This is a genomic window from Pseudomonas sp. KU26590, assembly GCF_026153515.1.
Taxonomy (GTDB): Bacteria; Pseudomonadota; Gammaproteobacteria; order Pseudomonadales; family Pseudomonadaceae; genus Aquipseudomonas.
In genome coordinates this window covers 2992728-3049665 of sequence record NZ_CP110644.1, presented here as the reverse complement: position 1 = coordinate 3049665, position 56938 = coordinate 2992728, and the positions used below count along the sequence as shown (strand labels likewise).

At 62.2% G+C, this 56938-nt stretch carries 51 protein-coding genes, 1 tRNA gene and 2 pseudogenes (2 of these 54 only partly in view); 18 read left to right on the top strand and 36 right to left on the bottom strand.

From position 1 onward, the window contains the following. The 9 genes from tssL to OKW98_RS13330 all read right to left on the bottom strand — a co-directional run. A protein-coding gene (gene tssL / locus OKW98_RS13370) for a type VI secretion system protein TssL, short form (RefSeq protein WP_265389581.1) crosses the window boundary here: on the bottom strand, positions 1-270 show its beginning. 402 nt of this gene lie to the left of the window's left edge; only the first 270 of its 672 coding nucleotides appear in the window; it begins with the start codon at positions 268-270; its stop codon lies off the left edge, out of view. An 8-nt stretch (positions 271-278) separates the two neighbouring features. After that, positions 279-1634 (bottom strand): type VI secretion system baseplate subunit TssK, encoded by a 1356-nt coding sequence (tssK, locus tag OKW98_RS13365; protein WP_265389580.1) that lies wholly within the window; start codon positions 1632-1634, stop codon positions 279-281. A gap of 23 nt (positions 1635-1657) precedes the next feature. Further along, positions 1658-3196: a type VI secretion system contractile sheath large subunit gene (gene tssC / locus OKW98_RS13360; protein WP_265389579.1), complete on the bottom strand. Its 1539-nt coding sequence runs from the start codon at positions 3194-3196 to the stop codon at positions 1658-1660. Positions 3197-3227: 31 nt separating this feature from the next. Beyond that, a complete protein-coding gene (gene tssB, locus OKW98_RS13355; protein WP_265389578.1) occupies positions 3228-3731 on the bottom strand; it encodes a type VI secretion system contractile sheath small subunit in 504 nt (167 codons plus the stop codon). A 386-nt stretch (positions 3732-4117) separates the two neighbouring features. Then, the gene (locus OKW98_RS13350) at positions 4118-5743 is read right to left on the bottom strand and encodes an NADP-dependent glyceraldehyde-3-phosphate dehydrogenase (RefSeq protein ID WP_265389577.1); all 1626 of its coding nucleotides are present in this window, start codon (positions 5741-5743) and stop codon (positions 4118-4120) included. Between the two features lie 142 nt (positions 5744-5885). Next, on the bottom strand, positions 5886-7010 hold the full coding sequence (locus OKW98_RS13345; RefSeq protein ID WP_265389576.1) for a sensor domain-containing diguanylate cyclase: 1125 nt from the start codon (positions 7008-7010) through the stop codon (positions 5886-5888). Between the two features lie 171 nt (positions 7011-7181). Further along, positions 7182-7928 (bottom strand): DUF72 domain-containing protein, encoded by a 747-nt coding sequence (locus OKW98_RS13340; RefSeq protein WP_265389575.1) that lies wholly within the window; start codon positions 7926-7928, stop codon positions 7182-7184. A 107-nt stretch (positions 7929-8035) separates the two neighbouring features. After that, positions 8036-8728 carry an RES family NAD+ phosphorylase gene (locus OKW98_RS13335; protein ID WP_265389574.1) on the bottom strand — a complete coding sequence of 231 codons (693 nt, stop codon included), beginning with the start codon at positions 8726-8728 and terminating at the stop codon, positions 8036-8038. Continuing rightward, complete coding sequence (locus OKW98_RS13330) at positions 8722-9126, bottom strand: antitoxin Xre-like helix-turn-helix domain-containing protein (protein WP_265389573.1); 405 nt, start codon at positions 9124-9126, stop codon at positions 8722-8724. The genes OKW98_RS13335 and OKW98_RS13330 overlap by 7 nt, the downstream gene beginning before the upstream one ends. Positions 9127-9755: 629 nt before the next feature. On the opposite strand from OKW98_RS13330, the gene OKW98_RS13325 reads away from it, so the two are divergent. Next, on the top strand, positions 9756-11813 hold the full coding sequence (locus tag OKW98_RS13325) for a TonB-dependent siderophore receptor (protein ID WP_265389725.1): 2058 nt from the start codon (positions 9756-9758) through the stop codon (positions 11811-11813). Positions 11814-12505: 692 nt separating this feature from the next. Next, positions 12506-12581, top strand: a tRNA-Asn gene (locus OKW98_RS13320). Positions 12582-12687: 106 nt separating this feature from the next. On the opposite strand, the gene OKW98_RS13315 is transcribed toward OKW98_RS13320, so the two are convergent. The 5 genes and pseudogenes from OKW98_RS13315 to OKW98_RS13295 all read right to left on the bottom strand — a co-directional run bounded on the left by OKW98_RS13315 (position 12688) and on the right by OKW98_RS13295 (position 15783). Then, positions 12688-13662, bottom strand: a complete 975-nt coding sequence (locus OKW98_RS13315) for a biotin-dependent carboxyltransferase family protein (protein WP_265389572.1) — start codon at positions 13660-13662, stop codon at positions 12688-12690. Continuing rightward, complete coding sequence (locus OKW98_RS13310; RefSeq protein ID WP_265389571.1) at positions 13659-14531, bottom strand: 5-oxoprolinase subunit B family protein; 873 nt, start codon at positions 14529-14531, stop codon at positions 13659-13661. Before OKW98_RS13310 ends, OKW98_RS13315 begins: the two co-directional genes overlap by 4 nt. Positions 14532-14560: 29 nt before the next feature. Continuing rightward, positions 14561-14677 (bottom strand): annotated as a pseudogene (locus OKW98_RS13305) (biotin carboxylase N-terminal domain-containing protein); the annotation flags it as partial. Between the two features lie 10 nt (positions 14678-14687). Further along, positions 14688-14933 carry an acetyl-CoA carboxylase gene (locus tag OKW98_RS13300; RefSeq protein ID WP_265389570.1) on the bottom strand — a complete coding sequence of 82 codons (246 nt, stop codon included), beginning with the start codon at positions 14931-14933 and terminating at the stop codon, positions 14688-14690. A 91-nt stretch (positions 14934-15024) separates the two neighbouring features. Then, on the bottom strand, positions 15025-15783 hold the full coding sequence (locus tag OKW98_RS13295; RefSeq protein WP_265389569.1) for a 5-oxoprolinase subunit PxpA: 759 nt from the start codon (positions 15781-15783) through the stop codon (positions 15025-15027). Between the two features lie 125 nt (positions 15784-15908). Between OKW98_RS13295 and OKW98_RS13290 the strand changes: the two genes are divergently transcribed. Then, a complete protein-coding gene (locus OKW98_RS13290) occupies positions 15909-16826 on the top strand; it encodes a LysR family transcriptional regulator (protein WP_265389568.1) in 918 nt (305 codons plus the stop codon). 82 nt (positions 16827-16908) lie between these two features. On the opposite strand, the gene OKW98_RS13285 is transcribed toward OKW98_RS13290, so the two are convergent. The 12 genes from OKW98_RS13285 to OKW98_RS13230 form a co-directional block, all read right to left on the bottom strand. Beyond that, positions 16909-17595, bottom strand: a complete 687-nt coding sequence (locus tag OKW98_RS13285; protein WP_265389567.1) for a RibD family protein — start codon at positions 17593-17595, stop codon at positions 16909-16911. A gap of 400 nt (positions 17596-17995) precedes the next feature. Beyond that, positions 17996-18403, bottom strand: a complete 408-nt coding sequence (locus tag OKW98_RS13280) for an SRPBCC family protein (RefSeq protein WP_265389566.1) — start codon at positions 18401-18403, stop codon at positions 17996-17998. A gap of 159 nt (positions 18404-18562) precedes the next feature. Beyond that, the gene (gene ycaC / locus OKW98_RS13275; RefSeq protein WP_265389565.1) at positions 18563-19186 is read right to left on the bottom strand and encodes an isochorismate family cysteine hydrolase YcaC; all 624 of its coding nucleotides are present in this window, start codon (positions 19184-19186) and stop codon (positions 18563-18565) included. Positions 19187-19312: 126 nt separating this feature from the next. Further along, positions 19313-21151 (bottom strand): amidohydrolase, encoded by a 1839-nt coding sequence (locus OKW98_RS13270; protein WP_265389724.1) that lies wholly within the window; start codon positions 21149-21151, stop codon positions 19313-19315. Positions 21152-21296: 145 nt separating this feature from the next. Then, positions 21297-21926: an antibiotic biosynthesis monooxygenase gene (locus OKW98_RS13265; RefSeq protein WP_265389564.1), complete on the bottom strand. Its 630-nt coding sequence runs from the start codon at positions 21924-21926 to the stop codon at positions 21297-21299. After that, entirely contained in the window at positions 21919-22335 is a 417-nt protein-coding gene (locus OKW98_RS13260) for a DoxX family protein (RefSeq protein WP_265389563.1), read from the bottom strand. The genes OKW98_RS13265 and OKW98_RS13260 overlap by 8 nt, the downstream gene beginning before the upstream one ends. Positions 22336-23424: 1089 nt before the next feature. Next, complete coding sequence (locus OKW98_RS13255) at positions 23425-24345, bottom strand: LysR family transcriptional regulator (protein ID WP_265389562.1); 921 nt, start codon at positions 24343-24345, stop codon at positions 23425-23427. Positions 24346-24505: 160 nt separating this feature from the next. Next, positions 24506-24928 carry a helix-turn-helix domain-containing protein gene (locus OKW98_RS13250; protein WP_265389561.1) on the bottom strand — a complete coding sequence of 141 codons (423 nt, stop codon included), beginning with the start codon at positions 24926-24928 and terminating at the stop codon, positions 24506-24508. A gap of 131 nt (positions 24929-25059) precedes the next feature. Beyond that, positions 25060-27345: an ATP-binding protein gene (locus OKW98_RS13245; protein ID WP_265389560.1), complete on the bottom strand. Its 2286-nt coding sequence runs from the start codon at positions 27343-27345 to the stop codon at positions 25060-25062. 427 nt (positions 27346-27772) lie between these two features. Continuing rightward, a complete protein-coding gene (locus OKW98_RS13240; protein WP_265389559.1) occupies positions 27773-28390 on the bottom strand; it encodes a response regulator transcription factor in 618 nt (205 codons plus the stop codon). Positions 28391-28441: 51 nt separating this feature from the next. After that, positions 28442-29971, bottom strand: a complete 1530-nt coding sequence (locus tag OKW98_RS13235; protein ID WP_265389558.1) for an ATP-binding protein — start codon at positions 29969-29971, stop codon at positions 28442-28444. Positions 29972-30329: 358 nt separating this feature from the next. Beyond that, positions 30330-31322, bottom strand: a complete 993-nt coding sequence (locus OKW98_RS13230; protein WP_265389557.1) for an MBL fold metallo-hydrolase — start codon at positions 31320-31322, stop codon at positions 30330-30332. A gap of 200 nt (positions 31323-31522) precedes the next feature. Here OKW98_RS13230 and OKW98_RS13225 point away from each other — a divergent pair, with 200 nt between their 5' ends. Beyond that, positions 31523-32953, top strand: coding sequence for a mechanosensitive ion channel family protein (locus OKW98_RS13225; RefSeq protein WP_265389556.1), 1431 nt, complete (start codon positions 31523-31525; stop codon positions 32951-32953). Between the two features lie 192 nt (positions 32954-33145). Here the strand turns inward: OKW98_RS13225 and OKW98_RS13220 are convergent, their stop codons facing one another. After that, complete coding sequence (locus tag OKW98_RS13220; protein WP_237250913.1) at positions 33146-33631, bottom strand: Dps family protein; 486 nt, start codon at positions 33629-33631, stop codon at positions 33146-33148. A 211-nt stretch (positions 33632-33842) separates the two neighbouring features. Here OKW98_RS13220 and OKW98_RS13215 point away from each other — a divergent pair, with 211 nt between their 5' ends. Next, a complete protein-coding gene (locus OKW98_RS13215; protein WP_265389555.1) occupies positions 33843-34790 on the top strand; it encodes a VTT domain-containing protein in 948 nt (315 codons plus the stop codon). Between the two features lie 45 nt (positions 34791-34835). Here the strand turns inward: OKW98_RS13215 and hemB are convergent, their stop codons facing one another. Next, positions 34836-35810: a porphobilinogen synthase gene (gene hemB, locus OKW98_RS13210; RefSeq protein ID WP_108122445.1), complete on the bottom strand. Its 975-nt coding sequence runs from the start codon at positions 35808-35810 to the stop codon at positions 34836-34838. A 247-nt stretch (positions 35811-36057) separates the two neighbouring features. Between hemB and OKW98_RS13205 the strand changes: the two genes are divergently transcribed. After that, entirely contained in the window at positions 36058-37302 is a 1245-nt protein-coding gene (locus OKW98_RS13205) for an MFS transporter (protein WP_265389554.1), read from the top strand. Between the two features lie 9 nt (positions 37303-37311). Here OKW98_RS13205 and OKW98_RS13200 read toward each other — a convergent pair whose 3' ends face one another. After that, on the bottom strand, positions 37312-37845 hold the full coding sequence (locus tag OKW98_RS13200; RefSeq protein ID WP_265389553.1) for a GNAT family N-acetyltransferase: 534 nt from the start codon (positions 37843-37845) through the stop codon (positions 37312-37314). A 179-nt stretch (positions 37846-38024) separates the two neighbouring features. Between OKW98_RS13200 and OKW98_RS13195 the strand changes: the two genes are divergently transcribed. After that, a complete protein-coding gene (locus tag OKW98_RS13195; RefSeq protein WP_265389552.1) occupies positions 38025-38963 on the top strand; it encodes a class I SAM-dependent methyltransferase in 939 nt (312 codons plus the stop codon). 333 nt (positions 38964-39296) lie between these two features. Here OKW98_RS13195 and OKW98_RS13190 read toward each other — a convergent pair whose 3' ends face one another. Beyond that, entirely contained in the window at positions 39297-40916 is a 1620-nt protein-coding gene (locus OKW98_RS13190) for a methyl-accepting chemotaxis protein (RefSeq protein WP_265389551.1), read from the bottom strand. 266 nt (positions 40917-41182) lie between these two features. Beyond that, positions 41183-42019: an IclR family transcriptional regulator gene (locus OKW98_RS13185; protein WP_265389550.1), complete on the bottom strand. Its 837-nt coding sequence runs from the start codon at positions 42017-42019 to the stop codon at positions 41183-41185. A 246-nt stretch (positions 42020-42265) separates the two neighbouring features. On the opposite strand from OKW98_RS13185, the gene OKW98_RS13180 reads away from it, so the two are divergent. The 10 genes from OKW98_RS13180 (at position 42266) to moaA (ending at position 53073) form a co-directional block, all read left to right on the top strand. Next, positions 42266-43294 carry an ABC transporter ATP-binding protein gene (locus tag OKW98_RS13180; protein WP_265389549.1) on the top strand — a complete coding sequence of 343 codons (1029 nt, stop codon included), beginning with the start codon at positions 42266-42268 and terminating at the stop codon, positions 43292-43294. Then, positions 43291-44154 (top strand): ABC transporter permease, encoded by an 864-nt coding sequence (locus OKW98_RS13175; protein WP_265389548.1) that lies wholly within the window; start codon positions 43291-43293, stop codon positions 44152-44154. Before OKW98_RS13180 ends, OKW98_RS13175 begins: the two co-directional genes overlap by 4 nt. A gap of 3 nt (positions 44155-44157) precedes the next feature. Further along, positions 44158-44952 (top strand): ABC transporter permease, encoded by a 795-nt coding sequence (locus OKW98_RS13170; protein ID WP_037010374.1) that lies wholly within the window; start codon positions 44158-44160, stop codon positions 44950-44952. Between the two features lie 79 nt (positions 44953-45031). Beyond that, positions 45032-45322: a (2Fe-2S)-binding protein gene (locus OKW98_RS13165; RefSeq protein ID WP_265389547.1), complete on the top strand. Its 291-nt coding sequence runs from the start codon at positions 45032-45034 to the stop codon at positions 45320-45322. Further along, complete coding sequence (locus OKW98_RS13160) at positions 45319-46695, top strand: NAD(P)/FAD-dependent oxidoreductase (RefSeq protein ID WP_265389546.1); 1377 nt, start codon at positions 45319-45321, stop codon at positions 46693-46695. Before OKW98_RS13165 ends, OKW98_RS13160 begins: the two co-directional genes overlap by 4 nt. Continuing rightward, entirely contained in the window at positions 46692-47888 is a 1197-nt protein-coding gene (locus OKW98_RS13155; RefSeq protein ID WP_265389545.1) for an NAD(P)/FAD-dependent oxidoreductase, read from the top strand. Before OKW98_RS13160 ends, OKW98_RS13155 begins: the two co-directional genes overlap by 4 nt. Further along, positions 47885-48937, top strand: a complete 1053-nt coding sequence (locus OKW98_RS13150) for an ABC transporter substrate-binding protein (RefSeq protein WP_265389544.1) — start codon at positions 47885-47887, stop codon at positions 48935-48937. The genes OKW98_RS13155 and OKW98_RS13150 overlap by 4 nt, the downstream gene beginning before the upstream one ends. A gap of 566 nt (positions 48938-49503) precedes the next feature. Further along, on the top strand, positions 49504-50853 hold the full coding sequence (locus OKW98_RS13145) for a cation:proton antiporter (RefSeq protein WP_265389543.1): 1350 nt from the start codon (positions 49504-49506) through the stop codon (positions 50851-50853). Between the two features lie 318 nt (positions 50854-51171). Then, entirely contained in the window at positions 51172-51999 is an 828-nt protein-coding gene (locus OKW98_RS13140) for a formate/nitrite transporter family protein (RefSeq protein ID WP_265389542.1), read from the top strand. Positions 52000-52074: 75 nt separating this feature from the next. Beyond that, positions 52075-53073, top strand: coding sequence for a GTP 3',8-cyclase MoaA (moaA, locus tag OKW98_RS13135; RefSeq protein WP_265389541.1), 999 nt, complete (start codon positions 52075-52077; stop codon positions 53071-53073). 89 nt (positions 53074-53162) lie between these two features. On the opposite strand, the gene OKW98_RS13130 is transcribed toward moaA, so the two are convergent. The 5 genes and pseudogenes from OKW98_RS13130 to OKW98_RS13110 form a co-directional block, all read right to left on the bottom strand. After that, on the bottom strand, positions 53163-53984 hold the full coding sequence (locus OKW98_RS13130; RefSeq protein WP_265389540.1) for an alpha/beta fold hydrolase: 822 nt from the start codon (positions 53982-53984) through the stop codon (positions 53163-53165). 305 nt (positions 53985-54289) lie between these two features. Next, positions 54290-54463 (bottom strand): hypothetical protein, encoded by a 174-nt coding sequence (locus OKW98_RS13125; RefSeq protein WP_265389539.1) that lies wholly within the window; start codon positions 54461-54463, stop codon positions 54290-54292. Then, positions 54460-56226: a type VI secretion system baseplate subunit TssF gene (gene tssF, locus OKW98_RS13120; RefSeq protein ID WP_265389538.1), complete on the bottom strand. Its 1767-nt coding sequence runs from the start codon at positions 56224-56226 to the stop codon at positions 54460-54462. Before tssF ends, OKW98_RS13125 begins: the two co-directional genes overlap by 4 nt. A gap of 52 nt (positions 56227-56278) precedes the next feature. Continuing rightward, positions 56279-56542 (bottom strand): PAAR domain-containing protein, encoded by a 264-nt coding sequence (locus OKW98_RS13115; protein WP_265389537.1) that lies wholly within the window; start codon positions 56540-56542, stop codon positions 56279-56281. A gap of 13 nt (positions 56543-56555) precedes the next feature. Further along, positions 56556-56840: pseudogene (locus tag OKW98_RS13110) on the bottom strand (DUF6396 domain-containing protein); the annotation flags it as partial. Positions 56841-56933: 93 nt separating this feature from the next. On the opposite strand from OKW98_RS13110, the gene OKW98_RS13105 reads away from it, so the two are divergent. Further along, on the top strand, positions 56934-56938 hold the start of the coding sequence (locus OKW98_RS13105) for an IS256 family transposase (RefSeq protein WP_265385925.1). The gene runs 1246 nt beyond the window's last position; the window shows 5 of its 1251 coding nt (coding positions 1-5); it begins with the start codon at positions 56934-56936; its stop codon lies beyond the right edge, outside the window.

Sequence of the window (56938 nt, the reverse complement as noted above, 5' to 3'; positions counted from 1 at the left end):
CCATTTGGCGCGGGCACCGGCATCGGCGTGGATCAGCACGGTTTCATCCATGAGCGCACATTGGGCATGGCTGATGAAGTCGACATTGCGCTGGCTGACGCCGGCCTGGGTCAGCGCATCGCGAACCTCGACAACCTGCCGGGTGCACACCGCCCAGAGCGCATCGCTGTCCGGAGCGGATGCGCCATGACGCAACTCGACCACCAACAGGTAGCTGTCCTGCAGCAGTTGATCGACATCGACGGACCGCGCAGCCGCTTGGCTTTTCATTGGCCGGCTCATGAGCGCAGCACCGCAAACAGCTCAAGCTTCATGTCCGGCAGCGTCGCCGGCACATAGAACGCGCAGACTCCTTCCGCGAGCACGGCCTGACCGCTCGGATGGGCAAAGTCGAGGGCGAAATACTGGTTTTCGAGACGCAGCGGAATCGCCGCCGGCACGTGACTGAGCGGCTGCAGCGGAACGCCGTCCAGGGCTGCGTTGATCAACTGATCAACGTCGTCCGGCGTGCCGACCTTGCACAGCCGCGGGAACTGCGCCTGCAATTGCGTCGGGGCCTCGCGGCAGCGCACCGACAGGTAAAAGTCAGCGGCGTCGGCCTCACGCAGGCGCGGGTCGTTGAACGTCACTTGCCAGCGACCGGGGAGCACCCGCTCCAGCTCCAGAGCGATCACCCGTGACGGCAGACTGGCTTCCAGCAGCGTCGAAATCATCTGCATCAAGGGCGCAAACACCGTTTCCAGCGCTTCGTGACGGTAGACCGGAATAGCGTCAACGTCGTGTTCGAGGGAGAACGTCAGCAGCGCCCCCGCCAGCTTCACCAGCTCCAGATAGACCTGCTCGGGATGACGCGCCGGGCTGGCCTTGAAATCGGCGAGCACGGGTTGGTAGGTATTGAGCGCATTAAGCAGCCAGAACAGCGAAACATCCGCCACCGCGAAGTCGGCCATGCGCTGATTGCTTTCACGGCGCATGCCCATCAAGCGTTGACGCTTGGACGCCAGTTGGGTCAGCAGATTATCCAGCTGAACCTGCAAGCCCGAATGCCCGGAGAAGCTCAACAACGGCGGCACAAACGCCTCGTCCAGGCATACCCGGCCCTGGCCGTCACGCACCAGCCGGGCGACCGGGCAGGTCAGGTAATCGGCGTTGTCATCGCTGGCCACACGCAGGCTGAGCATGTGCTCAAGCACACCGATCGACTGTTGATCGTCGCCGTAGAGATCCTGCACCTGCCGCCAATCCTGGCGGTAACGCACCGGCCGGTCAGCGCGAGCGTCTTCGAACAGACAATTGCCACCGTTGGCCTGCTCCAGCGGCAGGCACAACAGCACCGTCGCGCCCTGCTCCGGGTCGATCTGAATCTGTTCGAGGGCCAGCGCGGCGGGCAGTCGATCAACGCTGTCGGTGTCGATCAAGGTGCCATCCGGCAATCGCACGCGCAGCGCGGACACCTTGAGCTTGCCCAGCCGTAGCGCCTCACCATCGAAGGTCGCTGTCTGCACGCCCCAGGGATGAATCCGCGACAAATGGGCGATGCATTCGTTGGTCCAGGCTTCCCAGCGCGCTTGCTGCTGGAATTGCTGCTGGGACAGTAGCGCCCCGGCAGCCCAGAGAGGTCGGTCTATTTTCATGTTGTGCTCACCTATGGCCGACGTCAGGTTTTGGCTTTGGGCATCTGGGAAACCAGCGAAAGATTCACGTCCATGCCTTCCACCTGGAAATGCGGCACGGCGTACAACTTCACGCGGAAGAAGCCGGGGTTATCGTCGATGTCCTCCACCGTCACCCGGGCGTCGCGCAGCGGATGAGAGGCCTGCAAATCGTCCCCCGGGTCGGTCATTTCGGTGACCAGCCCGCTGATCCATTTATTCAATTCCAGCTCCAGCAAGCGCCGGTCTTTGGTGGTGCCGATGTTTTCCCGCTGAATCAACTTCAGATAATGGGCAATGCGCGACAGCAGAAAGATATAAGGCAGGCGTGAATTGATCCGGCTGTTGGCCGTGGCATCGGCGGTGTCATATAACGCGGGCTTTTGTGTTGAATTGGCAGAGAAGAAACAGGCGTAATCGCGATTCTTGTAATACGAAAGCGGAATAAACCCCAGATTGGCGAATTCAAACTCCCGGGTTTCCGGAATCATCACTTCCGAAGGGATCTTCACCTGACTGCCGGTGCCAAGGTCATATAAATGAATTGGCAGGTCCGTCACCGCACCACCGGACTGTGGCCCGCGAATCTGCACACACCAGCCGTTGGCGACAAAACTCTTCACCATGTTCGCAGCAAAGGCAAAAGAAGCATTGGTCCACAGATATTTGCTGTGATCGGTGCCTTTGACACTTTCCACATAATTGAAACTGCGCACCGGAAGGGTGTCCGGCCCGTAGGGCAGCCGTCCCAGCACGCGCGGCATGGTCAGACCGATATAGCGGGAATCATCCGTGTCGCGGAATGACTTCCATTTGATGTATTCCGCACGATCAAAGTAATTGCCGATGTCTTTGATGGCGGCGACTTCTTCCATGTTTTCCTTGCCGAAGAAGGCTGGCCCCACCGAACCAATGAACGGCATATGCGCCGCCGCCGCGACTTTCGATATAGTGCGAAGCAGCGCGATGTCCTGAGGACTGCGATCAAACTCGTAACTGGAAACAGCCGCCGCAATGGGTTCACCGCCGGGCGTGTCATATTCCTGGGTATAGGTATGCATATACAGACCGCTCTGGGCGATCTCGGGGGCGTCTTCGAAATCCTGGACCAGATGGTCCTTGCTGATGTCCAGCAACTCGATGCGCACGTTCTGTCGGAAGTCCGTCTGATCGATCAGCGACTTCACCCCGCGCCACGTCGACTCGACCCGCTGGAACTCCGGGTGGTGCATGACGGCGTCGAGCTGGCGGCTGATCTGCGAATCGAGCGAAGCGATGTGTTCGTCCAGCAGGGTCTTGTCGAGGCGCTGGACCTTGCGCGACGTGCCTTTGAGCAGGTTCAGGAATACGCTGACGGCCGCAGTCACGCGCTCATCGGCGGAGATCTCCGACAGGGCTTCGTTGTTCTGAAACGCTTCGATGTCGCCCAGGGCTGAAACCGGGGTGAGGTTGATTTTTGAAAACAGCGCGCCATACACGCCGGTGCTTTCTTCGGACAAAACGGTGCCACCGCCTGAGACTGCGGAAGAGTGTTTCGAGGACATGTTTGATACCTGCTATCAGAGACCCGGGTGATTAACGCTCTGTGGGTGCGGCGAGCATCGCCAGTTCGGCGCGCAACTCATCACTCAGCGTTTCGTCTTTTACGATGCGTTCAAGTTCGTGACGGAAGGTTGCGTTGTCGAGCAGGTTTGATTTGAGATCACGCAACAGATTGCGGGTCGCCAGCAGCGCGCGCAATGAAGGTATTTGTCTGGCCACGTGTTCCGGTTCGAAGTCTTTCATCTTTTCGAAATTCAACTCCACTGACGCATCGGAGCCGTCGTCGGCGAACGTGTTTTCAACCGTGAGTTTCAAGGCCGGGGAAAATTCCGCCAGCACACTGTCGAAATTATTTTTATTGATATTGATTTTGGTGCGTTCGGACAAGGGCCGGTCTTCCCGGCCATTGCTGTAATCCCCCAGCACCATCAATTTGAGCGGCAGTTCGACTTTTTTCTGCGCACCGCCCGTGTGCAAATCGAGTTTTATATTGACCCGCGCTTTGGGCACTTCATTTTGAAAGCTGTTTGAAGCCATAACTCCTCCGTCGAAAATGCCACACGTCACAAAGGGGAATATCTGGATTGCAGGGCCTTTTTATCAGCCGAACGTCCGTGCCCCAAGCGATCAAGTTTTAACAAGTGTGAGCAGCGAATGGGCTGATGAAGTTTTCATCGAATTCGGGAAGCGGCAAGGCTAATGCCCTACGAATAAAAACTCTACCCATAAAGACAGGTCGAGAGCTGTCCTACGGAAGTCTAGAAACTTTCCTACAAAGTAATCCCAGATAGTGGACCGGCTGCAGAATTAAAACGCTGCGCAATGCAGTGGCGGCGGATTTTAAAGTACAGATATAAAAAGACCGCAAGCGGTTGAACAGCATCAGCTGTGCAACACGCCTGCGGCCATGTCGAGCATTTGAATCAGAAGATGTAATCAGTGGTCAGGAACGTCGACTCACGGTTGTGAATGATGTCGCTGATCAGCGCCTTGTTGCTCTCCTGGAACTTGGTCGCCACCAACGTGCGGATCGAGAACACGCGCAGTGCGTCGTGCACCGACAGGGTACCCTCGGCCGAATTCTTGCGACCGTTGAACGGGAAGCTGTCAGGGCCGCGCTGGCACTGGGCGTTGATGTTGATGCGCCCCACCTGATTGGCGAATGCATCGACCAGACGCCCGACCTGCTTGGAGTCGTTGCCGAAGATGCTCAACTGCTGGCCGAAATCGGAATCCAGCACGTACTCGATCACCGTTTCCAGATCGCGGTACGCGACCACCGGTACCACGGGGCCGAACTGTTCTTCGTGATAGACGCGCATGTCCGGCGTGACCGGGTACAGCACCGCCGGGTAGAAGAACTGCCCGTGGGTCGTGCCGCCGCCTTCGTTGACCACTTTGGCGCCCTTGCTCACGGCGTCGTCCACCAGCCCTTGCAGGTAGTCGGTCTTGCCCGGCTCAGGCAGTGGCGTCAGTGAGACGCCCGGCTCCCACGGCATGCCCGGCTTGAGCTGGGCGAGTTTTTCCTCGAACTTTTCGAGGAAACTGCCGACCACGTTCTCGTGCACGAACAGAATCTTCAACGCCGTACAACGCTGGCCGTTGAACGACAGGGAACCGGTAATGGCTTCCGTCACTGCATTGTCCAGGTTCACATCCGGCAGCACGATCCCCGGGTTCTTCGCGTCCAGACCCAGCGCCGCGCGCAGACGGTGTGGCTTGGGGTGGAGCTTTTTCAGGGCGCTGGCGGCCTTGTTGGTGCCGATGAACGCAAACACGTCGATCTTGCCGCTGGCCATCAGCGCACTGACGGTCTCGCGGCCGCTGCCGTAGATCACGTTGATGACGCCAGCCGGGAAGCTGTCGCGGAACGCTTCGAGCAACGGCCGAATCAGCAGCACGCCGAATTTGGCCGGTTTGAACACCACGGTATTGCCCATGATCAGGGCCGGAATCAGCGTGGTGAAGGTCTCGTTCAGCGGGTAGTTATAAGGGCCCATGCACAGGGTCACGCCCAGGGGAACGCGGCGAATCTGGCCGAGGGTGTCCTGCTCCAGCTCGAAGCGGCTGGACCGACGGTCGAGCTCCTTGAGGGCATTGATGGTGTCGACGATGTAATCGCAGGTGCGGTCGAACTCTTTCTGCGAATCCTTGAGGTTCTTGCCGATTTCCCACATCAGCAGCGTGACCACCGCGTCGCGCTGCTCACGCATCAGCGTGAGAAAGGTCTCGACGTGATGAATGCGGTCAGCGACGCGCATGGTTGGCCAGGCGCCCTGCCCACGGTCGTAGGCGTTGACGGCGGCGTCCAGCGCGGTCATTGCCGTGTCGGCGTCCATCAGCGGCGTGCTGCCCAGTACCACGGACTCAAGGCCCGCGTCGGTCTGCAGCGAGACCGGGCTCAGCACCGGCGCCAAAGGGCCGTGCCATTGGTGCAGTTCGCCGTTGACCAGGTAATCGCGCTGCTCGATGGCGGGGCCTGCCCGGAACTGCTCAGGGATCTCGTCGGCGCGCGGGTACAGGTTGTCCAGGCGGTTTTGCAGGGTCATCTCATTTACCTCTTCCAGTCGGTCATCGTGCCAAACAGGCTGGACACACTACGCCACAGCCGCCGCCGAATGAAAAGCGTCGAGATAAATGTCACGTTCGGGTGACACGAAAACCGTCTGAGGCCGTTGCCAGAGGCGACGTCTAGGCCACCGCCGTCTGGTTGCGACCCGATGCCTTGGCCCGGAACAGCGCCTTGTCTGCGAGGGCCAGGAGTCCATGCAAGTCCTGATCGATGTGGTCCAGCTCTGCAACGCCCAGGCTCGCGGTAACGCCTTCGTCGTGCTGGCAGGTGATGTCGGCGATGGCTGAGCGCAGTCTCTCGGCAATGACTCGCGCCGCGTCGATCGGCGTGTTGGCCAACAGCAGCGCGAATTCCTCTCCGCCCAGGCGGCCGCTGACATCTGCGTCGCGCACGGATTGACGGATGACCCTGCCGATCTGCCGCAAGACGTCGTCACCCGCCTGATGGCCGTGGCCGTCATTTATGCGTTTGAAATGGTCGATGTCCAGCATCAGGGCGCAGAGCGGCAGATGGGCTTGCTTGCAGGTCTCGTACACGCCTTCGGCCCGATGGAAGAAGGCACGGCGGTTTTGCAGTCCAGTCAGCTCGTCTGTCTGCGCGGCATGGGCGGCGATGCGATGGGCATGTTCCATTTCGCGACTCAGGCGAAAGGCCCTCTCCATGGACTGAGACAGTTTGCGGGTCGCGCTGGCGACAAAAACGGCAAAGATCAGCGACGCAACGGCCATGCCCTGCTGCGCGGTCTGGGGCTGAAACAGCAGCCAGATCGAGCACGGCAACAGCACCAGCGCAATCGACACCAGGGTCATCGAGCGGTACGCCGAATAACACGACACCGCACTCACCGTCATGCCCACCGCGAACAGCAGCACCAGCGTCTGGATCAGCAGATCCCCGGCGTGCATGAGCGCCAGCGCGCCGCCGCCCCAGATGCCGGCGGACAACACCAGCGTGAACCAGTATGTGGTTTCCCAGCGCTCTGGGGTGCGGGCGGTTTCCGGCACCCGAAAATAAGTCGTCAACATGATCAGGCGCAAGGTGGTCGAGGCGGCCAGCAGCCCCAGCCACCCGAGAATCAGCGAGTGCTCCAGGCGCTCCCAGCAGATCCACGAGAGCATCACAGCCGCCAGCGCGCTGCCGAATACAGAGAAAAAACTCTGACGGAAGAGCAACTGCAAACGATCGTTGCGCACTTGGGCCCGTATCAGGGCCTCGCGCGCCGGTTGAGAATCATGGAGGTACATCGAATTCGCCCGACCCTGGCATTGGATGGCGGCGATTGTGGCACCGTGCTATGACGCTTAACAACTGGTGCGCCAACTAACTCACATCTAACGAAAAGCAGCGGTGCAGATCGCCGCCAGATATTGTCTCAACCCTTCTGGCCCGGGCGTTCCGGGCGAAGGCCATTGGGGCTAACCGAGCAGCTCGATCAGCTTCAGCGCATCCCCGGTGGCGGCGCCGCTGGCGGTGTTGTCGAAAATACACCACGTCGGCGCGCCGCCTTGCGCCTCGGCCCTCAGTTCGGCAGCCAGACGGATCAGATAATCCTCTTCATAGGCGCTGTAATAGAGGCGCGGCGCGCCGTGCAGTCGCCAGTAACGCAACCCCGGCCAGCCTGAAGGTTGGCTGTCGTTACTGAGTCTGGACGGATCGACCCTTGCCTGGGCAATGCGGTAGTGAGCAAGCATCGGCTCCCCCTGCACCCAGCTTTCGTGGCGCGGCTCGATGACCACCTGCCCCTCAAAGCGCTCGCGCATCTGGATGAAAAACCCTTCGGCCAAGGAGGGCTCGAACGCGAGCGAAGGCGGCAACTGCAGCAGCAGGCAACCGAGCCGCTCGCCCAGTTCACCGCACTGTCCGAGAAATTCGTCCAGTGCCTGGGCGCTGTCCTGCAAGCGGTGTTCGTGGGAGATGAGCTTGGGAAGCTTCACCGAAAAGCGGAAATCCGCCGGCACTGAGTCGGCCCAGCGGGCGTAGGTTTGCGGGCGATGGGGGCGGTAGAACGAGCTGTTGATTTCTGCGGTGTTGAAGTGCCGTGCGTAGCGCTGCAAGTGGGTGCCCTCTCCCGGAAACGCCGGCGCCTGCTCGCGGCCCAGACTCCAGCCGGCACAGCCCACGAAAATTCTGCCAGTGCCGTTCAAAGCAGCATCGTTAAACACAGCACCTCCCTTCCTCGCGCCAGTACGGTCCTCGATCTCCACTGATCGAGTGACTGCCGGGCAGCGGATGAGTTCGATGTTTTCGGCGGTGTCTCGGTCCACAGCCCTCAGGCGTTGGATATCTGGTTGATCCCGATGACCTCGCCGCTCCAGATCATCTCGTAGTGGGCGCTCTGCACGATGGACATGACGTGGCGCGGGGTCAGCAGTGCCCAGCAGTGATTGCCCGGCGAGCGCACCGAGTGGTAACGCAGCCCGGCCATCCCGGCCTGCTTCGCGGCCTTGCCCAGTACATGGGATTGCGCGTAGTCGTCAGGCGCATAAATGGGGTCCGAGAAAGGAATTGCGGTGGCGTCAACACAGCCCTCCTCGCTGAAGCTGCAACTCAGGCAGCGGAACACAAAGCGCTCGTACTTCAGCGCCACGACCCGCGACCAGTAAAGCTGCTGATGGTGGCGCACTTCGGCGATGGCCGTGTCGACGGTGTCAGCCAGATACAGCACGCCGAACTCGCCGCTGCTGAAGCGCGAGCCCGCAGGATTGACATGGGTGAACGGCGCGACCGCGTAGGAACAACCGGGGATGCCGAACGGGATGTCGGCCAGGGGAATCAGCTCGATGCGGCCGACTTCGTTCTGCAGGCGCGGATTGGTCAGCGCCTGAATCCGGTACAGCGTCTCGAACTCGGCGGCATCGGCGACGTCGCTGAACAGTTCGATCGGCGGGAATTTGGAATTGACCAGGCGATAGGCCTGTTGCGTCTCACCGGCAAGTGCGGCGAGTGCATCCGGCGTCACCACTGGGCGCCCCGGAGGGTGTCGATGCGGCGGAAGGTTTCATACAGCGAAATCATGTCGCCCTGGGCCATGACGTCCAGGGGCTTTCTGCCGTTGAAGAACTCGTTGTGGTTTTCCATCGACGGGAAACCGTAGGCGTTATCAGGATTATCAAACAGGGTTCGCAGGGCGGCGTGGATGTTCAGCACGAAGCTGACCCGCTGCATCTGGTCCTGATCCAGCGCCACCGACCACTGTGCGTCGTCCTGGCGGGCGCGGGTGTACGTGCTTCGAGAGATACGCAGAATCTGACAGGCCTGCTCGCTGGTGGCCTTCCACTTGTCCAGCACCCGCAACGCCGCGCGCAAGCCGACCACGCACTCGGACTTTGACAGTTGCCGCGCTTGAATGGCGGTGGTCATGGGCATACCTCTTGATGGCTGCAGATTTATGTCTGCGGACGCAACTCTAATCCGATTGCGTCCATGGATGCAATTTCAAGTTGCAGCAGCATTGACTTGTAGCGAGATATCCGACGCCTTCCCGGCTAAAGCCGGTCCTACAGTCGAGGCCATCTTCAGTCTCACTGAATGCACGTGATCCATTGTAGGACCGGCTTCAGCCGGGAAGAGGCCTGCGCGAGCACCCTCACATCTGCGGTGTGCCACCTGACGCCTTCCCGGCTGAAGCCGGTCCTACAGTCGAGGCCATCTTCAGTCTCACTGAATGCACGCGATCCATTGTAGGACCGGCTTCAGCCGGGAAGAGGCCTGCGCGAGCACCCTCACATCTGCGGTGTGACACCTGACGCTTTCCCGGCTTAAGCCGGTCCTGCAATCGAGGTGATATCCAGCCCAGTGAGACACATGACCCCACAAGCCGCGATCCAGAGCCTTCTGGCGTGTGAAAAAAATGTGAAAATTCACCTTAGTCATATCTGGTAATGATTCGCATCTTGATTCAGAATCGCGCTCCCACCGCGCCTTCAGGAATTCCCACAGTGATCCCTCGCCTCCCCGCCACCTTTCTTCTGGCCGGTATCGTCACCGCCATGTCTGCCGCCCACGCAGCCGACGACGTCACGCTGCCGGCGATGGAGATCCAGGACACGTCCACTCAGGACGACGGGCAAAGCGTGGGCTATCAGGGCAAGCCGTCTTCGAGTACCACCAAACTGGGGCTGACCAACCAGCAGACCCCGCAGGCGATCACCACCATCACCCGCGCGCAGATGAACGATTTCAAAATGAACGGGGTCAAGGACGCCCTGCGCTCGGCGCCGTCGGTGACCGTCGAGCAAAGCGAAAGCGATCGCACTGAGTTCACCTCCCGCGGGTTCGACATCGGCAGTTTTGAGTACGACGGCATGGGCATGCCCTTCGCCCAGACGATCATGGTCGGTGACCTGGACATGGCCGAGTTCGAACAGATCGACGTGCTCCACGGCGCCAACGGTTTGATGAGTGGCACAGGTAATCCTTCCGCCACCGTAAACTTCATCCGCAAGCGACCAACGCGTGATTTCCAGGCGCAGATCGACACCAGCGTGGGTTCGTGGGACAACCGGCGCATCGACGTCGACGTGTCGGGGCCGTTGACCGACACCGGCAACGTGCGCGGCCGCTTCATCTATGCCCACGACAAGGGCAACTCGTGGATGGACCGCTACAGCCACGAGAAAAACGTCGCCGCCGGCCTGCTCGCCTTCGACCTGTCCGACGCCGACACCCTGACCGTAGGTTTCACCCAGCACAACAGCGATTCCAACGGCAGCACCTGGGGCAACTTGCCGCTGGTCGACATCAACAACAACCCGATCCACTACAGCAGCCGCTCGTCCAACGTAGGCCAGCCCTGGACCTACTGGAACATGCACACCCAGCGCGCGTTTGCCGAATGGAAGCATGACTTCGGCAACGGCTGGAACGCCACGCTCACCGGCACCGGTGTTACCGAGTATCAAGACACCAACATGCTGTATGTCTCGAGCGTCACCGACGACGACGCCTCGGTGTTCGCCGCCCACACCACCAGCAAGGCGCACCAGTTGCTGGGTGAAGCGAAAGTCTCCGGGCCGTTCAGCCTGTTCGGCCGCGAACACGAGCTGACCTTCGGCGCCGCCTACGGCCGCACGCACCAGAAAGCCCGGGAATACGACGCTGGCGGGGGCACCTACTTTGACACCTCGTTCGCCGGCATTCTCGCCGGCAATACCCCTTCGCCGCATTTTGGCTACACCAGTGACATCACCAACACGCAGAACTTCGAGGACCGGCAGAAGAGCCTGTTCGCCGGTGCGCGCTTCAGCCTGGCGGATGACCTGCACTGGATCGCCGGGGCGCGCATGCTCAGCGCCGACGGCACGGGCGAGAGTTATGGCACCGATCACGCCCAGCGCGAGCACGGCAAGGTCACGCCGTACACCGGCCTGGTCTACGACCTGACCCCGCAGTGGAGCGTGTACACCAGCTGGACGCAAATCTTCAATCCGCAGTACGGCACGGTCGGCGTCGACGGCAAAGTGCTGGCGCCGCTGGAAGGCAAAAGCCTGGAAGCCGGCGTCAAAGGCAGCGTGATGGATGATCGCCTGAACCTGACCGCCGCCGTGTTCAAGACCCAACAGAGCAACGTCCAGTCGGCGGACTATATTGAGGTGGGCTCGCAGTTCCGCTACTTCACCGACGATTACAAAAGCCACGGCATCGAACTGGAAGCGTCGGGCGAGGCACTGCCCGGACTCGACCTGCTGGCGGGTTACACCTACGTGCACATCGAAAACGACGATGGCGACAAGGCCCGTCGTTATGTGCCGACCCACGCCTTCCGTGGCATGGCCAGCTACCGTCTGCCAAGTCTGCCTCAAGCCAGGATCGGCACCCGGGTCAGCTGGCAGAGCGGGATTCAGAACGACACCTACAGCGTCATCCGCCAGAACGCCTACGCCCTGGTCGACCTGATGACCAGCTACGACATCGACAGCAACTGGAGCACCGCGCTGAACTTCAACAACGTCACCGACCGCAAATACCTGACCTCGCTGTACAGCGGCACGGCAAGCAACTACGGCGCACCGCGCAACCTGACGGCGTCGTTGACCTGGCGGTATTGATCCGGGCCGGTTTCCGCGCTGGCGGCATGAAAAATAGTGCGACCAGCACCGGACCCTGTAGGAGCGCGCTTGCCCGCGAAGGCGTCGGCACATTCGACATCACTGCCAGCTGACACACCGCCTTCGCGGGCAAGCGCGCTCCTACACTGATTGAAGTCTGGCGCGGTATTGTCGTCTGCTCCAAATCTCAGCCGAAGACGCTCTACGAGCCGGGCCGATGTCCGGTGCTCGCGGCAATGATGAATATGCGACCAGCACCGGAACCTGTAGGAGCGCGCTTGCCCGCGAAGGCGTCGGCACATTCAATATCGCTGCCAGCTGACACACCGCGTTCGCGGGCAAGCGCGCTCCTACACTGATTGAAGTCTGGCGCGGTATTGTCGTCTGCTCCAGATCTCAGCCGAAGACGCTCTACGAGCCGGGCCGATGTCCGGTGCTCGCGGCAATGATGTACATGCGACCAGCACCGGAACCTGTAGGAGCGCGCTTGCCCGCGAAGGCGCCGGCACATTCAACATCGCTGCCAGCTGAAACACCGCGTTCGCGGGCAAGCGCGCTCCTACGCTGACCGGAGTCGGGATCGTTACAGTCGTCTACACTGGATCCAGGCCGGAGACGCCAGGCAACCACTTGGGAATTTTTTAAGCCGTGTTGCTTGACTTCCCTTTTCCAATCAGTAAGATAGCGCGCATTCCGCGATAGCTCAGTTGGTAGAGCAAGTGACTGTTAATCACTGGGTCCCTGGTTCGAGTCCAGGTCGTGGAGCCAGACAAGGTTCCAGAGAAAGTTTTCAAAATCTCTAAACCATCAAAAAAACCCGCCTTCTGGCGGGTTTTTTCGTTTTTGCGTGACCCGCACGATGCCCCGGGCAGAATCAGGAAGGAAACAGCTTGCTCAGGCAACTGAGCTTTTTCTTATAGGAACGTCGCGCTTGCAGCGCCTCTTCGAGGGTTACCGCGACAAAGCGGGCCTTGTGGTTGGGCTGCATCTGGCCGATCAAATCGAGGTCGGCACTGATCACCGTGCCAATCATCGCGTAGCCGCCACCGGACACCGCATCACGGTGCAGCACGATGGGTTCGAGCCCGGCGGGCACCTGGATCGAGCCGATCGGGTAGCAACTGTCGACGATGTTCGACGGATCGGAACCGGCGCCGAACGGCTGCTCCCGGGGCTGAAAACTCAGCGCGCTGCCGCCCTTGAAGCGATAGCCGATGCGGTCGGCTTCCGAACCCACCGTCCAGGTTTCGGCGAAAAAGCGTTTCGCCGCCGATTCGGTCAAGCGGTGGTAGTACAAACCGGGCACCACCCGCAGGGTGATTTCACCACCCAATGATTGCCGTAACGCCATGGGCAAACTGGCGCCGGCGTGGCTCTTGCCACTGGCGATGCCCACCGGCAATTCGTCGCCTGCAACCAGGCGTCGTCCCTGAAAACCGCCGAGCGCGCCCAGTGCATAGGTGGAGCGACTGCCGAGCACCACTGGCACATCAATGCCGCCGGCCACCGCCACATAGGCGCGGGTACCCGCCTTGGGAAAGTCAAAGCGCAGCACTTGCCCGGCCTTCACGATGAACGCGGTGTCGTTGTGCATTTCCACACCATCGACCCGCGGTGTCATCTGCGCGCCACTGACCGCCACCAGTGCATCCTGCTCAAATTCCAACTCAGGCCCGAGCAGCGTGCATTCCAGCGCCGCCAGACCCGCCGGGTTGCCGACCAGTTGATTAGCCGCGCTCAAGGCGTACTGATCAAGCGCGCCGGACGGCGGAATACCCAAGTGGTAATACCCTTCGCGGCCCAGGTCCTGTACCGAAGTGGCGAGGCCGGGTTTCAGGACATTGATCATGCCAACACCTCCTGCAACGATTTTGGATAGCCAACGGGATCGGCGAGGAACGCATCCAGCGAAAACTCCACCGGCCTAATCCGCAGATCGAAGCGACCGGCTCCCACTTCGGCCACCGCGTGGTCGTACGCTTCCCGGTCCATCGCCTTGAACTGCACGATGTCACCCGGGCGGAAAAACACCATGTGTTCTTTCAGGTACGCGAGGTTCTGCTGTGGGTCGTAGATCGGCGCGGGGGTGACGCCAAACATCTGATAACCGCCGGCGCCGCGGACGGAGTAAATGCAACCAAAGCAACCGCCGTGCCCCAGGGTCAATTTCGGTGTGTCCGTACGCGGGCGCAGGTACTTGGGTACCTGCAACTGACGCTCGCGCTCGACCATCTGGAACATGAATGGCAGCCCGGCAACGAAGCCGACCATCGAGACAAACCAGGGCGCGCCGCTGTGGGCGGCGATAAATGCATCGACGTCCGCCAGACCGTTGATTCGTGCAGCGTATTCCAGGTCCGTGGCGCTCGGGTCTTGATGGCGGTCGCGAAAACGCATCAGGGTTTCGTGCGTCCAGGGGTCGTTGTAGAGCACCGGGATTTCGATAATCCGCGTCTGCAACGTGCGCTCGGCAACGGCTCCGGCCTCAGCGTTTTTTACCGCTTCGAGCAAGGTGTGAGGGGCGATGCGATCCGGGTCGAAACGAATCTGGAAGGACGCGTTGGCCAGGCAGATATCGAGGACGCCATCCAGCGCCAACCGCTCAACCGCGCGGGTGACGGCCAGCCCTTTGAAGAACGCGTCCAGGGACATGCTGTCGCTGACTTCGGCGAACAAATGCTCATCGGCGCCAAAGCTGTAACGAATCGGCGTGCTCATGCTTCACCTCCACTGCGGCGCTCGGCCAGCTCTGCTTCGCCGCCCGCAGCCACGGTGGGAATACCCAGTTCTTTGGCTGCGCGGATAATCCGCATGGCGATCTCGCCACGGTTGGCGACCAGCAGTTTATGAATGACTTGGGTCATGATCGCGCCCTCACGCGTCGTCGAGTGTTGCAACGACCTGGCCCGGCTCCACCGGATCACCGTCTTCCACCAAAAAGGTACTGAGGCGACCGGCACTCCCGGCGGTCAGTTCGCAGAACTGCTTCATCACCTCGATCAGGCCAATGACCGTGTCGGCGCTGACCTGCGCGCCGACCTCGACGAAGTTCGCCGATTCCGGACTGGCTTTGCGGTAGAAGGTCCCCGGCAACGGAGTGATTACAGTGTGTTCAGCCATGTCTGTTCCTCTTGGAATACTTGTAGAAAGGCAGGCAAAAAATGAAGTGGCTGCAGACCCTGGCATCTGCGCGCCAGGTGGCTGTCATGGTTTAGCGCGGTGCACGCACCTCGATCCCGGCGTTATCGAGTGCATGACGCGTGGCTTCGACCAACGCCAGGGCTCCCGGCGTGTCGCTGTGCAAACAGATGGAATCGAATTCAATCGCCAGGTCTTCGCCCTCGACCGTGCGCACCACGCCTTCCTGGCAGGCACGCAGCACACGGGCGGCGACCTGCGCCGGATCATAAGCCCGTACGTTGCGGGTGAAGACGATGGAACCGCTGAGGTCGTATTCGCGGTCGGCGTAGAACTCGCGGATCACGGGTTGGCCGAGTTCCGTGGCAACCCGCCAGATCACCGAATCGGGCATGCAATACAGCAGCAACTCAGGCTCCAGGCGCTGGAGGTTTTCCACCAGCAAACGAGCGGCCTCTTCGTCCCGGGCCAGGTGCATGTAAAGCGCGCCGTGGGGTTTGATGTGTTGCAGGGCCACGCCTTGAACCCGGGCGAGTTCTCGCAGGGCACCCAACTGATACAGCATGTCGTCGACCAGCTCCTGGGCCGGGGCATTGATGTGCCTGCGGCCGAAACCCACCAGGTCGCGAAAGCCCGGATGCGCACCAATGGCCACGCCCAGCCGCCTGGCCTGCTCGACCGTGCGGCGCATGGTGCTGGGGTCGCCGGCATGAAAACCGGTGGCGATATTGGCCGAACTGATGAAACCCATCAGCTCATTGTCGACACCATCGCCGATGGTCCATGGGCCGAAGCCTTCGCCCATGTCCGAGTTGAAATCCACTGACTGCATGACGCTTGCTCCTGACGCTTTTGACTTCATGCAAGCGACGTTAAATTCCTTCTCACCCCTTGGGTAGATCTATTAAAAGATGGGGTATCTTCTGAAAAACAGATACCACCTCACCCGGAGTTCCCATGTCCTTGACCCTGCGCCAGGTCCGCTATTTCGTCGCCACTGCCGAGATCGGGCAAATTTCCCGAGCGGCAATTCATTTGAATATTTCTCAGTCGGCGGTGACCACGGCGATCAAGGAACTGGAGGGGATATTCGGCACGCTACTGTTCCAGCGCTCGGCCCAGGGCATGAGTCTGACCAATGCCGGACGACACTTTCTGAATCGGGCCTATGTGATTTTGCGCAGCGTCGATGACGCGTTGAACAGTCCGCTGCCTGATATCCGTGCGAGCGGCGTGCTGCGCCTGGCCGCGAGCTACACGGTGATCGGCTACTTCCTGCCTCACCACTTGCAACGGCTGGAACACTGGCATCCGGACGTGGCCATCGAGGTCCACGAACAAGAACGGACCGCTATCGAACAAGGCCTGCTGGCAGGTCGCTTCGACATGGCCGTGGTGCTCACCGCCAACCTCACTCACCCGGACATCGTCTCGGAGAGACTCTTTAATTCCGAGCGCCGGCTATGGCTGCCCAGCCACCACCCTCTGTGCGAACGATCGGCAGTTAGCCTTGCCGACGTGGCAAAAGAGCCCTATATCCTGCTGACTGTTGATGAAGCCGAACAAAGCGCCATGCGCTACTGGGAAAACGCGCACCAGCAACCCAACGTGCGGGTACGCACCAGTTCAGTGGAAGCGGTGCGTAGCATGGTCGCCAACGGCAGCGGTGTTGCGATTCTTTCGGACTTGGTTCACCGCCCCTGGTCGCTGGAAGGTAAACGCATCGAAACCCTCAGCCTCACCGACAAAGTGACGCCCATGAGCGTCGGCTTGGCGTGGCATCGTGAGCGGGAACTCAGCCCGGCCATGCAGGCTTTCCGAAATTATTTTCACGATGCATTTCTAGCGCCGCAACAACATTCCACCCGGCGCTGAACGCGTCAGAGAATCGATTTCCGTGAGTTCTGAACGCTGATCTCTGCAAAGCGGGGCCGCACAGCCCCGCTCCGCATCGGATTCAGGCCTTGGTGTAACGCAGCCAGACGGCGCCGCCGTCCTGAACCTCTGCCGACGTCAGTTTCAAGTGAGCCGGTTGTTTCCACGCCTCGGCCGACACCTCGAACGACGCCGGGTGCTCGCCTCGCCCGTCGATCAGCGGCAGGATCAGCACGCTGACTTCATCGACCAGCCCGGCGTTGACGAACGAGCCGCTGACATGGGGGCCGCCCTCGACGATCAGGCGCTTGCAACCCAGTTCGCTCGACAGGATCTTCACGACCTGCTGCAGATCAATCTCGCTCTTCCCGGCGAAAATGTAAGACACCTGAATCGATTGCAGGAACGCCAGGTAGTCATCCGACACACCTTCGGTCAGTACTTCGACGACGTGGGAATCCAGCGCCTGGTTCTTCTTCCAGCCCACCTTGCCCTGAGGGTCAATCGACACCGCGTAGGCCTTGGCGTTGCGGTCGGCAAAGTAATGGCTTCGCTCGATCGGGCCTGTGGCGAGGCCCTTTGGATAGCCCTCGTCGTGGGCGATTTCCTGCATGGTTACGCGCCCGCAGATCCAGGCGTCGAACTCAAACGTCTGGGCGAGCTTTTCGTACAGATCACCGGCGTCTTTCTTGAACGCGCGATCCCAGCCATCGGTGAGGGCGTGGCCGTCGAGGGAGGACATCATGTGGCATATGACATAAGGCTGCATGGCAGGCTCCAGGCTGATAAGTGTGTAGAGCCGACCCGGATACCGCGGCAATAGTTCACCCCGTCACTCGACTTGCCCTTCACATCCTGCTGCCCATCATTGCCGGTGATGTAGACCATGAAGCCTATTGTCTTCAGCTTCGGCAGGGCTCGCGTAACATCGCGTCATCCCAGACCCGACCCGGACTCATGACCATGACCCTGCATATCATCAATGCCCTCGCCCTCACCGCTGTTACCGTTTTCCTGGTCAACCGCGCGTTCGCCCTGTACGACCTGATCAATGCGGCGACCGTGTCCGAGCATCACTGAGGCCCTTAAAGCCTGACGCGAATACGATTCAAGCAAGGCACCGAAATGCCAGGCCGCAATGGCCTGGCGGTCCCACGATTAGCAGTGGCTCAGAAATTGGCCTGCAGCGCCTCAAGCCCCCCCTCGTAAATCCCCTTGAACAACGCCTCGACTTCCCCATCGGAAACACCGTCCGGCGTAAAGACCCCTGACCATTCCACCCAGGTGCTGTCCGCGCCATCCTCTTTGACTTTGAACGTCGCCAGATAGTCCTTGATTGGAAACGGTCCCTTGTCGATGGAATAGCTGTAAGTGCGCGCAGAATTGTCGTAGGTCTGCAGGCGCTCGGTGATTTCAGCGCCGTCGTCGGTGGTCAGATGACGCACGCGCCCGCCTTCCAGCGACTCGCTTGTCTTGATGAAGGGCAGCCAGTCGTTCAATGACAGGAAGCCGCCCGTCAGCGCCCAGACCTTGTCGGCCGAGACCGGGAGGTGAATGGATGCAGATGCTTGAGCCATGATGTTTTCTCCAGAAGTGGAGGCAGCGGCCGGTCAGCCAGCGCTGGATGCCGTGGCGGGGCCGCGGCCTCTCTAATCAGCGATAACCGCGCGCAATCTTGTCACGGTTACCGTTGATTCGGGAGGGTGTGCGCCGCAAAAAACGCGGCGCAAAGGGTTTCACTTGGCGGTGAAAGCCGAGTAGCTGTTCATCAGGTTGCGGTAGTTCGGAATCCGCTGGGACAGCAGGTTCGCCAGGCCTTCCATGTCGTTGCGCCAGTCGCCCTGCAGCTCGCAGGCCACGGAAAACCAGTTCATCAACTGTGCGCCGGCTGCGGTCATGCGCGCCCACGCGGCTTTTTGCACCACGTCGTTGAAGGTGCCCGACGCATCGGTGACCACGAACACGTCGAAGCCTTCTTCCAGCGCGCACAGCGTCGGGAACGCCACGCAGACGTCAGTCACAACGCCGGCGATGATGATCTGCTTGCGGCCGGTGGCCTTGATCGCTTTGACGAAATCCTCGTTGTCCCAGGCGTTGATCTGTCCAGGACGGGCGATGTACGGCGCGTCCGGCAACATGGCTTTGAGCTCGGGCACCAGTGGACCGTTCGGGCCGGTTTCGAAGCTGGTGGTGAGGATGGTCGGCAGGTTGAAGAACTTGGCGCAGTCGGCCAGGGCCAGCACGTTGTTCTTGAACTCGTTCGGCGTGAAGTCCTGGACCAGCGAGATCAGCCCGGTCTGGTGATCGACCAGCAGAACGACGGCATCATCTTTGTTCAAACGCTTGTAGGGAACGGTCATGATTGACTCCATTGAGTGGGTGACGGATGAATACGGGGGCCAGCGCATCACGCTGGCGGAGAGCCTCGCCGGTTAATACCGACGAGGCTTTTCATGCTCTTTTCAATTGCTCCTTTCAGACGCTGATCAGAAGGCGAAACACGAACAGCCAAACGCGCCCCAGAAACCCTGGAAGTCGCTGACCGGTACTTTCGACTGACGCGCTTTATCGTGGCTGTGGGCGTGGACGCCACAGGGGCCGCTGCACTGGTGAACAGCGGCCGCCATCGGTGCGCCCTGGCGCCAGTGGCCCGGGACCTTGGAGACCGGCGACCAGTCCGGCAGCACCGGCACGCTGGGCGGCGCCAGATCGTCGAACTCGCCCGCGCCGTACACCACCTTGCCGTCAACGATGGTCAGCACCGATTCGATCCACTTGATCGACTCTTCCGGCACGCTGAAGAAGTCCTGGGACAACGCCACCACGTCCGCCAACTGGCCGACCTTGATCTGGCCCTTCTTGCCCTGCTCGGAGGAAAACCAGGCGCTGCCACGGGTGAACAGCTCCAGCGCGGTTTCACGGGACAAGCCTTCCGGGTATAGCTCCAGGCCGCCGACGGTGCGGCCGCTGACCATCCAGTACAACGAGGTCCACGGGTTGTAGCTCGACACGCGGGTGGCGTCGGTCCCCGCGCCCACCGGAACGCCTTCGGCCAGCATGCGTTTGATCGGCGGCGTGTGCTCGCCGGCCTTGGCGCCGTAGCGCTCGACGAAATACTCGCCCTGGAAGGCCATGCGGTCCTGAATCGCGATGCCGCCGCCCAGCGCCTTGACCCGCTCGATGTTCTTCGGCGTGATGGTTTCGCAGTGGTCGAAGAACCACGGAATGCCGTTGAACGGAATGTCGCGGTTGACCTTCTCAAACACGTCGAGCATGCGCGAAATCGATTCGTCGTAGGTGGCGTGCAGGCGGAACGGCCAGCGGTGCTCGACCAGATGGCGCACCACCGGTTCGAGGTCCTGTTCCATGCCAGCAGGTAAATCCGGGCGCGGCTCGAGGAAGTCTTCGAAATCCGCGGCCGAGAAGGTCAGCATCTCGCCAGCGCCGTTGTGGCGCAGGAAGTCGTCGCCCTGGTGCAGCGTGACGGTGTTGGTCCAGTGCTTGAAGTCTTCCAGCTCTTCCTTGGGCTTCTGGGTGAACAGGTTGTAGGCGATGCGCACGGTCAGTTGTTTGGCCTCGGCCAGTTGCGTGATGACGGCGTAATCGTCCGGGTAATTCTGGTAGCCACCGCCGGCGTCGATGGCGCTGGTCAGACCCAGGCGGTTCAGCTCGCGCATGAACTGGCGCGTCGAGTTGATCTGGTACTCCAGCGGCAGCTTCGGCCCCTTGGCCAGGGTCGAGTAGAGAATCATCGCGTTGGGCTTGGCCACCAGCATGCCGGTCGGATCGCCATTGCTGTCCCGGACGATCTCGCCACCCGGAGGGTTCGGCGTGTCGCGGGTGTAACCGGCCACCCGCAGCGCGGCGCGGTTGAGCAGCGCGCGGTCATACAAATGCAGGACGAACACCGGGGTGTCGGGCGCGGCCTGATTGAGTTCTTCGAGGGTCGGCATGCGTTTTTCGGCGAACTGGAATTCGTTCCAGCCGCCGACCACGCGCACCCATTGCGGCGTTGGCGTGCGGTCGGCCTGGGCCTTGAGCATGCGCAGCGCGTCGGCGAGGGACGGCACACCTTCCCAGCGCAGTTCGAGGTTGTAATTGAGACCGCCACGGATCAGGTGCAAGTGGGAGTCGTTGAGGCCCGGGATCACCGTGTGCTTGTGCATGTCGATGACCTGCGTGGCCGAGCCACGCTGGGCCATGATCTCGGCGTCGGAGCCCACGGCGACGAATTTCCCGCCGCTGATGGCCACGGCGCTGGCCTTGGGTTTTTCCTGGTCAACTGTGTGGAAATTACCGTTGAAGAGAATCAGATCGACGTTCATCGCGCCTCCGTTGGCAGAAGTGTTGGACGCCCCGACGGCAAGGCCGGTGGCAGGCATTGAAGAAAACAGTGCAGCGGCCGCGCCGAGCAACGAGCCTTTGGCGACAAAGCGGCGGCGGTCGCTGGAAGACGGTTGATCGGCGTCGTCATCCTTCATGATCGGCGCCCGCCACCGGCACCGGCCGGGCATTCAGCCAGGGGGCAAACAGCCGCGTCGCCCGGGGCATCAGCACGTAGACCACCAGCAGGACGATGGTCACGGTGACCAGGGCGGTGCTGATGATGTAATTGGCCAGCAACGGATACAGGCGAAACACCGGCCCCCAGACCAGCGGGATCAGCAGGGTCAGCGGGCAGATCACCAGGAAGGTCACGCAGGCCTGTTTCCAGCGCGGCGGCGGGTTTTCAGCGGCGGGGACGAACCAGAATTCGTTGTGCGGGTTGACCTCGGTGAGGTCGCCGTCGGCCAGCATGGGCGACGCTTCGGCCACCAGTTCGCGGCGGTGGGCAGAGTCGAGCCAGCGGTGCATGGCGTCGGTTGAACAAAAGCGCAGCACGCAGGTGAACATGTGCAGGCCGTCGGACTTACCACGTATGACGTCGACGCCCAGATGCCCGGGGTAGCTTGCCGCCATAGCAACGATGCGCCGCAGCCAGGCTTCGTATTGGGCTTCGAGGCCGGCCTTGATCCGGTGCTTGACCACCAGGGTGACGATCTCGTCGGCGGACAGTTTCGACGTGGGGGTAACGTCGGCGGTCGTGGCGTAATCAGGCATAGCGAAGCGCTCCAGGCAAACCACGGTTGAGCGTCAGACGACCAGGTCCGGCGATCAGCACACTGGTGAAGATGATCAGTAATAACCAGCCGAACTGGCCCTGCTCCACGCTCCACTCGCTGTGCACCACGACGAGCGCGACAAGCAGCAGGATGAGAATAGGCAGGCACGCCAGACGCGCCAGTACGCCGGTCAGAATCAGCAGCGGGCAGAGGACTTCGGCGAAGATCGCCATGCTCAGGGTCAGGGTGGCGCCGAGGTGAAACGGGTCTTCGATGAGTGTCAGTTGGCTGTTGAAGTCGAGCAGCTTGGGCAGGCCGTGGACGAACAGCAGGAACAGCGCGCCGGCGGATCTGAGGAAGAGCAGCCCGAGGTCTTGTGCGCGGTCGTTGCAGGTTGGGTAGGTCATCACACACCATTCATTGCGTGGGCCACGTTTGCCGAGGTGCCGGAGAACGTGGCCGATGAATTCAGTGTGGCGGGGCGATGAGGGTGGGTATTGAACAGACGTGCTTTTGAGGATCGAGATCGAGGACCTTAAGATCAAGAGCGTCTGCCTAACGGCAGACCGTTTCGCCTTCGGCGAGTTACTTGGAAAAGTCGAAAGTCGCACCATCCCCAAGTAACCAAGGGTGCTTGCTCCTGGTTGGGTTCCTCCTTCGTCGGAATACCCTCACTCCGACGACGCTCCGTGGGCCCGCGCCGAACGGACATCCATGTCCTGACGGCGCTCTCGCGGCATCCATGCCGCTCGGCCCACTCCGCGTCGCCTGCATTCGGCCTGCACCCAAGTCGCGATTGGCGGTGTTGGGGCTTTTTGTGTTTGAAGATCAAAAGCGCGTTTAAAGCAGATCAAGAGCTTCCCGGCTGAAGCCGGTCCTACAAGTGCGCGCGGTGTCAGCAGGACCGGCTTCAGCGGGAGGCTTCTGCTTGATGATCGTTCCCACGCTCCGCGTGGGCATGCATCCTGTGACGCTCCGCGTCACGCCCCCGGCTTGATGCGCTTCGTCTGCAGGACGCGGAGCGTCCGGAGCTGCGTTACCACGCGGAGCGTGGGAACGATCGAAAATGTCGGCGCCTGAGCTGGCCTCTTCCCGGCTGAAGCCGGTCCCACTAAAAGCACCGCGTACACCCTGTGGAATCGCCTCCGACTGTAGGACCGGCTTCAGCCGGGAAGCTCTTGATCTGCACTTGATCTTGATCTTCGACACAAAAGGTCCAGTCACCGCCAATCGCGACTTGGGTGCAGGCTGAACGCAGGTCTCGCGCAGTGGGCCGAGCCGCATGGATGCGGCGAGAGCGCCGTCAGGACATGGATGTCCGTTCGGCGCGGGCCCACGGAGCGAGACCGGAGTGAAAGAACCCCGAGGGACGAGGGGCCGAACCAGGAGCACAAGCCCTTGGTTACTTGGGGCTTTATCAAGTAACTCGCCGAAGGCGAAACAGTCTGCCCCCAGGCAGACGTCCTTGATCTTGATCTTGATCTTAAAAATCGCGATCACGGCAAAGGCCGCGTCTCCTGAGACATAAACTCCGTAATCCGCGAGCGCAGCCACCGCTCGGCCGGGTCATTGTCGTGGACGCCCGCCCAGACCATCGACAACTCCGCAGGCGCGATCGGAAATGGCGGGTCTTCCGCCCGCAACGCACAGCCTTCGACCAGCGCGCAGGCAGCGTAATCGGGCACCGTCGCGATCAGCTCGGTGCCCGCCAGCAAAGCCCGCAACCCGCTGAATTGCGGCACCGCCACCACCACCCTCCTCGCCCGCCCGACCTTCGCCAGGTCAATGTCGATGTTGCCGGTCAAATCACCGGAGAACGACACCATGGTGTGCGGCCGCTGGCAGAACTCGTCCAGCGTCAACGGCTCGGGGCGGTTGTCGCCGCGCAATACTTTCACGCCAATGTCCCGCAGCTTCTTGCGCTTGGCGTTGGCCGGCAGTTCGGTGGTGTAGCTGATGCCCACGGAAATCTCCCCGGACGCCAACAATGCCGGCATCAGCAGGAAGTTGGCACGGCGCACCACCACGATAATGCCCGGCGCTTCTTCGCGCAGGCGGTTGAGCAAGGGCGGGAACAGGCCGAACTCGGCGTCGTCCGACAAGCCGATGCGGAAGATGTCGCAGCTGGTCGCCGGATCGAATTCCTTGGCCCGGCTCACGGCGCCTGAGATGGTGTCCAGCGCCGGCTGCAGCTCTTTGAGAATCGCCAGCGCCCGGGCGGTCGGCTCCATGGCGCGACCGTTGCGCAGCAACAGGGGGTCGTCGAACAGATCGCGCAATCTGGCCAGTGCAGCACTGATCGCCGGTTGGCCCATGAACAGCTTCTCCGCCACCCGCGTCAGGTTGCGCTCGAACATCAACGCTTCGAAGATCACCAGCAGGTTCATGTCGACGCGGCGCAGGTCGTTGCGGTTCATTCGGAGATTCCAGTTGGGAGATTCCAGTTAGGAGATCAAGGTTGGGCGGTTTAGGGAGGCCTGACGATGCCAGCCCGGCGCAGGTATACACAGGCGCCGAGAGCGCGTCTTGAACATCCGTGCTATGACCCGCTAAACGCAGTTGCAAGGATAGCCGTCCTCAACAGCCATGCACGCCCTGCGCCACACATCCTTTGGGCGGCAACAGGGTCATGTTCCGACGCCAGCTGAACGGGGTCAGCCCCACGACTCGGGTGAACACCCGGGTGAAATGGGACTGATCGGCGAAGCCACAATCCAGGCTGATCTGCGAGATGGTCAGCACTGATTCGCCAAGCAAGGCCCGGGCCTTGTCCAGGCGCATCTGCAAGAACCAGTCGCGGGGCGACAGCCCGGTGTTCTTTTTGAACGCGCGGGAGAAGTGACTGCGGGACAACGAACACTCGGCGGCAATGCGGGCGATGGACAAGCCTTTGTCCATCTGGCTGGACATCAAGTCCTTGGCCCGGCGCTCCTGCCACGGCGACAGCGCGACGCGTTCGAGCATGGATTCAGGGTTCAGGGAGGGGTTGAATGCAGTCATGCCAGACGCTCCAGCTTCACAGTCAGCGGTGAGTGAAGTCTGGTCAGCGGGGTTCTTAAAGTCCTTCTCGCGGTATTAATCGTTCTGAAAAGTGGTACGACGACCTGCATCACGTCGGTGCGCCGTCGGCATTACTCGACGATGGGCAAGGTGAACACGAACGTCGCACCGCCGTAGCGGGCCGGCATGGCATACAGGTGGCCGCCCTGGGCGCTGATGATCGACTGACAGATCGCCAGCCCCATGCCCATGCCTTTGTCCTTGGTGGTGAAAAACGCGTTGAACAGCTGAGGCAGGTCCACCGGCTCGATGCCGCGCCCGCTGTCTTCAACGCTGACCACCACATAATCGCGGCCCACCACTTCGCTGGTGATCGACAGCCGCCGCAGCACGTGATCCCCAGCACTCATGGCGTCCAGCGCGTTGAGGATCAGGTTCAACACCACTTGCTGCAATTGCACGTCGGAGGCACAGACCCGCAACGGTGAACAGGTCAGGTGGGTCGTCATCAGGACTCGCTGTTGTTCGACCTCTACGCCGGTGAGCGACACCACATGGCGAATCACGTCGTTGACCAGCAGCCGGCGCCGGTGATGCGGGCCCTGCCGCGCCAGACTGTGCAGCGCGTTGACGATTTCCCCGGCGCGCCGGCCCTCGGCAACGATGTCCCGCAGCGCGGACAAGGCCTCGTCCACCTGCGGGTTTTCGCGATTGAGCCAGCGGATTCCCGCGGCGGCGTTGGACACCATCGACGCCAGGGGTTGATTGATTTCGTGGGCAATGGACGCTGCCAGCTCACCCATCACGGTCGCCTGGGCGACGCTGGCCAGACGGGCTCGTGCACCGCGCAGGGCGATTTCCACATCCCGACGCCGCGCGTTTTCCTGCTCCAATTCCTGGTGCAGGCGCGCGGTTTCCAGGGAGATCGCCGCCTGGCTGGCGAGCAGTTCCAGCACTTCGGTGCGGCAGAGGGTGAACACGCCCGGCGCGAGGTTGTTTTCCAGGTACAGCACGCCGAGCACCCTGCCCTGTTTGACCAGCGGCACGCACAACGCCGAACGCACCGGATGCTGACGCACGTATTCATCTGCGCCGAAGTAAGCATCCGTGCAGACATCGTCCAGCACCAGGCGCTGGCGAGTGCGCATTACCCGGTACAGGATCGACAGCGGCAGGTGGTGTTTGTCGGGGACCGTGTCCGTCAGCTCGATGCGCAAGCCGTCGTCGCCGCCCTGGCCGATTGCGCAGATCACCGGGGCTTCGTCTTTAACGAGCAACAGCAGGGCCCGTTGCGCACCGGCATGGACGATGGTGTTGCGCAGCAGGGTCTCGATCAGCCGGTCCTGCTCGCTTTCGTCGCGCAGGGCATGGGCGGATTTCATGACGGATGACAGATCGAGGGCCTCGCGTCCGGCCAGGGTGACGGACGTGCGCGTCGATGACACTTTCTCCATCCCTGGCGCAGGATTCGGACTGGGAATGACCGGGATTGTGGACGCGTCATGCCTTCGATCGGGCAGGTCGGACTGCAGATCAGGAATGTCCCGGAATTGCCGCCACTGTTGGAGCATCTCGCTCAGCTCCCGATGCAAAGCGGCAGCGCTCGGATAACGGTCATCCGGATTTTTGGCGATCAGCCGATGCACGAGACCGGCCAGCGGCCCAGGGATATCACCGCGATGCTGGCTCAACGGCGGCGGGATACGCGCCACGTGGCAATACACCCATTCCACTGCATCGGCGGCCCCGAACGGCAATCGGCCGACCAGCCATTCATAAAAAGTCATGCCCAGCGCATAGAGGTCGCTGCGTTGATCAGCATGACGCTGTACCCGCCGCGACTGCTCGGGCGCAATGTAGGCGAGCGAGCCGAAGACCGTGTCGGACACCGCCAGTTGCGGGGCCGATTGCACGTCGACGCTCAAGCCAAAACCGCTGAGGCGCACCACGCCGTCGGCACCTTCGATCAGGTTGCACGGTTTGATATCGCGGTGCACCAGGCCTGCTTGATGAGCGCCTGTTACGGCGGCGGCGGCAGCGATGGCCCGCTGCAAAAAAACCTCGATGGACAGCGGCGCGTCGGGCTGATCATGCAATGCCACGCCGCTGGCATCCTCCAGCACCAGCAGCGTACCTTGCGGCCCCGATAGCAATGCCACCGGCTGCACGGCCCATTGCGGCACCAGCCGGGGCGCGAGTGAAAATTCGTGCTCCAGACGACGTATCGCGCTGATTGAGGCGCCGGGTGCAGGTCGGACAATGCGCCAGTGGCGATCATCCTGGGTCAGCGTGACCCGGTAATGGGCGAGTTCTCCATCGACGAACAGCAACTGCCAGACGACCTGCTCCAGCCACTGCGGCCCGAAAGCCCCGGCGCTGGAAATAGCCGTGTAAGGCCCGTTGAAAATGCTGCTCATGAAGCCCCTTTACTGGAATCCCGCGGCTGGCGCCATGCCGGCCATTCCCGGCTAAAGCCGGTCCCACTAAAAGCACGGCGTATCCCCGTAGGACCGGCTTCAGCCGGGAAGGCTTCGGATGTCACACCGCACATCTGAGGTCGCTCAAACCGGCCTATTCCCGGCTGAAGCCAGTCCTACTAACCACCGCGTACCTCTGTAGGACCGGCTTCAGCCGGGAAGGCGTCAGACATCACGCCGCAAATCTGAGGTTGTCCATGCCGGCGTCTTCCCGGCTGAAGCCAGTCCTACTCACCACCGCGTACCTCTGTAGGACCGGCTTCAGCCGGGAAGGCGTGAGACATCACGCCGCAAATCTGAGGGCGCCCAGACCGGCCTATTCCCGGTCAAAGCCAGTCCCACTAAAAGCACCGCGTATCCCCCGAGGTCAGTTCACGAGGCCACCCAGCCGGTCGCTCATCTTTAGCAGCTCGATGACATTGCGCGCATTCATCTTGGTCAGGACGTGTCTTTTATGCACCTTGGCAGTGACTTCGCTGGTGCCCAGTTCCACGGCGATCTGTTTGTTCATTTTGCCGGTAATCAGCAGCGCCATGACTTGCCGTTCTCTGGGCGTGAGGCTGTCGAAGCGCGCTTTGACGCGGGCGGTCAGGCAGCGCTCGTCCATGCGCGTCGCGTCGCTGGTCAGCGCTTCACGCACCAGATCCAGCAGCTGCTCCGGCTCGAAGGGTTTGGTCAGGAACTCGCGGGCGCCAGCTTTGATGGCGCGCACGGACATGGCGATGGTGCCGTAGCCGGTCATGAAAATGATCGGGAAAGTCTGGCCACGATCCAGCAAGGTCTGCTGCAGATCGAAGCCGGTGCCCTGGGCCAGATTCACGTCCAGCAGCAGGCAGAGAGGGCCCTGGCTCAGCGGCTCGGCAAGAAACGCCTGGGCGCTGTCGAACACTTCGCAGACGATATCCGCCGAATGCAGCAGGCGCTGCAAGGAGGTGCGGATGGCGGCGTCGTCGTCCACCACATAGACCAGGGGAGTCACGTTCATAACAGGCTCATGAAGGGGTTTTTCGCATCGACTGCCGCAGCAACGGGCTGATCAACGGCTAAGGGCCAGTGCTCTCTGATGCCGCGCATGATACCCGTCAGGCCCGGCCGGCACAGCCCGGATGCTTTGCAGCGTCGCCATTGCCGACGGTGCGTCGCAATCCTGCGCACGCGGCGCGCTGACCTCCGTTGTCGGAAAGGTGTCGTGGGCGCTGGCCGTCAGCAGGCAGGCGCGGGTGGCGCTGAGCATCCGGTAGAAACGGAAAGGCCCCTGGGCGCTGACCATCAGCAACGACTTGGTCGCCAGCCGCACGATGCAGTCCATGATGCAGGCGCGCGGCAAACGGGTGCGTTGCAAAGCATCACACGCACGTTCAAGAGTGAAGCGACCGTCCAGCTCGGCCAGCCGCCGCAGCACCGTGCGCTCTTCGCGACCGAGCAAACGCAGGCTCCACGCCAGCGACGCCTGCAGCGTTTGCTGACGCGGCGGCGCGGTGCGCAATGAAGCCGAGAGCATGTGCAGGCTGCCGTCCAGGCTCGCCACCAATTGATACAGCCCCAGGGCGCAGGCCCGGGCAGCGGCCATCTCCAGCGCCAGCGGCATGCCGTCAAGCCGGCGGCAGATTTCTCCCACCAGCTCGACGCTGTAATCGTCCAGCTGGGCATTGCCGTCAGCCGCCAGATGGCTGTCCAGCGCACGCCACTGGCGCAGGAACAGTTGCGCCGACGCACTGTGCAGAATGGTGTCCGGCGAGGCGTTCAGTTCAGGAATATCAAGGGGCGGCACTTGCAGGCTGCGCTCGCCGGCAATGCGCAACGGCTCGCGGCTGGTGGCCACCGCGCGCACCGCCGGCGCGCGACGCAGGATCACCTCCAGCAGGCTGGCGACGCTTTCAACCAGATGCTCGCAGTTGTCCAGGATGATCAGCCCCGGCTGCTGCTGGAGGCAGCGAATCAACCCTTGAAGGTCCGGATCACCGCCGCTGCAGTCGACGCCGACCGCACTGGAGAACGCCTCCAGCAGCAGCTCGGCGCCTTGCAGTTGCGCCAGCGGCACGAAGTACACCGGGGTGGCGCCAGCGTCCAGCAGCGTCTGGCCCAACTCGGCGGCCAGCGCGGTTTTGCCAACGCCGCCCGGGCCGATCAGGGTGACCAGCGCGCAGCCCTCCGCCAGCGCGTTGCTCACTTCATCGAGCAACGCCTGGCGCCCGAGCAAGTCGACGCGGGCCGGCAGCCGGTGATTGCAACTGACGCCATGCAGCATGGCTGGAGGGCGGGTCTCGTGTCCGAGGCGTTCCCCGCCCAGCAGCACGTAGCCACGGCCCGGCACGGTGCGGATCTGCTCGCGGTCGGTGCCCAACGCCTTGCGCAGGGCAGAGATATGCACTTGCAGGTTGTTCTCTTCAACCACGGTGTCCGGCCACACACTCTGAAGGATCAGCTCCTTGCTCACTAACTGACCTTGATGACGCAGCAATAGGTCGAGAATGTCGAAGGCGCGGGTGCCAATGCGCATGGCGACGCCGTCCTTGAACACGTCTCTGTGCTCGCGGGAAATCATCGTCTGACCGAGACTTATCATTTCATGCAGTCCTTGGAAGTGGAGTCGCAGACCCTGATTCGCTGACCGTCGTCCGGGCGGGCTTGAATGCCGGAGACGTTCAGCGCAGCTATCCATTTTTTAACGAGCGCTCATCTAATCAGCTAAAACCAGATACCGATATTAGCTGTAGGGATAGTCACCCCTTGGTTGTGGGGTCATCCCCTGTCGTTATGGTGAGGAAATCAGCACCGATTAGAGCGAGCGATGCGCAGGCCATGGCGATGCTTGGGACGAGGAAAGTATAAGCCGCGTACTCGTCATAAACATGACCGCAGCTTTGCGCTGTACGCAAAAGCGTTTTGCGTACAGCGCACGCAGTATCGGCGGCGGCGCGATCCTATTCCAGCAATGGCACATGGGCCGCACGCTGATAAGGGCCGTACTCGACCGGCACCCACTGGAAGTGCTTGTCGATGGCCACAATGTGCCCGGTGCCGGGGAATGGCAGGTGAGCGGCGGCGACCCAGATCTTCTTGCTGGCGGCCTGGGTAAATACTCGATCACGGCTGGCGATGGCCTTCTGGCTGTTCTCGTCGAAGGCGATGCTGACCGCCGGGTGATCGAATTGCACCGCGAGGCTGTGGATCAGGTCGCCGATGAACAGAATGGTCTGGCCCTTGGAGCTGAACTGATACGTGGTGCTGCCGGGCGTGTGCCCCGCTTCCAGCGCTGTGCTCACTTCCGGGACCGGTGACTGGCCCGGGGCGAATGTCTTGAACCGGCCAGCCGCGACGTAAGGCGCGGTGGAATCCTGGGCGATCTTGAAGTACGCCTTGGCCTGTTCCGGCACGCGGCCGATGGCGGTCGGGTCCAGCCAGTAATCGGCTTCCGGCTTGGCGGCATAGACCGTGGCGTTGGCAAACACCGGTTTCTTGTCGGCGTCGACAAGGCCGCAGACGTGATCCAGGTGCATGTGGGTGAGCAGAATGGTGTCGACCTGATCCGGCTGATACCCGGCGGCCTTGATGTTCTGCGAGAGCATGCCGGCCGTCTCGCCGATGCACTGGCCGGCGCCGGTGTCGACGAGGATCAGGTGCTCGCCGGTGTTGATCAGGAAGGCGTTGAACGCGGTCTGCACGCCCGGTGTGTCGATGGCACGGCGGGCCAGCAACGCGCGGATCGCTTCGGGCTTCATGCCCTTGAGCAGCTTGGGCGACAGGTCGTTGTAGCCGTCGAACAGTGCCGTGACTTCGTAGTCGCCGACGGCCAGACGGAAATACCCGGGCACCTGGGTTTTCTGCTGAGCCGGCGCCTGCGCCAGGGCGACGCCGGAGCACAGAGCGACTCCGACCGCAACGGAACGGGCGAGCGGGATAACGGATGTGCGCATGGAGAGGCCTCGAATCGAAGGAAAGAGAGGCGTCCAATACTGTGCGGCTCATGGGCAACGGTCTTGAAGCAATGTGCTTGAAGCACGTTGCTTCTTTGCATAATCATCGCGCCCCATCGGTTATAGACATCGCCCATGGCCGTGCCTACATTGTTCGCGCGTGCCTGTTCCGCCCTGCACTCTTCTTGCGGATATCTCCCATGTCGACCGTCGTCCCCCATTATTCGCTGGCGTGGAGCCTGCTCCTGCTGCTCGCCGACGTGCTGACCTGGCACTTGCTGGCCGACCGTAACCGGCTGGCGCGCATCGCCACGCGGCTGGCGGCATTTGTCGCCTACAGCCTGGTGATCATCAATGCCGGCGTGAGCCCGCTGGAGGCGCCGGCGTGGCCCGACGACAGCGCCCTGCAATTCGGCGCCACCGTACTGGCGATCATCTGGTGGCTCTACGCCGCGCGGACCCTCACCGTGGTGCTCGGGCTGGCGCTGACCAGTCGCGTCGGCCACAGCGGTCGGCTGTTGCAGGAAGTGATCGGCGCGGTGATCTTCCTCATTGCCATTGTTGCGGCGGCGGGCTATGTCCTGCAGCTGCCAGTCAAGGGTTTGCTGGCGACGTCCGGGGCGATGGCGATCATCGTCGGTCTGGCCCTGCAAAGCACCCTGAGCGACGTGTTCTCCGGGATCATCCTCAACACCACCAAGCCGTATCAGGTCGACGACTCGATCTCCATCGACGGCATGGAAGGCAAAGTGATGGACATCGACTGGCGCGCCACGCACCTGCTGACGGGGGTTGGCACCATGGTGGTCATCCCCAATTCCGTGGCCGCGAAAGCCAAGATCATTAATTTGAGCCGACCGGTCCATATTCATGGCGTGTCGATCAACATCATGATGTCGCCGCACATTCGCCCGCGCCGGGTGCTTGATGCGCTGGAGCGTGCGCTGCAGGGTTGCAGCGCGCTGTTGCAGACGCCCAAGCCCCGCGCGGTGGTGAAGGAAACCAGTCCGACCACCATCGAATACGCCGTCACCGGCTTCATCAGCGACCTGAACAACAAGAGCGACGTGCGCAATCTGCTGTTCGATCTGGCTTATCGGCACCTCGAAGCAGCCGGCATCGCCTGGCAATCGGAAACCACCGCTGAAGCCGTATCCCGGCCTCGTGCGCTGCTCGATGAGGTCAAAGTGTTCCGCACCAGCACCGCCGAGGAGAAGAACCAGTTGGCGCAGAGCATGGTGGCGCGGGAATACACGGCCGGGCAGACGATTATCGAGGTTGATGAGATCACCGACGGCTTGCTGGTGATTGCCACGGGCGTGGTGTCGGCGAGCATCAAGGACGGGAACGAGATGGTGGAGGCCGGACGCATGGGTCCCGGTGAGGTGATGGGTGAACAGAGCGTGCTGGCCGACACGCCGTCCCAGGCGCGCTTCACCGCCCTCACCTCCTGCGTCGTTTACCACATCGACACAGCCGCCACGCGCCAGGCCATGGAACAGCGGGTTGAAATCGTGACGGCGTTGAGCAAATTGCAAGCGGTGCGCCAGCAAGGCACCCAGCATGTGCTGATGCGCAAACCGGTGGTGATCAAGAAGAACAACTTTCTGGGATGGTTGCAGAAGCGCTGATGATTCGGGCGCTTCTGTGGGACTGGCTTTAGCAGGGAAGAGGCCGGTGAGACCACTGCAAATCTTGCGGTGTAGCCTGCGACGCCTTCCCGGCTAAAGCCGGCCCTACAATGATCGCAGTCCTACAGGTGAACGCAGTGGTCCGCAGGACCGGCGTCAGCCGGGAATTGGCCGTCAGCCGCTACGCAAATGTCACCCCACGAACCCGTCACCTTCCAGCAGCGAGCGCAGCATCCAGGCGGCTTTTTCGTGGACTTGCATGCGCTGGGTCAGCAGGTCGGCGGTGGGCTCATCGCTGACTTTCTCCAGCAGCGGAAAGAGTTCGCGCGCGGTGCGTACCACCGCTTCCTGCCCTTCAACCAGTTGCTGGATCATGTCAGTGGCAGCGGGCACGCCCGGCTCTTCCTTGATCGACGACAACCGCGCATAGGTGGAATAAGTGCCCGGTGCCGGGAAACCCAAGGCACGGATGCGTTCGGCCACGGAGTCCACTGCGGTGGCCAGTTCGGTGTACTGCTCTTCAAACAACAGGTGCAGCGTGCGGAACATCGGGCCGGTGACGTTCCAGTGGAAGTTGTGGGTTTTCAGGTACAGGACGTAGGTGTCGGAAAGCAGTCGCGAGAGTCCTTCAACGATCTCTGCACGGTCCTGCTCGTTGATTCCGATTTCAATAGCCATGAATTGCTCCCTAAGGTCTGTTGATTGCTGAGACTGCCCAGTCTAGGGGCCACGGTCTGCCGACGGAAATCAGCCATGGCAATCGCTGCAATCGACGCTGGCTATGAAACCCCGTTGACCCACGACAATCGGCGTTGACACAAAAGGACTGTTCGGCGACGGTACGGGCACCTCTTTTTTTTCTTCCTGAACCTCCCGAACAGGCACCGCCATGAACGAACTGCAGCAGCTGAATGAAAGCCACGGGCTGTTGCTGGTATTCGTCAACGTGCTGCTGGAGCAGATCGGCTTACCGGTGCCGGCGTACCCGACGCTGATCGTCACCGGAGCGCTGGCCATGCAGAGCAAGCCGCTGCTGGGCGCCGGGGTGCTGGTGGCGATGGTCGCCTGCCTGATCGCCGATGGGCTGTGGTACTGGGCCGGCAAGCGTTATGGCGGCGTGCTGCTCAAAACCATCTGCAAAATTTCCCTTTCGCAAGACACCTGCATCCGTCAGGGGCTCACCGTTTATGAACGAGTGGGGCCCAGGGCGATGCTGCTGTCGAAGTTCCTGCCTGGCGCGGGTGCGCTGGTCACCACCGTGGCCGGCATGAACGCCACGCCGATCTGGGTGTTCGTGCGTTACTCCCTGGCGGGTTCGTTTATCTGGGCGGGCTCGGCGTTGCTGTTGGGCATGCTGTTCAGTGATGCGCTGATCCCCATGCTTGACTGGCTGAGCGGCTATATACCGATCGCCATCGTCAGCGTGCTGGCGGTGTTAACGCTGTTCATTGGCTGGAAGTACGCCAAGCGGCGTCGGCTCAATGCGCGCACGGCACGGGTGCCGCGCATCACCGTTGCCGAACTGTTGGCCCTGCGTGACACCGACGATGCGCCAGTGATCATTGACGTGCGGCCGAGTTTTCATGCGGCCGTCGTCGAAGGCATTCCGGGGGCGGTGTCGATCAGTCTTGAGGAGCCGATTGCGCCGTGGATCGAGCGCCTGGGCGATGTGGACATGGTGTTCTATTGCGCCTGCCCGAATGAGCTGTCGGCGGCATTGCTGGCGGAAAAGCTCCACGCCCACGGCCTGACCCGGGGCAAAGCACTCATCGGTGGGCTGGATGCCTGGCAGGCGGCTCATGTGCAGCCTGAAGTGCCGGACAGAACGGCAGCGTGACGCCGGGAGCACGCGGCCCCCAGCGTCATCTTCTGCGCATGGAAATCAGATCCCGCTCAGGGCCAGGTCCATCGCAAAGTAAGTGAAGATCAGATCAGCACCCGCGCGTTTGATCGCGCCGAGGGTTTCGCGCACGACGCGGTGTTCATCGATCGCGCCGGCCTGGGCGCCGAACTTGATCATGGCGTACTCGCCGCTGACCTGATACGCCGCCAGTGGCAGGTTCGAGGCTTCGCGGATGTCGCGGATGATGTCCAGGTAAGCGCCGGCCGGCTTGACCATCAGCGCATCGGCGCCTTCAGCTTCGTCCAGCAGCGATTCGCGCAGGGCTTCGCGGCGGTTCATCGGGTTCATCTGGTAGCTTTTGCGGTCGCCCTTGAGGGCCGAACCGCCGGCTTCGCGGAACGGGCCGTACAGCGCCGAGGCGAACTTGGTTGAGTACGCCATAATCGGCGTCTGGGTGAAACCGGCGGCGTCGAGGGCGGCGCGAATCGCCTTCACTTGGCCGTCCATCGCCGCCGAAGGGGCAATCACGTCAGCGCCGGCACGCGCTGCCATCACCGCCTGCTTGCCGAGGTTTTCAATAGTTGCGTCGTTGTCGACGCGGCCGCCGTGCATCACGCCGCAGTGGCCGTGGTCGGTGTACTCGCAGAAGCAGGTGTCGGACATCACGATCATTTCCGGCACGGCGGATTTGATGGTGCGCGAGATCCGCGAGACCAGGCCGTTTTCCTGCCAAGTGTCGCTGCCGGTGGCGTCCAGATGATGGGAAACGCCAAAGGTCATGACCGACTTGATGCCGGCGCGGGCATAGCGCTCGACTTCCTGGGCCAGTTTGGACTCGGGAATGCGCTGCACGCCGGGCATGCTGTTGATCGGCACGAAGTCGTCGATTTCTTCTTCGACGAAGATCGGCAGCACCAGATCGTTCAGGGTGAATTCGCTCTCCTGAAACAGCGAGCGGAAGTGTTCGTTGCTGCGCAGACGGCGTGGACGGGCAGCGGGAAACAGACTGGACATGGCGGTTCCTGAGCTAAGTATATCCGGAAGATCGCCGGAGCCAACACGTCCGGCGATATCAATGGCGCGAAGCTTATGCCTGCGCCGGTCTCGATTCAAACGCCGTAACAAGAAAGTCCGTTACTTCAGCCGCAACAGTCTGCAAAGCGAAGGTGAAGAACCAGCGTGAAGAACCATTGCCAAAGCGCCGGGTCATTTAGCAATGCCGCAACCGTTTCGCTTGCGCATCGCCACAGTGAGGCCGACCTTGAGCAAACCATCCGATCAGCGCAACAACCGTTCCCTGGACGGCCTGAACTTCTTTCTGGCGGACGTGCGCGATGGCCTCGGGCCCTATCTGGCGATCTATTTACTGGCCGTTCATAAGTGGGATCCGGCGAGTATCGGGCTGGTCATGACCCTCGCCGGCATCGCCGCGCTGGTCACGCAAACGCCTGCGGGTGCGCTGATTGACCGCACCCGCAGCAAACGCCTGGTGGTCATCGTGGCAGCATTACTGGTGACCGCCGGGTGTCTGGTGCTGCCGTTCATTCACTCGTTCACCTGGGTGGCGATCACCCAGAGCATCAGCGCCATTGCCGGCTCCGTGTTCGCCCCCGCCATCGCGGCCATCTCCCTGGGCATCACCGGGCCGAAGGCGTTTACCCGCCGGACCGGGCGCAACGAAACCTGGAACCACGCCGGTAACGCCTGCGCAGCCCTGCTGGCGGGCATCTTTTCATGGATATTCGGGCCGATTGCGGTGTTTTACCTGATGGCGTTCATGGCGCTGGCGAGCATTGTCGCGGTGGCATTTGTCGATGCCTCGGCGATTGACCACGATGTCGCGCGCGGCTTCGACCCCAGCCATGACCAAGGCGATGACCAACCCAGCGGCTGGGCGGTATTGCTGCACAACCGACCGTTGCTGGTGTTCGCCATCTGCTGCGGGCTGTTTCACCTGGCCAATGCGGCGATGCTGCCGCTGGTGAGTCAGAAGCTCTCGCAGATCGACGTCAACCTCGCCACGCCGCTGACTTCCGCCTGCATCGTCGCCGCACAACTGGTGATGGTCCCGGTGGCCTGGCTGGTGGGCGCCAAAGCCGACGTGTGGGGGCGCAAACCCTTATTGCTGGCGGGCTTCATTTTTCTGCCGCTGCGGGGCGTGCTGTATGTCATGTCCGACAACCCTTACTGGCTGGTCGGTGTGCAATTGCTCGACGGCATCGGCGCCGGGGCGTTCGGCGCGCTGCTGCCGCTGGTGGTCAAGGACCTGACGCGCGGCACAGGGCGGTTCAATGTCAGCCTGGGGGCGATCTCGACAGTGTTCGGCCTGGGCGCGGCGCTGAGCAACGGTCTGGCCGGGCTTGTCGTGCGCGAGGCGGGCTACAGCGCAGCGTTCTTGACGTTGGCGGCGATTGCGGCGGTGGCGTTTGTGCTGCTGTGGCTGGCGGTGCCTGAAACCGGCGAAGCCGTGGCCCATGATCAACCCGAGGGCGCGCCCGCTACCTGATCGGCCGGGTCAACGGTCGGGGGTGGTGCTCGCGCCCTCCCCCAGTCCGCGCTGCATGATCACCGTGTCCAGCCAGCGACCGTGCTTGAAGCCGACGGACTCGAACACGCCGACATGGCGAAAGCCCAGTCGCGCGTGCAGCCGGATGGAGGTGGTGTTTTCGCTGTTGCCAATGATCGCCACCATCTGCCGCCGGCCGGATGCCGTGCAGTGCTGAATGACCGCTGCCAGCAGCGCGTGGCCAATGCCGAACCCGGCCATGCCCTCGCGCACGTAAACCGAGTCTTCCACGGTGAAGCGATAGGCCGGGCGCGGCCGGTACAAAGTGGCGTAACCGTAGCCAACCACTTCACCGTCGCGCTCGGCGACCAGATAAGGCAAGCCGTTGGCACAGATGTCGGCGCGGCGCTGCAGCATTTGCTCCACGGTCGGGGGCTCCAGCTCGAAACTGGCGGTGCCGTGGATCACATGATGGGCATAGATCGCCTGCACGGCGGGCATATCGGACTCGCGAGCATCGCGCAGGATCAATTCGTCGGCCATGGCATTTCCTTTTCCAGATCAGAACGCGGAGGAGCAAAGCTTGCCCGTGAAGCGGTGGGCCTGTCCAACCCGGTTGTGGCGTATACCGAGGCTTCGCGGCGGATGCAGGGGCGACGAGTGCTGGCGCCGCGATTGGTCTAGAATGCCGCCCCTTCCCACTGCCGACCTGCCGCCCACCGATGAATGCCGACGCCCTCGACCTGCTCGACTCCCACCTTCAGACCGCCCTTGCCGACGCCCCGGCAGAGACCCGCCGCCTGTTTCACGGCCGTGGCCGACGCTGGCTGGGCCTGGAACAGCTGACCGTCGACTGGATGCAGGGCGTGGTACTGGTGTCGCTGTTCAAGGAACCTGCCGCCGATGAGCTGGAATCGCTGAAGCAGCGGTTGTTCACCCTCATCGAGTCACCGGTGTGGCAGCAATCCCGTGCCCATACGCTGTTGTTGCAGCACCGCTATCTGCCGGACAGCCATACCGAGGCGCTGCTGGGCGAGATGCCGGAGGAATGGACCCTGACCGAGGGCGGCCTGCGCTATCGGTTGGATTTCGGCAAAAAACAGAACACCGGGCTGTTCCTCGACATGCGCTACGGTCGCGACTGGGTGCGGGCCCATGCGGCGGGCAAGCGGGTGCTGAACTTGTTTGCTTACACTTGCGGGTTCTCAGTGGCGGCAATCGAGGGTGGCGCGGATTTTGTGGTCAATCTGGACATGTCCCGGGCGGCGTTGAGTCGCGGTCGTGACAACCACCGTCTCAATGGCCATGACCTGAGCAAGGTCACTTTTCTGGGCCACGAGCTGTTCAAATCGTGGGGCAAGGTGAAAAGCACCGGCCCGTATGACTTGGTGATCATCGACCCGCCGTCGTTTCAGAAAGGCAGTTTTTTGCTGACCAAGGATTATCAGCGGGTGCTGCGCCAGTTGCCGGACCTGTTGACCCCGCAGGGCACGGTGCTGGCCTGCATGAACGACCCGCTGCTGGGCGCGGACTTCCTCATCGAAGGCGTGACCCGCGAAGCGCCGGGGTTGCGGTTTGAACAGCGCCTCGAAAACCCGCCGGAATTTGCCGATGCCGAGGCAGAAGGCGGGCTCAAGGCGCTGGTGTTTCGCCAAGGATGATCGCGCTGCAGGCGTTGTTTTCGTGGGATCGGATTTAGCCGGGAATGGGCCCGTTTGTGCGCCATCAGTCTCGCGGTGTCACACCCGACGCCTTCCCGGCTAAAGCCGGTCCCACCTAGGAAGGCACAACGCGCCCCCCTGCAGGAGCCGGCTTGCTGGCGAAGGCGTTGTGTCAGTCGACACATTCAGAAACGACCCACCGCGTTCGCCAGCAATCAATTTTGCGGTGTGACTGCCGACGCCTTCCCGGCTAAAGCCGGTCCCACTATTGGATCGCGTTCGATTAGTGGGACCGGCTTTAGCCGGGAAGAGGCCGGCATGAACATACGAGTTCTACGCACTCAACCGCGAAATCACGTCATTCAAGCCCGCCGACAACACACTCAGATCCTGACTCGCGGTCTGGGTGCGCTGGACGTTGTCCTGGTTGGTGGTGGCGATGGCGGTGATTTCCGTCAGGTTGCGGGAGATGTCTTCTGCCACGGACGTCTGCTCTTCGGCAGCCGTAGCGATCTGACGGTTCATGTCGCGGATGGCTTCGACGGCCGTGGTAATGCGTTCCAGCGAGGAACCCGCCAGCGCCACCTGATCGACGCTTTCCTGGCTCCTGGCCTGGCCGCTTTCAATCGCCAGCGCAGCATCCACGGCGCCGGTCTGCACCGAATTGATGATCTGGTTGATTTCCGCCGTCGAGGCCGCCGTGCGCTGGGCCAGCGTGCGCACTTCATCGGCGACCACCGCAAAGCCACGCCCGGCATCGCCGGCACGGGCCGCTTCGATGGCCGCGTTCAGCGCCAGCAGGTTGGTCTGCTCGGCGATGCCGCGAATCACTTCCAGCACCTTGCCGATCCGCCCGCTGTCGGTTTCCAGACGGCGAATGACGTCAGCGGTGTTGCTGATCTCGGTGCGCATCTGGGTGATAGCGGTGATGGTCGCGCCCATCACCTTGCTGCCTTCCTGGGAACTGCGATCCGCTTCATCAGCGGCCTGGGCTGCCTGAGCCGCATGGCGCGCGACTTCCTGGGCGGTGGCGGACATTTCGGTCATCGCCGTCGCCACCTGGTCGGTGCGCTCGAACTGCTCGTGAGTGCCCTGGGCCATCAGCGCGGCAATCGCCTTCAGCTCGCCGCCGGCACTGTCCAGGTCGGTGGTGCTGCGCTTGAGGCGGGTGAAGGTGTCAGCGAGAAAATCCCGCAGGGTATTGGCGGCAACCGCCAGACGCCCCAGCTCATCCTGACGGGTGATGCTGACGCGGTCGCTAAACTTGCCCTGACTCAGTTGCGCGACGTATTCGATCAACATGCGGATCGGGCCGACGATGTTGCGGTTGACCACCCACAGGGTGAGCACGCCGACTAGCAACGCCGACGCGAGCATGACCAGCGTGCCGATGAGGATGGTCCGGTCGGCGGTGCTGCTGAGGATTTTCGACTGCTGGTCGCTCTGTTTGCGCAGGCCAACCACCAGGCCGGTCATTTGCTCGCTGGCGGCACGGTCGACGCCTTTGACAGCCATGTCACCGGCCACCGGATCACCGCCAGCGGCGATGTAAGCGTCACGGCCTTTGCGGTACGCGACACCGAGGGTGCGGTGCTCGTTGCGCAGCGAATCGACCTGGGTTTTGGTGGTCGGATCCAGCCCTTCCATTGCACTCAAGCTGCCGAGGGTGTCCTGCACCTGACGTTCCTGGTCTTCGAACTGCCCCCAGAATTTATCGCGATCCGCCGGCAGCTTGCCGCGCAACAGCACGTTTTTCCACTCCTGCACCTGGACCTTGAATTGCAGGTTGGCCTGATCAACCAGTTGCGAGGCGTGCAAGGGTCCTTCAAGCAGGCCGCGATAGGCGTGTACGTTGATGGACAGGAACTGGAAACACGCAAGGGCAATCAGCACGACCAGCACAAGGCTGCCGCTGAGCAGCGCGAGAATCTGCAATCTCAGGGATTTCGACATACGAGGATCTCAAAAGGGGGGACAACCTGCTCCGAGGATCACCCGGAGTTTTTTGCGGCTTGCCACATCCCTGTGCCATCGCGTCGGAACGGTCTGAAAACGAGGCGCCTACACAGAGTGATTCGACCCCGCGCAGGGGATCTTGAAGGTCGGCCCGGCAGATCCGACGAACGGCTGAGAAGCGCGAACTACAAGGCCTGCAGCCCAATCAAACGGTTGTCAAAACGTGCTGAACGTCATTCAGATGAATGTGCAGGAGGCGGCAATCATTCCCGCTGGCCGAACACCTGGGAGGGACGACGCAACACCGGATCGAACGGGTTGATCTTCTGGCTGATCGCCGTCGCTTCACGCTTGAGCATGTCCACCACCGTGGGCATGCGGTCTGCACTGAGGCGGTCGCTGATGGTGGCCACGCTCAACGCCGCCACCGCCCGGCCATCACGGTCGAGAATCGGCACGGCAAGGCCGGCCATGCCCTCCAGCACGCCGGTATTGCGCGCGGCATAGCCGGTACGCCGTACCGTGTCGATTTCCGAGCGCAGCATCACTTCGTCGTAGAGGTGGAAATCCCGCAGGCGCGGCAGGTTGTAACGTATCACCGTCTCGCGCTCTTCTTCCGGCAGGAACGCCAGAATGGCCAGACTGCCCTGCCCCACGCCCAGCGCCACGCGGCCGCCGATATCGCCGGTGAAGGTGCGGATCGGGTACGGCCCTTCGCTGCGGTCCAGGCACACCGCATCGAAACCACTGCGGGCGAGCAGAAACAGCGAGTCCCCCAACGAGGCCGACAACCTCAGCAAGCTCGGCCGCACCACGTCGCGCAGGTTGCCGGACTGCCCGGCGCGCGCCGCCAGGGCAAAGAATTCCAGGCTCAGTCGATAGCGTTTGCTGCGCACATCCTGCTCGACCATGCCCTCATCCATCAGGCTGCGCAGCAAACGGTGGGTGGTCGGCTGCGACAGGCCGACCTGCTGCGCCAGTTGCGTGACCCGCTCGCTGCCGTCCGGACAATTGCCCAGCGCCCGCAGCACTGCAAACAGGCGAGAGACTGCGCCAACGCCCGTTTCTTTCTCGTCGGTCTTCCGCTCAGTGGAATCCATTTAGCATCAGCCCCCGTTTCTTTTCGCTGAATGAATGAATCTGAAAAAACTACTCACTCAATGAAATTGCTCGTTGAGCGCATCCTAGTCTTGGGCCTAGGATCAGTCCACAGGGCGATTTGAATAACAGCGGCAGCCGACATTGATCGAGCGCCAGCGTCCACGGCCACACGCAACACTTCTTTTCGCATCTGCCCATAAAAAACGCACGCCTTCGGTGTGCACGAAAAAAGGTGGAACGCAGCCATGGCTTTTCTTCAACTCCAGGCACTGTGCAAACGCTACGGCCCCATTGATGCCGTGGTGGCCACTGACCTTTCGGTGGAGCAAGGCGAATTCGTTTCCCTACTCGGCCCCTCCGGCTGCGGCAAAACCACCACCCTGCAAATGATCGCCGGCTTCGTTGATGTCAGCGCCGGCCGCATCCTGCTGGACGGCCGCGACATCACCCACGCCAAGCCGGCCAGTCGCGGCCTCGGTGTGGTGTTCCAGTCCTACGCGCTGTTCCCGCACATGACCGTGCGCGACAACGTCGCCTTCGGCCTGAAGATGCGCAAAGTCTCCGCCCATGACATCGAGCGCCGCGTCTCCCGGGTGCTGGAACTGGTGCGCCTCACGCCCCATGCCGAGCGTTATCCGCGCGAGCTGTCCGGCGGCCAGCGTCAGCGCGTGGCCCTGGCCCGGGCGCTGGTGATCGAGCCGCCGGTATTGCTGCTGGACGAGCCGCTGTCCAACCTCGACGCCAACTTGCGCGAAGAGATGCAGTTTGAAATCCGCCGCATCCAGCGCGAAGTCGGCATCACCACCCTGATGGTCACCCACGACCAGGCCGAAGCGCTGTCCATCAGCGACCGCGTCGTGGTCATGCAGGCCGGGCGCATCACCCAGATCGACGAGCCCTACAACCTTTACGAACACCCCCGTACCCGTTTCATCTCCGGCTTCGTCGGCAAGGCCAACCTGCTGCGCGGCGATCGCGATGCCAGCGGCGCGGCCCAGGTGCGCCATGAGCCCGGCGACGGCGAGCTGGTGCTGAGCCTGCGCCCGGAGAAAATTGACTTGGTGCCTGCGGGGAGCGGGCGTCTGCAAGGGCGCGTGGTGATGCGCTACTTCCTCGGCAGCCAGTGGCTGTATCGCATCGAAACGCCCATCGGCGAAATCACCGTGGTGCGCCGCAACGATGGCGACGCGCCGATGAACGAAGGCTTCGCGGTGGGGCTGGACTGGCCGTCGGATCTGCTGCGGGTATTGAGCGTCGACGAGGTGCCGGCATGAGTGTGCTGCGCGACACCGGGCGCGGGTATCTGCTGTCGGCCCCGGCCCTGGCGCTGTTTTTCGGCCTGCTGGTGCTGCCATTGCTGCTGACGCTGGTGCTGTCGTTCAACGTGTTCGACTACGAGGTCGGGGTCAAGGGCAGTGAATGGACCCTGGCGCAGTACGCCAACCTGCTCACCGATTCGTACTTCTACGAGATATTCCTGCGCACCTTCTGGATCAGCGCACTGGTGACCCTGCTGTGCGTGGTGATCGGCGTCCCCGAAGCCTACATCCTCAGCCGCATGGGCACCCCGTGGCGCTCGATTTTCCTGATCCTGATCCTGACGCCGCTGCTGATTTCGGTGGTGGTGCGAGCGTTTGGCTGGAGCCTGTTGCTCGGCGCCGACGGTTTGATCAATCAAGCCATCCAGGCCCTCGGCGGTCGCCCGATCAAGATGCTCTACACGCCGTTCGCGGTGATTCTGGCGCTGGTCCACGTGATGCTGCCGTTCATGATCATCCCGGTGTGGACCTCGCTGCAGAAACTCGACGCCTCCGCCGAACAGGCCGCGCTGTCCCTCGGTGCCACACAGGCACAGGTGATGAGGATGGTGGTGCTTCCCCAGGTAATGCCCGGCGTGCTGTCGGGGACCTTGATCGTCTTCGGCCTGTCCGCCAGCTCGTTTGCCATCCCCGGACTGCTCGGCGGGAGGCGGCTGAAAATGGTCGCCACCGTCGTCTACGACCAATACCTCTCGGAACTCAACTGGCCCATGGGCGCGGCGATTGCCGTGGCGCTGCTGCTGATCAACCTGTTGGTCATGCTGTCGTGGAACCGGCTGGTCGAAGGCCGCTATAAAAAATCCCTGGGGGAATGAGCGATGTCCAAGAACGGTCCTCTGGCCCTGTCGTTTCATGCCCTGGTGGTGGTGTTCATGCTGGCGCCGCTGGTGGTGGTGTGCCTGGTGGCCTTCACCCCGGAAAACACCCTCAGCCTGCCGTGGCACGGGTTTTCCCTGCGCTGGTTCAGGGCGGTGTTCGAGCGCGCGGATTTCATTCAGTCCTTCTACAACAGCCTGATTCTGGCGGTGGTCGCGGCCACCCTGGCGACGTTGATCGCGGTGCCGGCGGCGTTGGCGATCACCCGCTACCGGTTTCCTGGCCGGGATTTTCTCAACGGCCTGTTTCTGTCGCCGATCATCATTCCCCATCTGGTGCTGGGGGTGGCGATGCTGCGCCTGTTCGCGCTGATGGGCGTGAACGGCAGTTTCGTCTGGCTGATGTTCGCCCACGTGGTGGTGATCACGCCGTACGTGCTGCGGCTGGTGATCGCTGCCTCCATCGGCATGGACCGCAGCGCCGAGCAAGCGGCCGAATCCCTCGGTGCCAGCCGCTTCACGCTGTTTCGCCTGATCACTCTGCCGATGATCCTGCCCGGCGTCGCCGGTGGCTGGCTGCTGGCATTCATCAACAGCTTCGATGAAGTGACGCTGTCGATTTTCGTCACCTCGCCCTCGACCCAGACGCTGCCGGTGCGCATGTACGTGTACGCCACCGAATCCATTGACCCGATGATGGCGGCGGTCTCGGCGCTGGTCATTGCCCTGACGGCGGCGACCATGATCATCCTTGACCGGGTATACGGCCTGGACCGTGTGCTGGTGGGGAGGCATTGATGACTGCTCAGTTCACCGATCAGATCTCCGATCAGTTCACCCATCTGTCCAATGAAGAGTGCCTGAAGGAGCGCGCGCCATGGCGTTGCTGAAACGACTGGCCGAACACGACCGCGCCGTAATCGCCTTCACCCTCGATGGCCAGCCGGTCAGCGGTTTGCAGGGCGATACGTTGCTGACGGCGGTGCTGACCGCAGAGGACTCGTTGCGCGGCAGCGACTTCAGCGGCGAACCCCGCGCGGGTTTCTGCCTGATGGGCGCATGCCAGGACTGCTGGGTGAAACTGGGCGACGGCCGCCGGGTCCGGGCCTGCTCGACGCTGCTCGAAGCTGATGTGTGCGTGAGTCGCGAACCGGGGCGCAGCTTATGAATGCGCCGACCCTTCAAGCCATGAACACCGTCATCGTCGGCGCTGGGCCGGCCGGGATTCGCGCCGCGCAGACGCTGCTCGCCCACGGCCTGCGCCCTTGTCTGCTGGATGAAAGCCTGCGCGGCGGCGGTCAGGTCTATCGTCGCCAGCCGGAGAATTTCAAGCGCTCGGCCAAGGCGCTGTACGGTTTCGAAGCGGGCAAAGCCGAGTCGGTTCACGCCACGCTTGATCAGTTGCAGCGCGAGATCGACTACCGCCCCGAGACGCTGGTGTGGAACGCCGAAGAACGCACTCTCGACACCCTGCGCAACGGCCGCGCGACGCAGGTGCCGTTCAAGCATCTGATCGTGGCCACCGGCGCCACCGACCGCATCTTGCCGGTGCCGGGCTGGACGTTGCCCGGCGTTTACAGCCTCGGCGCGGCGCAGGTCGCGCTGAAGTTTCAGGGCTGCGCCATCGGTGAGCGCGTGGTCTTCGCCGGCAGCGGGCCGCTGTTGTATCTGGTGGCCTATCAATACGCCAAAGCCGGCGCGACGGTAGCGGCGGTGCTCGACAGCTCGCCCTTTTCCGCCCAGACCCGCGCCCTGCCCGCGCTGCTCGGGCAACCGTCGACGCTGGCCAAAGGGCTTTATTACCGCGCCTGGCTGACCGCCCACGGTGTCCCGGTGCACCAAGGCGTTCATCTGCAGGACATTCAGGGCGAGCGACGGGTCAGCGGGGTCAGTTGGCAGCGGGGCAATCAACGCAAAGAGCTCGCCTGTGACGCCGTCGCGTTCGCCCATGCCTTGCGCAGCGAAACCCAATTGGCCGATCTGCTCGGCTGCGAGTTCGGCTGGAGCGCGCTGAATCGCGCCTGGCTGCCTACGCGCGACGCCGCCGGACGCAGCAGCGTCGAAGGCGTTTATCTGGCCGGTGATGGCGCCGGGATCATGGGCGCCGACGCCGCGGAAATGGCCGGCGAATTGGCGGCCCTGACCTTGCTCGGCGACATCGGCTACCGCATCGACCGGGCTCGGAGCATCGAATTGCAGCGGCAACTGGAAGCCATCCAGCGCTTTCGCCGGGGATTGGAAACCGCGTTCCCGTTTCCCGAGGACTGGGCGGCCAAGGCGCCGGACAGCCTTACGGTGTGCCGCTGCGAGGAAGTAACCGCCGGCGACATCCGTCAAACCGTGGCCGAGGGTCACTGGGAGATCAACCGGGTCAAGGCCATGTGCCGGGTCGGCATGGGCCGCTGCCAGGGGCGCATGTGCGGGCTGGCCGCGACGGAAATCGTCGCTCACGCCTCGGGGCGCGACATCGCCAGCGTCGGTCGTTTGCGCGGGCAGGCGCCAATCAAGCCGCTGCCGTTTGGCGTGGAGGCAGAACAATGAGCCAGCCCATTGAAGTGGATGCGGTGATTATTGGCGGCGGGATTGTCGGTGCGTCGGCGGCGCTGTTTCTGGCCCTGAGCGGCAAACGGGTGGCGTTGCTGGAGCGGGACTTCTTCGGTTCGCATTCGAGTGGAGTGAACTACGGCGGCGTGCGGCGTCAGGGCCGTCCGCTGTCGCAACTGCCGCTGTCCCGACGCGCCCATGAAATCTGGGGTGACCTGCGCGCGTTCATCGGCACTGACGGCGAATACGTGCGCTCGGGCCATCTCAAGCTGGCCCGCAGCGACAAGGACATGGCCGCGCTGGTCGCCTATGAAGAGGCGTCGCGCGGGTTCGGGATGGCGCTGCAGTTGCTCGATCACACCCAGTTGCGCGAGCGCTTCCCTTGGGCGGGCGACGTGGCGGTGGGCGCTTCGCTGTGCGCTGAGGACGGCCATGCCAACCCGCGCCTCGTCTCCCCGGCCTTTGCCGTTGCCGCACGCCGGGCCGGTGCGCAGACGTTCGAGCAGGCCTACGTCAGTGAAGTCGCCCATGACGGGCAGTCTTTTCTAATCCACACCGCCAGCCGCCTGAACTTTCGCGCGCCGTGGCTGCTCAATTGCGCCGGCGCCTGGGCGGCTCAACTGGCCAATCAGTTCGGCGAACCGGTGCCGATGCGCGCGGGCCACCCGGCGATGCTGGTGACCGAGCCTCTGCCGATGTTCATGGACGTCAGCACCGGCGTCGAAGGCGGCGGAATCTATGCCCGTCAGGTGGCGCGGGGCAATTGCGTGCTGGGCGGCGGCCAGGGTTTCCCGCTGGACCCGGCCACCGCGCGCCCCGGTCAGGCGGCGATTCTGGAGATCCTGCGCAACGCCGTTGAACTGTACCCGCCGCTGGCCGGTGCCCAGGCCATTCGCACCTGGAGCGGCACCGAAGGTTACTTGCCCGACCGCGAGCCCGTCCTGGGCGCCAGTTCGACGCAACCCGGTTTGCTGCACGGCTTCGGCTTTGCCGGATCGGGCTTTCAGATTGGCCCGGCGGCGGGCGAGGCGCTGGCGCAGATGGTCTGTGCCGGGGCGCCGAACATCGACCTGGGTCCGTTCTCGATCACCCGCTTTCAATCGCAACCGCACACTTCATCGCCCGCCATCGTCGTGCCGTCCGGCACTGATAACGTCATTCCATTGCTCAGAGGAAGGTCGAACCCATGACTCATATGAAACGTGTTGCCCTGACTGGCTTGTCTTGCCTGCCGCTTGCCGTGTTTGTTGCTTCGATGCCCGTACAGGCCGAACCGACGCTGTACCTGGGCATGAACGGAGGCACCATGGAGCGCTTGTACGCCGACAACGTGCTGCCAGCGTTCGAGAAGGCCAACAACGTCAAGGTGGTGATCGTGCCGGGCACCTCCTCGGACATCCTCGCCAAGGTTCAGGCCAGCAAGGACAACCCGCAGATGCACGTGATGTTCCTCGACGACGGCATCATGTACCGGGCCATCTCCATGGGCCTGTGCGGCAAGTTGAATCCGAGCGCGAGCCTGGCGGACATTCCGGCCAAGGGCAAGATCAAGGAAGAAGCGGTGGCCGTGAGCCTTGGTGTCACCGGGCTTGCCTACAACACCAAGATGTTCAAGGACAATGGCTGGAGTGCGCCGACCTCCTGGGCCGACATGGCGGACCCGCGCTATAAGGAGAAGCTGGTGTTCCAGTCGCTGGCCTCTTCGACCTTCGGGCTGCACGGTTTTCTGATGTTCAACCGGCTGCAGGGTGGCAACGAAACCAACGTCGAGCCGGGTTTCAAGGCGTGGCCGAAGACGGTGGGGCCGAACGTGCTGGAGTACATCGCCAGCTCGGCGAAGATCTCGGAGATGGTGCAGACCGGCGAAGCGGCGCTGTTCCCGCTGACGCCCACCCAGGTGACCGCGCTCAAGCTCAAGGGCGTGCCAGTGGAATACGCGCCGCCGAAGGAAGGCGGTGTGGTGTTGAACGTGGCCGAATGCACCATTGCCAACAACGACCAGCCGGAACTGGCGCAGAAGCTCGCGGCCTTCCTGCTGACCCCCGAAGCCCAGGCGCCGGCCCTGGAGATGGGCGACCAGATCCCGTCCAACCCGAAAACCCCGACCACCGACAAGACCCGTGGCCAGGTGGACGCCATGAACAAATACCTGGAAACCGCCGTGACCATTGATTGGGATCAGGTCAACCAGGTCCGTCCGGAATGGAATGCGCGGTGGAGCCGCACGATCGAGCGGTAGAACAGGCGGTGTGCGTTTGATTTCAGTGGGACCGGCCGCGCGTATAAATGTGGGACCGGCTTTAGCCGGGAAGGCGTCGGATGCCACACCGCAGATGGATGGCGTATACACGACCCATCGCTGACGCCGGACAGTGTAGGAGCGCGCTTGCCCGCGAAGGCAGTATTCCAGACGCTAGAGATGTAGCGGATGTACCGGCCTCTTCGCGGGCAAGCGCGCTCCTGCAAGTGTCCGCGTATCTCCAGCGGGATTGGCGTTAGCCAGGTGCCGGTCCCACCAAGCGCCGTGTACCTTCATATGATCGTCCCCACGCTCCGCGTGTGGATGCCGCCCGGGACGCTCCGCGCCCATCGTTCTGACGCAGAGCGTCAGGAGATGCATTCCCACGCGGAGCGTGGGAACGATCAAACCGCGTATCCCCCACGCCCAAAGGTATTCCCGGCTGAAGCCGGTCCCACAAAGTGCTGTGCTGCGCCGGTCGCGAATCCATCCCACATTTGTTTCAACTATCCCCACCTTGCACAGTCACACAGTCATTCCCGCCCATTGACTGATGATGTATCCGCATGAGTTTCATTCTTTGCATGACCGTCTTCGGTGTCCTGCTGATGCTGCTGGCACTGACTTCTTCTTACCTGCGCTGGCTGCCGGTCACGACGTCGGCGGTGTGTCTGGCGTTTGGCGCCGCGATCGGGCCGTGGGGCCTGGACCTCGCGCAGCTCGACATTCGCGACGCCCGCCACTGGCTCGAACGCCTGACCGAAATTGCCGTGTTGTTTTCCCTGTTCAACACCGGCATCAAGCTGCGCCTGCCGCTGCACCGGGGCGCCTGGTATTCGGCGTACTTGCTGGCCGGGCCGGTGATGCTGGCGACCATTGCCGGGGTCAGCCTGGTCGCCCACTACCTGTTCGGCCTGTCATGGCCCATCGCGTTACTGCTGGGTGCCATGCTTTCGCCCACCGACCCGGTGCTGGCCGGTCTGGTGCAGGTCAACAGCGCCCAGGACCTGGACCGCGTGCGCTTCGGTCTGTCCGGTGAGGCCGGGCTCAACGACGGCACCGCGTTCCCCTTCGTGATTTTCGCCCTGATGTTCATCACCCACGGTTTTTCGGATTTCGACTGGACCCAAGGCTGGCTGCTGAAGAATATCGTCTGGGGCGTACCCGTCGGCCTGATGCTCGGTTACGGCCTGGGTCGTGGCGTCGGGCATCTAATGATCTACCTGCGCATCAAGAATGCCGACAGCACGCAATCGCCCAACGATTTCCTGGCCCTGGCGCTGATCGCCATTGCTTACGTTGGCGCTGAAACGCTGGGGGCTTATGGTTTTCTTGCCGTGTTTGCCGCCGGCATCGGCCTGCGTCACGCCGAATCCAACGCCACCCAATCGGAGGTCCCGTCGGAACACGTGGCCATCCCCGTGCTGGGGCACACCCACAGTGATCCGGCGTCGGCGATCATGGGCGACCGCGAGGCGCTGTCCGACAGCCAGCTCGCTGCGGGCGTGATGATGGGCGACATGATGGTCTTCGGCAGCTTGGTGGAGCGCGCGATGGAGGTACTGTTGATCACCCTCCTCGGCGCGGCCCTCGCCAGTTACTGGGATTGGCGCGCCGTCGGCCTGGGCCTGGCGTTGTTCTGTGTGATACGGCCGTTGAGCGTCTGGCTGCTGATCAGTGGCCGCCTGCTGACCCGACCGCAAAAAGCGCTGGTCGGCTGGTTCGGCATTCGTGGCATCGGCACGCTGTATTACCTCTGCTACGCGCTGACCCATGGCCTCCCCGCTGAGGCCGTCGATACCACCATCAGCCTGACCTTGTCGGTGGTGGCGCTGAGCATTTTGCTGCATGGCATCAGCATTCAGCCGTTGCTGGAGCGCTACGAGCGCAGCATCGCCCGCGACAGCAAAGACTAGCGCCGTGGTCTCGGACGCTTGCGTCCCTGGCGGCGGGTACCTGACAAATGATTCGTGATAGACAGCGTCGATGACCCTATCGGAACAAGCGATTGGACGCTCAGGAGCCCGATCGGTAGCGTGCTCACTAATTGATCAGGTCTTTTGAGCGTTCTCTGCAATGCGGTTTAACGTCGCAGCAGCGTGCCCATCAGAGATCGGCGCCGTGTCGCTGACACTTCCGCGCACCAAGCCTGGATGCTTGAACCCCTCCTTCGTTTTCGCGCCACTGGCTGGTTCAGCCGGGGCGCGGTCCATTGCTTGCGAGCTTGAAAGCCTATGTCCATTAATACACCCCAGCAGATCGCCGAGATCACCATCGAAGCCGGCGTCAAGAAGTCCCATCTGCCGACCCCGGCCATCCTGGTGCTGGGCTTTCTGGCCGGGGCGTTCATCGCCCTGGGCTTTTTGCTGGACATCCACGTCAGCACGATGATCCCGCCGCAGTGGGCCTCACTGGGTAACCTGCTGGGCGCGGCGGTGTTTCCGCTGGGTCTGATTCTGGTGATCCTCGCCGGCGGCGAGCTGCTAACTGGCAACATGATGAGCCTGCCGACTGCAATGTTCGCCGGTCGGGTGCCGCTGTCAGCGGTGGCGCGCAACTGGGCGTTGGTCACGTTCGCGAACCTGCTTGGCGCGCTGTTCGTCGCCTACTTCTTCGGCCATGTACTGGGCCTGACCGAAGGCGCGTACCTGGCCAAGACCCTGGCCATCGCCAAGGCCAAGGTCAGCGCTGATTTCGGCCAGGCGTTCATTTCCGGTATTGGTTGCAACTGGCTGGTGTGCCTGGCGGTCTGGTTGTCATACGCCAGCAAAGACGTGACCGGGAAGGTCGTTGCCATGTGGTTCCCGATCATGGCCTTCGTCGCCATCGGCTTCCAGCACGTGGTCGCCAACATGTTCGTGATCCCGGCGGCGATTTTCGCAGATGCCCTGAGCTGGACCGAATTCGTTGAAAACTTCGTCGCGGTGTTCCTGGGCAACGCCGTGGGGGGTGCAATTTTCGTCGGGCTCGCGTATTACGTGTCCTATTCGAAAGCCATTCAGGCTTCGGCAACCGGCGTTACTGGTGCGGCCATCGAGCAGCAGACCGGAAGCCAGATTTAACGCTGCAGCCGCGCGCCTCATTTCCCGGGGCGCGCACCCTGTTTCTGCCACGCGTCACGTTGTCGAGAGTAATCAATGTCAGATCGAGTCCTGATGGACAGCTATTCACGCAAGGTCGATTACGTCCGCATGTCGGTGACGGATCGCTGCGATTTTCGCTGCGTGTATTGCATGGCCGAGGACATGACGTTCCTGCCGCGTCAGCAGATTCTCTCCCTCGAAGAAATTCATCAACTGGCCGAGCGCTTCGTCGCGCTGGGGACCAAGAAGATTCGTCTGACCGGCGGTGAACCACTGGTGCGCTCCGGCATCGTCGGGCTGGTTCGCAGCATCGCCGCCCTGCCCGGCCTGCGCGAACTGTGCATGACCACCAACGGCTCGCAGCTCGACAAACTCGCCGTGCCGCTGTTCGAAGCCGGCCTCAAGCGCCTCAACATCAGCCTCGACAGCCTCGACCCCGCGCGCTTCAAGGAACTGACCCGTACCGGTGATCTGAGCAAGGTCATTGCCGGGATCGACGCCGCCAACGCAGCCGGTTTCGAGCGCACAAAGCTCAACTGCGTGGTGATGCAGGGCCGCAACGACCACGAGATCAATGATCTGGTGGCCTTTGCCATTGATCGTGGCGTCGATATCACCTTTATCGAAGAGATGCCGCTGGGGACGATCAGCGAGCACAGCCGCGCCGAGTCGTTCTACTCCAGCGAGCAGGTGCGCGAACGCATCGCCGAGCGCTACACCCTGGTGCATTCGACCGAAACAACATCGGGGCCTTCGCGCTACTGGCGATTGGCTGAGGCGCCGCACATCCGCATCGGTTTCATCTCGCCCCACAGCCACAACTTCTGCGCGACCTGCAACCGGGTTCGCGTCACGGTGGAAGGTCGTTTGCTGTTGTGCCTGGGTAACGAGCATTCGGCGGATCTGAAGGCCGTGCTTCGGGCCAATCCGGGTCAGCCGGAGAAGCTGGAGAAAGCCATCGTCAACGCCATGCAATTGAAGCCGTGGAAGCACAACTTCGAGCTGAATGATGACGTGCAGGTGGTGCGCTTCATGAACATGACCGGCGGCTGAATATGCCCTTGGTGCTGGGCTGTCAGCGCATGATGAAAAGCCTGGCAGCCTCCAGCCCTGAGACCGCCAGTCCTTGCTGAACAGGCTGATCAGCCCTTGATGAAGCCCAGCAGGATCGCGTTGATCTCTTCCGCTTGAACCGTGCACATGCCATGGGCGCCGCCCTTGACCACGTGCAGCGTCGAGCCTTTCACCAACTCGTGACTCTTGTAGCCGGACGCGACGATCGGGACGATCTGGTCGTCATCGCCGTGCAGGATCAGGGTCGGCACGTCGATCTTTTTCAGGTCTTCGGTGAAGTCGGTTTCCGAGAACGCCTTGATGCAATCGAACTCACCTTTGACGCTGCCGAGCATGCCAATGGACCAGAACGTGTCGATGGCGCCCTGGGAGGTTTTCACGCCGTCGCGGTTGAAGCCGAAGAACGGCACGGCCAGGTCCTTGAAGAATTGCGGGCGGTCGGCGGTGAAGCCGGCGCGGATGCCATCGAACACGTCGATAGGCAGGCCTTCGGGGTTGGCGTCGGTTTTGAGCATGAGCGGTGGCACGGCGCCGATGAGGACGGCTTTGGCGACGCGGGCGGTGCCGTGGCGGCCAATGTAGCGGGCGACTTCGCCACCGCCGGTGGAGTGGCCGATCATGATGGCGTCTTTAAGGTCGAGGGCTTCGAACAGTTGGGCGAGGTCGTCGGCGTAGGTGTCCATGTCGTTGCCGTCCCAAGTCTGGCCGGAACGCCCGTGGCCACGGCGGTCGTGGGCGATCACGCGGTAGCCGTGCTGGCCGAGGAAGAGCATTTGCGCATCCCATGCGTCGCCGTCGAGGGGCCAGCCATGGGAGAAGACGATCGGTTGGCCGGTGCCCCAGTCTTTGTAGAAGAAGTCGGTACCGTCTTTGAGGGTCAGGGTGGTCATGGGATGCGGGCCTCGGGATAGGGTGCGGGGGGAAGGTTGAGCGTAGACGTTCGCAGCCCGGCTGGATTGGAGATATGTGCTTGTTTCGAGGATAGATCAGGATCAAGAGCGTTTGCCTAACGGCAAACCGTTTCGCCTTCGGCGTGTTACTTGGAAAAGTCGAAAGTCGCACCATCCCCAAGTAACCAAGGGTGCTTGCTCCTGGCTTGGTTCCTCCTACGTCGCAATACCCTCACTCCGACGACGCTCCGTGGGCCCGCGCCCAAGTCGCGATTGGCGGTGACTGGGCTGTTTAGGTACGAAGATCAAAAGCAGATCAGACACAGATCAACGGCGCTCTTGGTAGGACCGGCTTTAGCCGGGAAGGCGTCACCCGTGGGACCGGCTTTAGCCGGGAAGCCTTTGATCTGCTTCTGATCTTCGTACACAAAAAAACCGGACACCGCAAAACGCGACGTGGGTGCAGGCTGAACGCTCATCCAGGCACTCGCTGGCTGTGATTTTCACTCCACCGCAAATGTTTATCCTGCGGTTGCAGGATTAGCGTCAGTTGGTTGAACAGGTGAATGTCGGCGTACTGTGCAAAGAAACGGCTGAGCAGTTCACCAAACAGGCAGATGTCCCCTTCCCCGGCAAAATTGCCCGCCTCCAGCGTGACTTCGATGTCCACACCCCGCAGCAGAAAACCGCCCTCAAAGCGTTGGGTCAGGTGATGGCGAACCTGGATGATCGACTGCAACCGGCGCCGGTTCCGCTCGTTGTCGGTCCAGTCGTAAAGCGCCAGCGTATTGCGCAAGACCTCGGCACTGTCCAGCAGCGGCAGAAAGCTCGAGCCCAGGTGACTGAGCACACGCCAATGAAAGCGGTCTTGATCGGGCGCGTAACAGGGCATTGTCGGCGCGCACAGGTTGCGCACCGTCAATGTCCGCCGACTCGACTTCGCAGGTTGGTCAAGCACCGTCTCCGCCAACGCCATCCGCGGCAACTGACCGTTGCTGCCCGTCAACTGCAGCGTCAGGCGGTGTGCCGGGTTCGAGCGGTCCTGCTCGAAACCGTCTCCCCCGAGAACCAGCCATGTGTCGTGGGACCCATCCGGCGCGCGTTTGAGCCGGGTATGGAAATAGCGCTCCGGAGCGTCGTCACGCAGCATTCCGCCCCTGTGGTGAAAATGGGTGAAGGGCACATACTCATGCCGCGCAGCACGCTTGCCCGCGATAACGCTGTCCACGGAATAGATTTCCGTGTCGGCATCCTCCACCTGCACCGGCCGCACCCGGTAATCGGTCTGTAAGGGGTCGAGGGCCAGAGGATCCGCCTCCAGGGCAAACAGGTTAATGACCGGCACGGCGTGAAGACGGACGTGCTCTGCACTGAGCGCAAACCCGCGGGGCCAGGGTTGATCGAGGACCACCTCGAGCTCGAACGCCTTGGTGTTGGCCTCGAACTTCACCTGCTCCAGCCCATGGAGCGTGACGAACATGAATTTCTCGGGAAAGCTGAAGTACTCCAGCAATAGCGGGCAGCCGCTGATACGCTCATCGCCCTGAGGCCAGAGACGGTCGTTAGGACCAAAGCCCCTGGGACCGAAACCTCCCTTGATCTGCTCGCGTTCAGCGTCGCCCTTGCGCACATAGACCTTGCGGGCATTGAGTGTCAGCGCCTGATGCAGCGCGCTGGCGACGGGGGCGCTGGCGTTCAGGTAAAACGGCAGTTGGCGCAGGTCCATCGTGTCCCATTGCATTAGCTTGCCCCGGGAGAAACGCAGCCTGATCACCGAGCGGCCATCGGCCTCCTGTCCAACCTCCACGGCATCGAGGGACAGCGCACGCAGCGTCAGGTCCTGAGTGGTGGTGTAACGGCAGCGAGTCCCCTGTGGGCCGACCGGTCGCGAGCGCACCTCGAAGCCTTTGGGGAGGGTCTCGCAGGTCTTCATCTCATGGATGTCAGGCGAGAACTCAACGATCGACAGCGACGGAATCATGCGCAGATACTGCGGCCGTACCAGCCCGACCAAACCTTCGGTCAACTCCGGCAGGTCGTCGTCGAGCTTTTCCCGCAGTCGCCCCATCAGAAACGCAAAGCCCTGGAACAGCTGCTCGACCGCGGGGTCCTGCGCCCCGGGTCTGTCCAGATTCAACGCGGCGGCGCGGTCGGGAAATGCGGCGGCGTATTCTTTAGCCGCTTCGCGCAAGTAGCGCATCTCGGCGTCGAAGTACGCCAGCGTCGGGTTGTCCTTGCTCATGGCAGATGTCCTTGTCCTGGATGTCTCGGGTGTTGGAATACATCATCCCCGCTCAGCCGGCGGTGGCTTCCGGCAACGAGGTGATTAATGCGCAGCCACACTCACAGAGGTCGCCGTGAAACGCGATCGGCACGCCGTCTTCGCTGTAGCCTGAGTTGCCCTGGGCAATGCGGGTGGTGCCATGGCCTGGCAGCGGGCAAAGCACGATGTCGCCTACGCGCGCTGCGCCAATGCCTTCGAAGATCATTGCTTCCGAGCCGGTTTTGACGATGCCGCCGCCGGTGGTGGTGTCGCCGATGCGGATGATGCCTTTCATGTGTAATCCTTTTTCAGTTGGTTGATGGGGTCATGGGAAGCGATTGAGACAAAGGCCTGCCGGTGGCGGGGTCGAGTTTCAGGTCTCGGGTCAGGCGCTGGATCAGCTCTGGCGAAGGTTTTTCAGGCGGGACATTGGCTTCGCGGGCTTCCAGCCATTGCAGCTTGCCGTCCCACGGCGGCAGCTTGGCCGGGGGCAGCGGGAGGATTTCGTTGATTTCGGGGACTTTTGGGTGGGCGTAGGAGTAGTCGGCGAGGATGCTCCAGATTTTGTTGTAGCGCTCGGCGCGGTCGAGATCTTTGTCGAGAGCCAAGTAATGCAACTCATCGGTCGGCTCCGGGGGGTGTCAGAAATTTTGTGTTCGGGCATAACATGAGTAAGAGGTGCATGTATGCC

Excerpts from the sequence above, each read along its gene's own strand:
- tssK (WP_265389580.1), bottom strand. The coding sequence starts at position 1,634 with ATGAAAATAGACCGACCTCTCTGGGCTGCCGGGGCGCTACTGTCCCAG.
- tssC (WP_265389579.1), bottom strand. The coding sequence starts at position 3,196 with ATGTCCTCGAAACACTCTTCCGCAGTCTCAGGCGGTGGCACCGTTTTG.
- tssB (WP_265389578.1), bottom strand. The coding sequence starts at position 3,731 with ATGGCTTCAAACAGCTTTCAAAATGAAGTGCCCAAAGCGCGGGTCAAT.
- OKW98_RS13350 (WP_265389577.1), bottom strand. The coding sequence starts at position 5,743 with ATGACCCTGCAAAACCGCCTGGACAACCTGTACCCGCGCGCCGACGAG.
- OKW98_RS13345 (WP_265389576.1), bottom strand. The coding sequence starts at position 7,010 with ATGTACCTCCATGATTCTCAACCGGCGCGCGAGGCCCTGATACGGGCC.
- OKW98_RS13330 (WP_265389573.1), bottom strand. The coding sequence starts at position 9,126 with ATGACCACCGCCATTCAAGCGCGGCAACTGTCAAAGTCCGAGTGCGTG.
- OKW98_RS13325 (WP_265389725.1), top strand. The coding sequence starts at position 9,756 with ATGTCTGCCGCCCACGCAGCCGACGACGTCACGCTGCCGGCGATGGAG.
- OKW98_RS13315 (WP_265389572.1), bottom strand. The coding sequence starts at position 13,662 with ATGATCAATGTCCTGAAACCCGGCCTCGCCACTTCGGTACAGGACCTG.
- OKW98_RS13310 (WP_265389571.1), bottom strand. The coding sequence starts at position 14,531 with ATGAGCACGCCGATTCGTTACAGCTTTGGCGCCGATGAGCATTTGTTC.
- OKW98_RS13300 (WP_265389570.1), bottom strand. The coding sequence starts at position 14,933 with ATGGCTGAACACACTGTAATCACTCCGTTGCCGGGGACCTTCTACCGC.
- OKW98_RS13295 (WP_265389569.1), bottom strand. The coding sequence starts at position 15,783 with ATGCAGTCAGTGGATTTCAACTCGGACATGGGCGAAGGCTTCGGCCCA.
- OKW98_RS13290 (WP_265389568.1), top strand. The coding sequence starts at position 15,909 with ATGTCCTTGACCCTGCGCCAGGTCCGCTATTTCGTCGCCACTGCCGAG.
- OKW98_RS13285 (WP_265389567.1), bottom strand. The coding sequence starts at position 17,595 with ATGCAGCCTTATGTCATATGCCACATGATGTCCTCCCTCGACGGCCAC.
- OKW98_RS13280 (WP_265389566.1), bottom strand. The coding sequence starts at position 18,403 with ATGGCTCAAGCATCTGCATCCATTCACCTCCCGGTCTCGGCCGACAAG.
- ycaC (WP_265389565.1), bottom strand. The coding sequence starts at position 19,186 with ATGACCGTTCCCTACAAGCGTTTGAACAAAGATGATGCCGTCGTTCTG.
- OKW98_RS13270 (WP_265389724.1), bottom strand. The coding sequence starts at position 21,151 with ATGAACGTCGATCTGATTCTCTTCAACGGTAATTTCCACACAGTTGAC.
- OKW98_RS13265 (WP_265389564.1), bottom strand. The coding sequence starts at position 21,926 with ATGCCTGATTACGCCACGACCGCCGACGTTACCCCCACGTCGAAACTG.
- OKW98_RS13260 (WP_265389563.1), bottom strand. The coding sequence starts at position 22,335 with ATGACCTACCCAACCTGCAACGACCGCGCACAAGACCTCGGGCTGCTC.
- OKW98_RS13255 (WP_265389562.1), bottom strand. The coding sequence starts at position 24,345 with ATGAACCGCAACGACCTGCGCCGCGTCGACATGAACCTGCTGGTGATC.
- OKW98_RS13250 (WP_265389561.1), bottom strand. The coding sequence starts at position 24,928 with ATGACTGCATTCAACCCCTCCCTGAACCCTGAATCCATGCTCGAACGC.
- OKW98_RS13245 (WP_265389560.1), bottom strand. The coding sequence starts at position 27,345 with ATGAGCAGCATTTTCAACGGGCCTTACACGGCTATTTCCAGCGCCGGG.
- OKW98_RS13240 (WP_265389559.1), bottom strand. The coding sequence starts at position 28,390 with ATGAACGTGACTCCCCTGGTCTATGTGGTGGACGACGACGCCGCCATC.
- OKW98_RS13235 (WP_265389558.1), bottom strand. The coding sequence starts at position 29,971 with ATGATAAGTCTCGGTCAGACGATGATTTCCCGCGAGCACAGAGACGTG.
- OKW98_RS13230 (WP_265389557.1), bottom strand. The coding sequence starts at position 31,322 with ATGCGCACATCCGTTATCCCGCTCGCCCGTTCCGTTGCGGTCGGAGTC.
- OKW98_RS13225 (WP_265389556.1), top strand. The coding sequence starts at position 31,523 with ATGTCGACCGTCGTCCCCCATTATTCGCTGGCGTGGAGCCTGCTCCTG.
- OKW98_RS13220 (WP_237250913.1), bottom strand. The coding sequence starts at position 33,631 with ATGGCTATTGAAATCGGAATCAACGAGCAGGACCGTGCAGAGATCGTT.
- OKW98_RS13215 (WP_265389555.1), top strand. The coding sequence starts at position 33,843 with ATGAACGAACTGCAGCAGCTGAATGAAAGCCACGGGCTGTTGCTGGTA.
- hemB (WP_108122445.1), bottom strand. The coding sequence starts at position 35,810 with ATGTCCAGTCTGTTTCCCGCTGCCCGTCCACGCCGTCTGCGCAGCAAC.
- OKW98_RS13200 (WP_265389553.1), bottom strand. The coding sequence starts at position 37,845 with ATGGCCGACGAATTGATCCTGCGCGATGCTCGCGAGTCCGATATGCCC.
- OKW98_RS13195 (WP_265389552.1), top strand. The coding sequence starts at position 38,025 with ATGAATGCCGACGCCCTCGACCTGCTCGACTCCCACCTTCAGACCGCC.
- OKW98_RS13190 (WP_265389551.1), bottom strand. The coding sequence starts at position 40,916 with ATGTCGAAATCCCTGAGATTGCAGATTCTCGCGCTGCTCAGCGGCAGC.
- OKW98_RS13185 (WP_265389550.1), bottom strand. The coding sequence starts at position 42,019 with ATGGATTCCACTGAGCGGAAGACCGACGAGAAAGAAACGGGCGTTGGC.
- OKW98_RS13180 (WP_265389549.1), top strand. The coding sequence starts at position 42,266 with ATGGCTTTTCTTCAACTCCAGGCACTGTGCAAACGCTACGGCCCCATT.
- OKW98_RS13175 (WP_265389548.1), top strand. The coding sequence starts at position 43,291 with ATGAGTGTGCTGCGCGACACCGGGCGCGGGTATCTGCTGTCGGCCCCG.
- OKW98_RS13170 (WP_037010374.1), top strand. The coding sequence starts at position 44,158 with ATGTCCAAGAACGGTCCTCTGGCCCTGTCGTTTCATGCCCTGGTGGTG.
- OKW98_RS13165 (WP_265389547.1), top strand. The coding sequence starts at position 45,032 with ATGGCGTTGCTGAAACGACTGGCCGAACACGACCGCGCCGTAATCGCC.
- OKW98_RS13160 (WP_265389546.1), top strand. The coding sequence starts at position 45,319 with ATGAATGCGCCGACCCTTCAAGCCATGAACACCGTCATCGTCGGCGCT.
- OKW98_RS13155 (WP_265389545.1), top strand. The coding sequence starts at position 46,692 with ATGAGCCAGCCCATTGAAGTGGATGCGGTGATTATTGGCGGCGGGATT.
- OKW98_RS13150 (WP_265389544.1), top strand. The coding sequence starts at position 47,885 with ATGACTCATATGAAACGTGTTGCCCTGACTGGCTTGTCTTGCCTGCCG.
- OKW98_RS13145 (WP_265389543.1), top strand. The coding sequence starts at position 49,504 with ATGAGTTTCATTCTTTGCATGACCGTCTTCGGTGTCCTGCTGATGCTG.
- OKW98_RS13140 (WP_265389542.1), top strand. The coding sequence starts at position 51,172 with ATGTCCATTAATACACCCCAGCAGATCGCCGAGATCACCATCGAAGCC.
- moaA (WP_265389541.1), top strand. The coding sequence starts at position 52,075 with ATGTCAGATCGAGTCCTGATGGACAGCTATTCACGCAAGGTCGATTAC.
- OKW98_RS13130 (WP_265389540.1), bottom strand. The coding sequence starts at position 53,984 with ATGACCACCCTGACCCTCAAAGACGGTACCGACTTCTTCTACAAAGAC.
- OKW98_RS13125 (WP_265389539.1), bottom strand. The coding sequence starts at position 54,463 with ATGAGCGTTCAGCCTGCACCCACGTCGCGTTTTGCGGTGTCCGGTTTT.
- tssF (WP_265389538.1), bottom strand. The coding sequence starts at position 56,226 with ATGAGCAAGGACAACCCGACGCTGGCGTACTTCGACGCCGAGATGCGC.
- OKW98_RS13115 (WP_265389537.1), bottom strand. The coding sequence starts at position 56,542 with ATGAAAGGCATCATCCGCATCGGCGACACCACCACCGGCGGCGGCATC.